The organism is Streptomyces sp. NPDC031418, from assembly GCF_055581605.1.
In genome coordinates this window covers 239,925-289,765 of the sequence record NZ_JBVIJC010000004.1, presented here as the reverse complement: position 1 = coordinate 289,765, position 49,841 = coordinate 239,925, and the positions used below count along the sequence as shown (strand labels likewise).

At 72.7% G+C, this 49,841-nt stretch carries 23 protein-coding genes (1 of these 23 only partly in view); 12 read left to right on the top strand and 11 right to left on the bottom strand.

Annotation, left to right across the window (positions count from 1 at the left end; all coding sequences use genetic code 11):
- Positions 1–76: 76 nt before the first annotated feature.
- The 4 genes from ACZ5CZ_RS07260 (at position 77) to ACZ5CZ_RS07245 (ending at position 5,276) form a co-directional block, all read left to right on the top strand.
- Complete coding sequence (locus ACZ5CZ_RS07260; RefSeq protein ID WP_468939992.1) at positions 77–1,489, top strand: nucleobase:cation symporter-2 family protein; 1,413 nt, start codon at positions 77–79, stop codon at positions 1,487–1,489.
- A 76-nt stretch (positions 1,490–1,565) separates the two neighbouring features.
- On the top strand, positions 1,566–2,951 hold the full coding sequence (locus ACZ5CZ_RS07255; RefSeq protein ID WP_385840803.1) for an 8-oxoguanine deaminase: 1,386 nt from the start codon (positions 1,566–1,568) through the stop codon (positions 2,949–2,951).
- A 243-nt stretch (positions 2,952–3,194) separates the two neighbouring features.
- The gene (locus ACZ5CZ_RS07250) at positions 3,195–4,562 is read left to right on the top strand and encodes a nucleobase:cation symporter-2 family protein (protein WP_385840804.1); all 1,368 of its coding nucleotides are present in this window, start codon (positions 3,195–3,197) and stop codon (positions 4,560–4,562) included.
- 84 nt (positions 4,563–4,646) lie between these two features.
- On the top strand, positions 4,647–5,276 hold the full coding sequence (locus ACZ5CZ_RS07245) for a TMEM175 family protein (RefSeq protein ID WP_385840805.1): 630 nt from the start codon (positions 4,647–4,649) through the stop codon (positions 5,274–5,276).
- On the opposite strand, the gene ACZ5CZ_RS07240 is transcribed toward ACZ5CZ_RS07245, so the two are convergent.
- Both ACZ5CZ_RS07240 and ACZ5CZ_RS07235 read right to left on the bottom strand, forming a co-directional pair.
- On the bottom strand, positions 5,271–5,699 hold the full coding sequence (locus tag ACZ5CZ_RS07240) for an acyl-CoA thioesterase (RefSeq protein WP_385840806.1): 429 nt from the start codon (positions 5,697–5,699) through the stop codon (positions 5,271–5,273). The two genes, ACZ5CZ_RS07245 and ACZ5CZ_RS07240, sit on opposite strands and share 6 nt — an antisense overlap.
- An 81-nt stretch (positions 5,700–5,780) precedes the next feature.
- Entirely contained in the window at positions 5,781–6,401 is a 621-nt protein-coding gene (locus ACZ5CZ_RS07235) for a hypothetical protein (RefSeq protein ID WP_468939986.1), read from the bottom strand.
- A 276-nt stretch (positions 6,402–6,677) separates the two neighbouring features.
- Between ACZ5CZ_RS07235 and ACZ5CZ_RS07230 the strand changes: the two genes are divergently transcribed.
- Entirely contained in the window at positions 6,678–10,841 is a 4,164-nt protein-coding gene (locus ACZ5CZ_RS07230) for a molybdopterin-dependent oxidoreductase (protein ID WP_468940178.1), read from the top strand.
- Positions 10,842–10,856: 15 nt separating this feature from the next.
- Here ACZ5CZ_RS07230 and ACZ5CZ_RS07225 read toward each other — a convergent pair whose 3' ends face one another.
- The 5 genes from ACZ5CZ_RS07225 to ACZ5CZ_RS07205 form a co-directional block, all read right to left on the bottom strand.
- Positions 10,857–11,456 (bottom strand): histidine phosphatase family protein, encoded by a 600-nt coding sequence (locus ACZ5CZ_RS07225; RefSeq protein ID WP_385840808.1) that lies wholly within the window; start codon positions 11,454–11,456, stop codon positions 10,857–10,859.
- A 35-nt stretch (positions 11,457–11,491) separates the two neighbouring features.
- On the bottom strand, positions 11,492–12,652 hold the full coding sequence (locus ACZ5CZ_RS07220; protein ID WP_385840810.1) for a serine hydrolase domain-containing protein: 1,161 nt from the start codon (positions 12,650–12,652) through the stop codon (positions 11,492–11,494).
- A 94-nt stretch (positions 12,653–12,746) separates the two neighbouring features.
- Complete coding sequence (locus ACZ5CZ_RS07215; RefSeq protein WP_385840811.1) at positions 12,747–13,310, bottom strand: DUF4232 domain-containing protein; 564 nt, start codon at positions 13,308–13,310, stop codon at positions 12,747–12,749.
- 39 nt (positions 13,311–13,349) lie between these two features.
- Complete coding sequence (locus ACZ5CZ_RS07210) at positions 13,350–15,155, bottom strand: trypsin-like serine peptidase (protein ID WP_468939982.1); 1,806 nt, start codon at positions 15,153–15,155, stop codon at positions 13,350–13,352.
- Positions 15,156–15,323: 168 nt separating this feature from the next.
- Positions 15,324–16,532 (bottom strand): pyridoxal phosphate-dependent aminotransferase, encoded by a 1,209-nt coding sequence (locus ACZ5CZ_RS07205; protein ID WP_450787676.1) that lies wholly within the window; start codon positions 16,530–16,532, stop codon positions 15,324–15,326.
- A gap of 81 nt (positions 16,533–16,613) precedes the next feature.
- On the opposite strand from ACZ5CZ_RS07205, the gene ACZ5CZ_RS07200 reads away from it, so the two are divergent.
- Positions 16,614–17,240, top strand: a complete 627-nt coding sequence (locus ACZ5CZ_RS07200; protein WP_468939978.1) for a winged helix-turn-helix transcriptional regulator — start codon at positions 16,614–16,616, stop codon at positions 17,238–17,240.
- 92 nt (positions 17,241–17,332) lie between these two features.
- Here ACZ5CZ_RS07200 and ACZ5CZ_RS07195 read toward each other — a convergent pair whose 3' ends face one another.
- Genes ACZ5CZ_RS07195 through ACZ5CZ_RS07185 form a run of 3 tightly spaced genes read right to left on the bottom strand, consistent with a single transcriptional unit; the run spans position 17,333 to position 20,925 of the window.
- Positions 17,333–18,136 (bottom strand): hypothetical protein, encoded by an 804-nt coding sequence (locus ACZ5CZ_RS07195; RefSeq protein ID WP_468939975.1) that lies wholly within the window; start codon positions 18,134–18,136, stop codon positions 17,333–17,335.
- Complete coding sequence (locus ACZ5CZ_RS07190; protein ID WP_385840817.1) at positions 18,136–19,398, bottom strand: VWA domain-containing protein; 1,263 nt, start codon at positions 19,396–19,398, stop codon at positions 18,136–18,138. Before ACZ5CZ_RS07190 ends, ACZ5CZ_RS07195 begins: the two co-directional genes overlap by 1 nt.
- A gap of 9 nt (positions 19,399–19,407) precedes the next feature.
- On the bottom strand, positions 19,408–20,925 hold the full coding sequence (locus ACZ5CZ_RS07185) for an IucA/IucC family protein (protein WP_468939972.1): 1,518 nt from the start codon (positions 20,923–20,925) through the stop codon (positions 19,408–19,410).
- A 161-nt stretch (positions 20,926–21,086) separates the two neighbouring features.
- Between ACZ5CZ_RS07185 and ACZ5CZ_RS07180 the strand changes: the two genes are divergently transcribed.
- The gene (locus tag ACZ5CZ_RS07180; protein ID WP_468939969.1) at positions 21,087–22,598 is read left to right on the top strand and encodes an IucA/IucC family protein; all 1,512 of its coding nucleotides are present in this window, start codon (positions 21,087–21,089) and stop codon (positions 22,596–22,598) included.
- Between the two features lie 50 nt (positions 22,599–22,648).
- On the opposite strand, the gene lpdA is transcribed toward ACZ5CZ_RS07180, so the two are convergent.
- A complete protein-coding gene (gene lpdA / locus ACZ5CZ_RS07175; protein WP_385840820.1) occupies positions 22,649–24,049 on the bottom strand; it encodes a dihydrolipoyl dehydrogenase in 1,401 nt (466 codons plus the stop codon).
- 244 nt (positions 24,050–24,293) lie between these two features.
- On the opposite strand from lpdA, the gene ACZ5CZ_RS07170 reads away from it, so the two are divergent.
- The 5 genes from ACZ5CZ_RS07170 to ACZ5CZ_RS07150 form a co-directional block, all read left to right on the top strand.
- Positions 24,294–24,989, top strand: a complete 696-nt coding sequence (locus ACZ5CZ_RS07170; protein WP_468939965.1) for an FAD-dependent oxidoreductase — start codon at positions 24,294–24,296, stop codon at positions 24,987–24,989.
- Positions 24,990–25,344: 355 nt separating this feature from the next.
- Positions 25,345–27,135, top strand: coding sequence for an acyl-CoA dehydrogenase (locus ACZ5CZ_RS07165; protein WP_468939962.1), 1,791 nt, complete (start codon positions 25,345–25,347; stop codon positions 27,133–27,135).
- 70 nt (positions 27,136–27,205) lie between these two features.
- Positions 27,206–40,285: a type I polyketide synthase gene (locus tag ACZ5CZ_RS07160; protein WP_468939959.1), complete on the top strand. Its 13,080-nt coding sequence runs from the start codon at positions 27,206–27,208 to the stop codon at positions 40,283–40,285.
- Between the two features lie 47 nt (positions 40,286–40,332).
- Positions 40,333–45,783 (top strand): SDR family NAD(P)-dependent oxidoreductase, encoded by a 5,451-nt coding sequence (locus ACZ5CZ_RS07155; protein WP_468939956.1) that lies wholly within the window; start codon positions 40,333–40,335, stop codon positions 45,781–45,783.
- A gap of 57 nt (positions 45,784–45,840) precedes the next feature.
- A protein-coding gene (locus ACZ5CZ_RS07150; RefSeq protein WP_468939954.1) for a type I polyketide synthase crosses the window boundary here: on the top strand, positions 45,841–49,841 show its 5' portion. The gene runs 5,491 nt beyond the window's last position; only the first 4,001 of its 9,492 coding nucleotides appear in the window; it begins with the start codon at positions 45,841–45,843; its stop codon lies beyond the right edge, outside the window.

Here is a 49,841-nt window from a genome sequence, read left to right as displayed (position 1 = left end):
CAACCCTCGAGCGCGGACCCCCCCCCCCCCCCCCCCCCCCCCGGGGGGGGGCCCCCGCCACACCGGAGGGAACGAAATGGCACAGCCTGCGCAGGGGGCCGACACAGCCCCGTGTTCCACCCCGCCGGTGCACACCGAGGACGCCGTCACGTCCGTGCACCCGGTGGACGAGAAGCTCCACGTCTCGCGGCTCGTCCCCGCCGCGCTCCAGCACATCGCCGCCATGTACGCAGGCGTTGTCACTCCTCCGCTCATCATCGGCCAGGCCTGCGGACTCGACCTCGCGGCCCGCACCCGGCTGATCGCCGCGAGCCTGCTCATCGCGGGCGTCGCGACCCTCCTCCAGACCCTCGGCGTCAAGGGACTCGTCGGCAACCGGCTGCCCTTCGTCAACGCCGCCTCCTCGGCCGGAATCGCGCCGATCCTCGCGATCGCCGAGACCAACTCCCCGGGCCACCAGCTCCCCGCCGTCTACGGCGCGGTGATGGTCGCGGGTGTCTTCTGCCTCGCCGTCGGCCCGTTCTTCGGCCGGCTGCTCCGCTTCTTCCCGCCCCTGGTCACCGGCGTGGTCATCACCCTCATCGGGGTCACCCTGATGCCGGTCCCGGTGAGCTGGGCGCAGGGCGGCGACAAGAACGCCGCCGACTTCGGCTCCATGCGGCACCTCGCGCTCGCCGGGTTCACCCTCGCGGTGATCCTGCTGATCCAGCGCTTCGGCCGCGGCTTCGTCAAGCAGGTCGCCCTGCTGTGCGGACTGCTCGTCGGCACCCTGGCCGCCATCCCCTTCGGCATGGCCGACTTCGGCGCCCTGAGGTCCGCCCCCGTCGCCGCGCTGCCCGCGCCCTTCGCCTTCGGCACCCCCGAGTTCCAGCCCGCGGCGATCCTGTCGCTGTGCATCGTGATGCTGGTGCTGATGACCGAGTCCAGCGCCGGGATGCTCGCCCTCGGCGAGATCTGCGAGCGCCGCACCGACGCCCGGACCATCACCCGCGGCCTGCGCACCGACGGCATCGCCACCCTGCTCGGCCCCGTCTTCGGCGGCTTCCCCACCTCCGCCTTCGCCCAGAACGTCGGCGTCGTCTCGCTCACCCGGGTGCGCAGCCGCTATGTCGTCGCCGTCGCCGGCGGCACCCTGCTGGTCCTCGGCGCCTTCCCGGTGCTCGGCGCGGTCGTCTCCCTGGTTCCCCTGCCGGTCCTCGGCGGCGCGGGCATCGTCCTGTTCGGCTCGATCGCCGTCAGCGGCATCCGTACGCTGTCCGAGGCGGGCCTGGACGACAGCTCCAACATCATCCTGGTCGCGGTCGCACTCGGCGCCGGCATCATCCCGCTGGCCGCACCGACCTTCTACGCCGGCTTCCCGGCCTGGGCGCAGACCGTGCTCGGCTCCGGCATCAGCGCCGGCGCGCTCGTCGCGGTCCTGCTCAATCTGTTCTTCCACCATCTCGGCACCCGGAGCCGCCACCCGGCTGCGGCACTCAAATCCTCCTAGGGTCCTGCCGTGCCCTCCCCGTGGACCCTTCGTCCTCCTGTCCACGGGTCCGCCACTGAAAAGACAAGGAAGCACGATGGCACCATCGGCAGCCCAGCGCATCGTCATCGAGAACTGCGCCATCGCGACCGTGGACGCGGGCGACACGGAGTACGCCTCCGGTTACCTGGTCCTGGCCGGCAACCGGATCGAGTCGCTCGGCGCGGGCCAGGCCCCTCAGGGCCTGGAGAACGTGGTGCGCCGGATCGACGCGAGCGGCCATCTGGCCACGCCCGGTCTGGTCAACACCCACCACCACTTCTACCAGTGGATCACCCGGGGCCTGGCCACCGACCACAACCTGTTCAACTGGCTCGTCGCGCTCTACCCCACCTGGGCGCGCATCGACGAGCAGATGACCTACGCGGCCGCGCAGGGGTCCCTCGCGATGATGGCCCGCGGCGGTGTCACCACCGCCATGGACCACCACTACGTGTTCCCGCACGGCTCCGGCGACCTGTCCGGCTCGATCATCCGCGCCGCCGCCGAGATGGGCGTCCGCTTCACCCTGGCCCGCGGCTCGATGGACCGCAGCGAGAAGGACGGCGGCCTGCCGCCGGACTTCGCCGTCGAGACCCTCGAGGGCGCGCTCGCCGCGACCGAGGAGACCGTGCGCAAGCACCACGACGCTTCCTTCGACGCCATGACCCAGGTGGCCGTGGCGCCCTGCTCGCCCTTCTCCGTCTCCACCGAACTCCTGCGCCAGGGTGCCGAGCTGGCCCGCAGCCTCGGCGTACGGCTGCACACCCACGGCTCGGAGACCGTGGAGGAGGAGAAGTTCTGCCACGAGCTGTTCGGCATGGGCCCGACCGACTACTTCGAGTCCACCGGCTGGCTCGGTGAGGACGTGTGGATGGCGCACTGCGTCCACATGAACGACTCCGACATCGCCGCCTTCGCCCGCACGAAGACCGGCGTCGCCCACTGCCCGTCCTCCAACGCCCGCCTCGCCGCCGGTATCGCCCGCGTCCCCGACATGCTCAGGGCCGGCGTCCCGGTCGGCCTCGGCGTGGACGGCACCGCCTCCAACGAGTCCGGCGAACTCCACACCGAGCTGCGCAACGCCCTGCTGATCAACCGCCTCGGCGCGCACCGCGAGGCCGCCCTCAACGCCCGCCAGGCGCTGCGGCTCGGCACCCACGGCGGCGCCCAGGTGCTCGGCCGCGCGGACCAGATCGGCTCGCTGGAGCCGGGCAAGCTGGCCGACGTGGTGCTGTGGAAGATGGACACGCTCGCCCACTCCTCCATCGCCGACCCGGTGACCGCGCTGGTCTTCGGCGCGGCGGCCCCGGTCACCGCGTCCTTCGTCAACGGCAGGCAGATCGTGGACAACGGCCGCCTGGTCGCCGTCGACGAGGAGGCCATCGCGCGCTCCACCCGCGAGGAGGCCCAGCGCCTCGCCCGCATCGCCGCCCAGGCCTGATCCGGCGCGGCACTCCCCAGAACTCCGGCCGAGAGGGACGGCTCCCGGCCGGAGCCGTGGATCCGAGCGGGATCCACGGCAGCCGTCTCCGGGGCGCGTGTGGACGCACGCGCCCCGGAACGGTCACCGCTCACCCCCCGCTCACGCCCCCACGCTCCGTCACGGTCCGCACACCGCACCGCACCACCTCCCTGAAACCCACGTCGTCGTCGACGAACGTGTTACCCGCCCGGAGGAGCCGCCGTGGCCGCCCATCCTGTTGACGAGAAACTCCCCGCCCTGAAAATGGCGACCACCGGCCTACAGCATGTGGCCGCCATGTACGCCGGGGTCGTCGCCCCACCCCTGATCGTGGGCGCGGCCGTGGGCCTGTCCGCGACCGAGCTGACCTTCCTCACCGGCGCCTGCCTGTTCACCGCGGGCCTCGCCACCTTTCTCCAGACCCTCGGCATCTGGAAGATCGGCGCCCGGCTGCCGTTCGTCAACGGCGTCACCTTCGCCGGCGTCGCCCCCATGACCGCGGTCGTCGCCTCCGCCAAGGACAAGTCCGACGCGCTGCCGGTCATCTTCGGCGCGGTGATGGTCGCCGGCCTGCTCGGCTTCATCGCCGCGCCCTTCTTCAGCAAGGCCGTCCGCTTCTTCCCGCCGGTCGTCACCGGGTCGGTCATCACCCTGATCGGCGTGTCCCTCCTCCCGGTCGCCTTCGGCTGGGCCCAGGGTCCCAACCCGGCCGCCGACGACTACGGCTCGACCACCTATCTCACCCTCGCCGGGATCACCCTGGCCATCGTGCTGCTGCTGCGCCGCTTCACCCGCGGCTTCCTCAAGCAGATCGCCGTCCTGCTCGGCCTGATCGCCGGCACCCTCATCGCGATACCGTTCGGCGTCACCGACTTCTCCCCGGTGGCGAAGGCCGACGTGGTGGGCTTCCCCACCCCCTTCCACTTCGGCACCCCGCAGTTCCACCTCGCCGCGATCCTCTCCCTGTGCGTGGTGATGGTGGTCTCCATGACCGAGTCCACCGCCGACATGCTCGCCCTCGGTGAGATCGTGGAACGCCCGGCCGACGAGAAGACCATCGCGGCCGGTCTGCGCGCCGACACCCTCGGCTCCGCGCTCAGCCCGCTGTTCAACGGCTTCATGTGCAGCGCCTTCGCACAGAACATCGGGCTCGTCGCGATGACCCGGATCCGCAGCCGGTACGTCGTCGCCACCGGCGGCGGCTTCCTGGTCCTGATGGGCCTGTGCCCCATGGCCGCCTCGCTGATCGCGGTCGTACCCCGCCCGGTCCTCGGCGGCGCCGGCGTCGTGCTGTTCGGCTCGGTCGCCGCGAGCGGCATCCAGACCCTGGTCCGGGCCGGCCTCGACAAGGACAACAACGTCCTCATCGTCGCCGTGTCCCTCGCGGTCGGCATCATCCCGATCACCGCGCCGGAGTTCTACCACTCCTTCCCGCAGACCGCGAAGATCGTCCTGGACTCCGGCATCTCCACGGGCTGTGTCATGGCCGTGGTCCTCAACCTCCTCTTCAACCACCTCGGCAGAGGGCGTGAGGCGCAGGACGTCACCCATCCGATGGAGGCGGGCGAGGAGATCGCCGCCGCGCACTGAGATACCGCGCACGGATCACGACGACGGCGGGCGGGACCAGGTGAAACGACCATGGTCCCGCCCGCCGTGGGGCACGCTGGGGCCATGAACGAATCCGGCCGGGTCGAGGCCTTCAGCGACGGGGTGTTCGCCATCGCCATCACGCTCCTCGTCCTCGACATCAAGGTGCCCAGGACCGGCGAACACGGCGGCCTGTGGCAGGCGCTCGGGGCCCAGTGGCCCTCCTACGCCGCCTATGTGGTGAGCTTCCTGGTCATCGGCATCATGTGGGTCAACCACCATCAGGTCTTCAGCTATGTCACCCGCGTCGACCGCACCCTGATGTTCCTGAACCTGCTGGTGCTGATGGTGGTGGCCGCGGTGCCCTGGCCGACGGCGCTGCTCGCGGAGTATCTGCGCGAGGGCGCCCGGGCCGCACACACCGCCGCCGCCGTGTACAGCCTGGTGATGGTCCTGATGGCCCTCGCCTTCCAGGCCCTGTGGTGGCATCTGACCCGTACCGGCCACCTCTTCGATGCCCGCGTGGACACGGCGGCCGCCCGTGCCACCCGCGCCCGCTTCGCCCTGGGCTCCCTCGGCTACCCGCTCACCGTGGCGCTCTCCTTCGTCTCGGCGCCCCTGACGCTGGCCGCCCACGGGCTGCTGGCCGTGTACTACGGCTTCAACCAGATCGCCGTACCGACCCATGGGGACTCCGGCCCGGACGCGTCATGACGGCAGCCCGAACAGGGCGGGATCGGCGGCCAGTTCCCGGAACACCCTGCCGGGATCGGCGACCAGCCTGCGCTCCTTCAGGTCCAGCAGCCCGCCGACCCCGGTGACCTCCGCCGCGAGCGTGCCGTCGGCCTTGCGGATCTCCTGCACCACCCGGAAGGTCTTTCCGCCGCCCCACTGGAACGCGCAGGTCACGTCGGCCTCTTCACCGGCGCGCAGTTCTCGCAGATAGCGGATCGTCGTCTCCAGCGCCACCGGACCCACCCCGGTGCCGATCAGTTCGGCCTGGGTGATTCCGGCGGCCTGGAGCAGCGACCAGCGGGCGTGCTCCGCGTAGTTGAGGTACACCGCCTGGTTGAGATGGCCCTGCACATCGGTCTCGTAGCCGCGGACGGTCACCCGCACGGCGAACGGCTCACTCATGAACACCCCTGGTGTGTACGGCAATTCGGGTACGGCATCGCGTGGACGCCGCGACGGCCGCCCCCGATCCTGACACGCCCGTCACACCCGGCGCGGCGAGGCCAGCAGATAGCGGGCCCGGGTCCGCGGCTCGGTGTACTCGCCCGACTGCCATCCCGCCCGCTCCAGCGTGGCCGCGCAGGCCGCCAGCGTCCCGGCGTCCGGCGCGTACACGGCGACCGCCTCCGGCTGCGGGGTGGCGCGCACCCGGTACCCCTCCGCCGACCGGTCCGCCGGGTGGTGCCCGGCCGCCTCCAGGGCGAGCGCGGCGGCCCGCACCAGATGCGCCCGCTCCCAGCCGCACGGCCGGTCCACGGCACCGTCCGGGTTGGTCATCCGGCGCAGCTCCAGCAGCCCCTGCCAGGCGCTGTGCACCTCCCGCTGCCGCTCCGGGCCGGACACCGGGTCCTGGCGCGCATCGCCGACCCGCGCCGCGAACACCCCGGTGTCCGGCGCGGGTTCCGGCGCGGCGGCGGGTGCCGGTTCGCGTATCCGGTGCCCGGCGGGGGTGAGGAAGTGGTCGTGCGGCGGCCGCGGATGCCGGAACGCGAGCCCGTGCCGCACCAGCGCCGCGAGCTGGGCCGGGGTCCCGCGCAGCCGGCCGGTGACCGGATCGGCGGCCTCGATCACATGCCGCTGCGCGGCGCTCGGTGGTCGGGTCACGGCACACTCCTTCCCGGCGGCCGCCCCCCCCGGACGACCCCTCCCTCCGCAGCGTACGACCCCCCTCTGACAACGCCCGCCCCCGTCAAGCTGCCCTGTGCAGTCCACCCCTTCCCGGTGGGCACCGCCCGGCCGGGGCCGGTGCTCACATCCGTCCGGCCCGATCTGTGCGGCGGGATTTACCCCTCGTGAGCGGGCCGGGAGACACCCGTGTAATGAGCGGTTCGTACGATTCCGGAGGTGGGTTCGGACAGAGCACAGCGAAGGGAGACGCCGGTGGCCGCGCCGGGCTCGGGGAACGAGGGCACGACGAAGGTGCGCACCGTCTGCTCGTACTGCGGGGTGGGCTGCGGGCTGGTCCTCGACGTCGGCACCGGACCCGACGGGCGCCGTACGGTCCTGAGGGCGAGCGGCGACAAGGAGCATCCCGCGAACTTCGGCCGGCTGTGCACCAAGGGCGCGACCACGGCCGACCTGCTCGCCGCCCCCGGCCGGCTGACCACCGCCCTCGTCCGGCTGGACCGCGGCGAGGAGCCCCGGCCCGCGCCGGTGGCGGACGCCGTCGCCGAGACCGGCCGCCGGCTGCGCCGGATCGTCGACGAGCACGGCCCCGACGCCGTCGCCCTCTATGTCTCCGGGCAGCTGAGCCTGGAGGCGCAGTATCTGGCGAACAAGCTGGCCAAGGGGTTCATCCGGACCAACCGCATCGAGTCCAACTCCCGGCTGTGCATGGCCAGCGCGGGCACCGGCTACAAGCTGTCCCTGGGCGCGGACGGGCCGCCCGGCTCCTACCAGGACCTCGACGCGGCGGACGTCTTCCTCGTCATCGGTTCCAACATGGCCGACTGCCACCCCGTCCTCTTCCTGCGGATCATGGAGCGGGTGAAGTCGGCGGGCGCCCGGCTGATCGTCGTCGACCCGCGGCGCACCGCCACCGCCGACAAGGCCGACCTGTTCCTCCAGATCGCCCCGGGCACGGACCTGGCCCTGCTCAACGGCCTGCTGCACCTGCTGCACGCCGAGGGCCGCACCGATCCCGAGTTCATCGCCGCGCACACCGAGGGCTGGGAGGAGATGCCCGCCTTCCTCGCCGACTACCCGCCCGCCACCGTCGCACGGATCACCGGCGTCCCGGAGGCGGACCTGCGGGAGGCGGCGCGGCTGATCGGCGAGGCGAAGGAGTGGACGAGCTGCTGGACGATGGGCCTCAACCAGTCCACGCACGGCACCTGGAACACCAACGCCCTGGTCAACCTGCACCTCGCCACCGGCGCGATCTGCCGCCCGGGCAGCGGGCCGTTCTCCCTCACCGGCCAGCCCAATGCCATGGGCGGCCGGGAGATGGGCTACATGGGACCGGGCCTGCCCGGACAGCGCTCGGTGCTCGTCGACGCCGACCGGGCCTTCGTCGAACAGCTGTGGGAGCTGGAGCCGGGCGCCCTGCGCGCCGACGGCGTCGGCCGGGGCACGGTCGAGATGTTCCGGCAGATGGCCGACGGCGACATCAAGGCGTGCTGGATCATCTGCACCAACCCGGTCGCCTCCGTCGCCAACCGCAAGACGGTCATCGAGGGCCTGGAGGCCGCCGAGTTCGTCGTCACCCAGGACGTGTTCGCCGAGACGGAGACGAACGCCTACGCCGACGTCGTACTGCCCGGGGCGCTGTGGACCGAGACCGAGGGCGTGCTGGTCAACAGCGAGCGCACGCTCACCCTCGCCCGCCCGGCCGCCGATCCGCCCGGCGAGGCCATGGCGGACTGGCGCCTGATCGCCGCCGTGGCCCGCGCCATGGGCTACGAGAAGGGGTTCGCGTACGACAGCGCCGAGGAGATCTTCGAGGAGATCAAGCGGGCCTGGAACCCGGCGACCGGCTGGGACCTGCGCGGAGTGAGCTACGAGCGGCTGCGGACGACCCCGGTGCAGTGGCCGGCGGCGACCCCGGACGGGCCCGACCGCAATCCGATCCGGTACCTCGACGAGAACGGCTCGCCGGTCTTCCCCACCCCGAGCGGCCGGGCGGTCTTCCACGCCCGGCCGTATCTGCCGGCCGCGGAGATGCCCGACGACGACTACCCGTACCTGCTCAACACCGGCCGGCTCCAGCACCACTGGCACACCCTGACCAAGACGGCCAGGGTCGCCAAGCTGAACCGGCTCGCCCCCGGCCCCTTCGTGGAGGTGCACCCACGGGACGCGGCCGCCCTGGGGCTCGCCGACGGCGACTCGGTGGAGGTCGCCTCGCGGCGCGGGCGGGCCGTGCTGCCCGCGCTCGTCACCGACCGGGTCAGGCCGGGCTGCTGCTTCGCGCCCTTCCACTGGAACGACCTGTTCGGCGAGTACCTGAGTGTCAACGCGGTGACCAGCGACGCCGTCGACCCGCTGTCGTACCAGCCCGAGTTAAAGGTGTGCGCGGTGTCGCTGACCAGGGTGAGCACCCCGGTGACGGTACGCACGCCCGTGCCGGCGGCCAGCGCGGCCAAGACCGCCGGGGCCACGACCCCCGCGGCCACGACACCGGCGGGGGGCGCGTCGGCGCCGACGCTTCCCGGGGGCCGCTCCGCCGGGTCCGCTGCCGCCGCGTTCGGGCTGGACCCCGCAGCGGCGCCTCCCGTGCTCGCCGAGCACGAACGCCGCTATCTGAGCGGCTTCCTCGCCGGTATCCCCTCCGGCGCCCCGGGCATCCCGGTGCTGCCGCCGGACGCCCCGTTCAGCCCGGAGCACGCCCTGTGGGTGAACGGCGTCCTGGCCGGGATGTACTCCAGGGCCGAGCAGGCCCCCGCGCCCACCGGCGCGGCACAGCCCCGGGACGGATCCGCCCGCCGTCAGGTGGTGATCCTCTGGGCCTCGCAGACCGGCACCGCCGAGGAGTTCGCGACCGCCGCGGCCGAGCGGCTCACCGCCGAGGGCCATCCCGTCTCCCTCCTGCCCATGGCCGACACGGCCCCCGCCGCGCTGCCCGCCGAGGCCGACCTGCTGCTGATCACCAGCACCTTCGGCGACGGCGACGCCCCGGACAACGGCGCCGGGTTCTGGGACGCCCTCGCCGCACCCGACGCCCCGCGCCTGCCGGGCAGGCGCTACGCCGTGCTGGCCTTCGGCGACTCCTCCTACGACGACTTCTGCGGGCACGGTCGCCGCCTGGACCGGCGGCTGGCCGAGCTGGACGCGGTACGGCTGGTGCCGCGCACCGACTGCGAACCGGACTACGGGACGGCGGCCGAAGCCTGGCTCGACCGGGTACGCACCGCGCTGAACGCCCCCGGGCAACCGGCCCCCAACCCCACCCGCATCCCCGCCCCCGCGGCACCCCGGCCCGGCCGGGCCGCCCCGGTCACCGCCCGCCTCACCGGCAACCGCCTGCTCAGCCGGCCCGGCGCCGGCAAGGAGGTCCGGCGCTTCACCTTCGACACCCGCGACAGCGACACCCCGCTGGTCTACGAGGCCGGGGACGCGCTGGCCGTCCACCCCGTCAACTGGGCGGAGACGGTGACGGAGTGGCTGGCCGTCACCGGTCTGGACGCCGGTACGGCCGTACGGCTCGACGGCGTCGGGGAACTGCCCTTCGCCGAGGCCCTGCTGCGCCACCTGGACATCACCCGGATCACCCCCGGCCTGCTGCGCTTCGCCGCCGACCGCGCCCACGACCCGCGCGAGCTGCGCAAACTCCTGCGCCCGGACAACAAGGACGAGCTGGCCAAGTGGTCCTGGGGACGCCAGGCCGTCGACGTCCTCGCCGAGTTCGGCATCCGGGCCGGGGCGCAGGAGTGGGCGGACGTGCTGGGCCGGCTGCAACCCCGCCTGTACTCCATATCCTCCAGTCCGCTGACCGATCCCCACCGGGTGTCGGTGACGGTTTCCGTGGTCCGCTACGAGAACCCGGCCGGCCGGCCCCGCCAGGGTGTGTGCTCGCCCTTCCTCGCCGACGCCGAACTTGACACCCCGGTGCCGGTACGGGTCCAGCGGGCACCGCACTTCCGGCCGCCCGCCGACCCGGCCGTACCGGCGGTGATGGTGGGCCCCGGCACCGGCATCGCGCCCTTCCTGGGCTTCCTGGAGGAACGCCGGGCCCGCGGCCACCGCGCGCCCAACTGGCTGTTCTTCGGCGAGCAGCACCGTGCGACCGACTTCTACTACGAACAGGAGCTGGCCGCCTTCCTCGCCGACGGCACGCTCACCCGCCTGGACACCGCCTTCTCCCGCGACCAGCGCACCAAGATCTATGTGCAGGACCGGATGCGCGAGCACGGCCCGCTGCTGTGGTCCTGGCTGCGGGACGGCGCCCATCTCTACGTCTGCGGCGACGCCTCCCGCATGGCGAAGGACGTGGACCGGGCCCTGCGGGAGATCGCCGTCCTGCACGGCGGCCTCGACGAGGCGGAGGCGGAGACCTACGTCAAGCAGCTCACCGCCGACAAGCGGTATGCCCGGGACGTGTACTGACCGCCGGCCGACGGGTCAGCCGGGCGGACGGATGTTCCAGCCCGCGATCACCGGACGGGCGTGTTCCGTGCCCAGGCGGCACAGCGCCCCCGTGGCCAGCTGGAACAGCGCCCCGTGCCCGGGCGGCAGGCCCAGCCGGCGGGCGGTGAGCACCCGCAGGAAGTGGCCGTGGGCGATCAGCACCACGACCCCCTCCGTGTTGGCGAGGGCGGCGTCGGCCTTGGCGAGCATCCGGTCGGCGCGCTCCCCGACCTGTTCCGGTGTCTCACCCGGATGCTCCGGCGGCCCCGGCGCGACCCCGTCCGTGAAGAGGAACCAGCCCGGCCGGTCGCGCTGGATCTCCATGGTGGTGACCCCCTCGTACCCGCCGTAGTCCCACTCGCACAGGTCGGCGTCGACGCGCGCGTCCGGGATGCCGATCAGCTCGGCGGTCTCCCGGGCCCGTTGCAGCGGGCTGACGAACGCGGCGCCGATCCGGTGCGAGCGGACCAGCGGCACCAGCCGGCGCGCCTCCTCCCGGCCGTGCTCGGTGAGCGGCACGTCGGTCCGGCCGGTGTGCCGTCCGGACCGTGACCACTCGGTCTCACCGTGCCGGACGAGAAGGAGGTCACCCACGTCCGCGCCCTTTCCGCTCGCCTGTCAGCACCGTGTCACAGGGCCCCCGCGGCCCGCAGGACGGACTGCGCCAGACGGCCGTTCTCCACCGCCGCGCCCACCCCGGAGGGGAAGGCGAACCGGCGCCGGGTGTAGCCGTACGCGATCCCGCTGTCCGGGTCGGCGAAGCCGAGCGAGCCGGTCGCGCCGCTGTGCCCGAAGGTGCCCTTGCCGAGGTGCGGGTAGAGCCCGGCGACATGCTCGAAGCCGAGCGCGAAGTGGTCCTCGGAGCCGGTCACCAGGTCGGGGCCGCCGGGCGTGCGCAGCGCGCCGAACAGGGCCACGGTGTCGGGGGTGAGCAGCGCCGGCCTGCCGGCCAGCCCGTCGACGGCGGCCGCGTACAGCCCGGCGGTCCCGCGCGCGTTGCCCACCACACCGGAGGACGCCGGTCCGAGGGCCCGCACCCGGGGGTGGTTGCCGAAGGCCACCAGGTCGGTCGGCTCGGGCCCGTGCGCGTTGAAGGCGATGCCCCGGAAGCTGTCCGGGGCCATGGCCCGCGCCTTCAGCAGCTCGGCCTCCTGCGGAGTCGGCCGCAGCGGCTGGACCTCCGCCCAGCGCGGCTCGAGGTCCGCCGGCAGCCCGAGGTGCAGGTCGAGGCCGTACGGCGCCCGGATCCGCTCCTCGTACACCTCCTGGAGCGTCCGGCCGGTCGCCCGGCGCACCACCTCGCCGGTGAGCGCGCCGATGACGAAGGCGTGGTAGCCCCATTTGGTGCCCGGCTCCCACAGCGGCCGGCGGCCCGCGAGCCGCGCCGCGACGAGCCGGTCGTCGGCCAGTTCCTCGACGGTGAAGGGCTGTTCGGCGTCACCGACCAGTCCGGCCCGGTGCTCCAGCAGCTGCCCGAGGGTCAGCCGGTCCTTGCCCTCGGCGCCGAACTCCGGCCAGTACGCGGCGACTTCCCGGTCCAGGTCGAGCACCCCCTCCTGCACCAGCAGCGCCACGACCAGGTGGGCGGCGCCCTTGGCGATGGAGTACAGAGTCGTCAGGGTGTCCCCGTCGACGCCGTCGCCGCCCCACAGGTCCACCACGCGGCGCCCGTGCCAGTACACCGCGAGCTGGGCCCCCGGGTCGTCCCGCTGCTCGGCGAGGACCGCCGCGAACTCCTCGCGGACGCCCTCGAACCCCTCGGCCACCGTCCCGTGCACGTCGATCGGCATCTGTTCCCCCTGTCGGTGATCAGTCACGGAGATCACCAACACGGGCCGGTACCCGGGGCATTCCCGGGACGGCGGGCGGCCGCCCCGGCCGGGGTCAGGAGCCGGCCGGGGTGAGCCGCGGCGGTGCCATGGCCAGGGTCTGTCCGCAGGCGTCGATCGAGGCGGACCGGTGCCGGGTGTCCGTCACCGGCACGGTGGCGGCGCCGGAGTCGTGCGGGGCCCGGACCACCGCCTCGCTCTGCCGTACGCACCAGTCGTCCGCGCCCTTCGTCCCGCGGCGCGTGTAGCGCAGGTCGACGGTCACCGTCCGCCGCGCGCGCTCGGGCAGGGTGAGGGCGTTGCCGCCGCCGTGCCCGGCGCCCTCGATGCTGTCCGCCTTGCCGTTGTGGATCTCCAGCGCCGGGTAGCCGTGGAACTCACAGGGGGTGGAGCCCTGGTTGACGGCGGTCAGCCGGGCCCGGCCCGGGCCGGCGCTGCCGAGGACGGTCAGGGTCCAGGTCAGCGCGGCGGTCCGGCACGCCCGCAGAGGCGTGGCCGGCTCGGCGGTCAGGGTGGTGCTCGGGGTGGTCGAGACCGTGGCGCTCGTCCCGCAGGCCGTCAGCAGCAGGCCGGTGGTGAGTGCGGTGAGGGCGCCGGTCAGCCGGGTCGTCGCTCGCATGGTTCCCCCTTCGGTGGCGTCGATGTGGTCGGTGGCCGGTCAGCTGCTCGGCGGCGCGACCAGCGTGTTCTCCGTGCCGAGGGAGGTGGCGCCGGTCTCCGCGTACAGCGTGGTCTCGCCGTCGGACCAGCGCACGAGCAGGTCGTTGCCGGTGTGGTCGGAGGTGAGGTCGCCGGCGGCCATCACCTGGGCGTGCTGCCAGGTGGTGTTGGGGCCGCGCAGCCGGGTCCGGGTGCCGAGCCCGGTGGCCGAGACCCCGGCGTAGCTGTCGAGCGAGCCGTCGGTCCAGCGGACGAGCACATCGGCGCCGGCCCGGCCGCCGAAGGCACCGCCGCTCAGCAGCGCGGCCTTGGTCCAGGTGCCGTTCGCGCCGAGGAGCCGCTTGCCGGTGCCGAAGGAGCCGGAGCGGATCCCGGTGTACAGCACCAGGCTGCCGTCGGACCGGCGGACCAGCAGGTCGGTGGCGCCCTTGGCACCGTGGAACTGTCCGGCGGTGAGCTGGACGGCGTTCTTCCAGTCGGAGTTGGGCTTGGCCATCTGCACCTCCCGGCCCACCCCGGAGGGGCCGAGATCCGGGTAGAGGGTGACCTCGCCGTCGGACCAGCGCACCAGGAGCCCCGGCCGGCTGGCGCCGAAGAGACCGCCGGTGATGCTCCGGGCGTGGGTCCAGGTGGTGTTGGCCTTGGCCACCCGCCGCTCGGCGGCGAACCCGCCCTGACCGTCCCCGGGGAACAGGGTGATCCCGCCGTCGGCCCAGACGACGAGGACGTCGCCGAAGCCGTCGCCGGTGTAGTCGGCGGAGGCCATCAGCGAGGCCGTGCGCCAGCGGGACGCGCCGCCGGGCAGCAGCAGCCCGTGGTACGCCGGCAGCCCGGCGGGCGGGTCCTGGCCGGCCACCGCGTCCGCGAGGAGCTGGGCGGCGGCGTCGCCGAACGCCGGGGCGTAGCTGATGTAGTCGACGTTCGCGTCGTTGCCGCCGCCGTTGTAGCCGCCGAGGTTGCCGATGACGTGGCCGGTGCGGCCGTCGTCCTGGTAGTCGGTGATCCAGGGGCTGCCGGACACTCCGCCGTAGTAGCCGCCGCAGACCATGGCGAGCTGCCGGTAGCCGGGCAGCTGCTTCGTCGGCACGGTGCACTTGACGGCGCGTCCCGCGCTGTTGTGGCTGTACGACGGGTAGCCGACGACGGTGACGTTCTTCTGCGTGTAGCCGCGCGGCCGGGTGAAGGTGAGGCCGCCGCCCACCGCGTCCTGGAGGCTCTGGCCGCGCTGGTTGGCCGACACCCGGGCGAACGCGGTGTCCAGGTCGGACGCGGCCTTCTTGGTGGTGGTGGACCCCTTGTCGGGCACATAGCGGGGGTCGATGTAGACGTGCTGGATGTGGAAGATGCCGTACGGCTGCTGGTCGGGGCCGGCGCCCTGCACGAACTGCGGGACGAAGATGTAGTCGCCCTTCATGCTCAGCGCGCAGTGGGCGGCGGTGAGGACGATGTTCCGCGCGGTGGTGTCGATCACGCTGCCGGTGCAGTGCCAGGTGGTCCCGTCCGGTCCGTCGGAGCCGAAGAAGGTGCCCACCAGGCGGGTCCCCTTGAACGGGGTGCCCTGCGGGCGGCCCGTCGCCGCGACCGAGGGTCCGCTGCCGCCCGGGGCCGCCCGGCCCCCGTCCAGCGGCGCGGCGTCCGCCATGCGCTGCGCCGTCCAGAACCGCGCGGCGTCCCGGGCCTCCTGTCCGGCGCCGGGCCGGGGCGGCGGGGCCGTCCCCGCCTGCGCGTCCGGGGTGGCGGCGCCGGTGAGCGCCGCCGCGCACAGCACGGCGACGGACGTCCGGCGTATTCGGTACGTGAACAACGGTGCCCCCTGATCTGACCGACCGGTCCGGGGGGAACGGGGCTCGGCGGTGCGGCGCTGGTCGGGCGCGGCACCGGGAGCCTGTCGGCGCCTGCCCGTGCAAAAGCCCCCCGGTCGTGCGGGCAGATCTTCGCACGGATGCGCGAACGCAGGGAAACCGGGAGCGGGCTACTGCCGATATCCGCCGAGGAAGCGCCCGATCCGGCCGATGGCCGCCTCCAGGTCCTCGGCGTGCGGCAGGGTGAGGATGCGGAAGTGGTCGGGGGAGGGCCAGTTGAAGCCGGTGCCCTGGACCACCTGGATCTTCTCGCGCAGCAGCAGGTCCAGGACGAACTTCTCGTCGTCGTGGATCGGGTGCACCTTGGGGTCGATGCGCGGGAAGGCGTACAGGGCGCCCTTGGGCTTCACACAGGACACGCCGGGGATCTCGTTGAGCTTCTCCCAGGCCACGTTCCGCTGCTCGTGCAACCGCCCGCCGGGCAGCGTCAGTTCGCGGATGGACTGGCGGCCGCCGAGCGCGGCCTGGATGGCGTACTGCGCGGGGGCGTTGGCGCACAGCCGCATGGAGGCCAGCATGGTCAGGCCCTCCAGGTAGTCCTTGGCGTGCTGCCGCGGGCCGGTCACCACCAGCCAGCCGGAGCGGAAGCCGGCCACCCGGTAGGTCTTCGACAGGCCGCAGAAGGTGAGCACGACCAGGTCGGGGGCGAGCGCGGCGGCCGAGTGGTGGACGGCGTCGTCGTACAGGATCTGGTCGTAGATCTCGTCGGCGAACACCATCAGGCCGTGCCGGCGGGCGAGGTCGAGGATGCCCTCCACGACCTCCTTGGGGTAGACCGCGCCCGTGGGGTTGTTCGGGTTGATGATGACCACGGCCTTGGTGCGGTCCGTGATCTTCGCGGCCATGTCGGCGAGGTCGGGGGTCCAGTCGGCCTGCTCGTCGCAGAGGTAGTGCACCGCCTTGCCGCCGGCGAGCGTCGTGACGGCCGTCCACAGCGGGAAGTCCGGCGCCGGGATGAGGATCTCGTCGCCGTCCTCGACCAGCGCCTGTACGGCCATGGAGACCAGCTCGGAGACGCCGTTGCCGAGGAAGACGTCGTCGACCCCGACCTCCAGGCCCAGGGTCTGGTAGCGCTGGGCGACCGCGCGGCGGGCGGAGAGGACGCCGCGCGAGTCGGTGTAGCCGTGCGCCTGCGGCAGCATCCGGATCATGTCCTGGAGGATCTCCTCCGGCGCCTCGAAGCCGAAGGCCGCGGGGTTGCCGGTGTTCAGGCGCAGCACGCTGTGGCCCGCCTTCTCCAGCGCGTCCGCGTGCTCGATCACCGGACCGCGGATCTCGTAGCAGACCTCGCTGAGCTTGTTCGACTGCCGGAACTCCATGCGCCCCTCCGGAAACTCGTGGTGCTTGGTTTTACCAAGTTCGAGCTTGGAAAGTCCAACAAGTTGTCTAGACTGCGTCGCATGTCACCACGCCGAAGCTACGACCAGTACTGTTCCGCAGCCCGTGCGCTCGACCTGGTCGGCGACCGCTGGACCCTGCTGATCGTCCGGGAGCTGCTGGCGGGTCCGCGCCGCTACACGGACCTGCACGCGGACCTGCCCGGCGTGAGCACGGACGTACTCGCCTCCCGGCTGAAGGACATGGAGCGCGACGGGCTGGCCACCCGGCGCCGGCTGCCCCCGCCGGGCGCGGCCTACGTCTACGAACTCACCGACCGCGGCCGTGAGCTGCTGCCGGTCCTCCAGGCGCTGGGCACCTGGGGCGAGCGGGAACTGGGCGAGCGGCGCCCCACCGACGCCGTCCGCGCCCACTGGTTCGCCCTGCCGCTGCTGCGCGCCCTGGAGGGCGAGGGCCTTGTCGAGGTCCGCCTGGACGAGGGCACCTTCCACCTCCGCCTCGGCACGGACGAGGGCCCGGTGTACGGCGACGGCCCCGCCCCCGCCGAGCCCGACGCGCGGCTCACCCTGGACGCGGAGACCTGCGAGGCGCTGGCCCGCGGCGAGACGACCCTCCCGGCCGCCGCCCGCACCGGCCGGCTTCAGGTGACCGGCACCGGCTCCCTCGCCAAGGCGCTGCACAGCGGTTGAGCCCCCGCACCCGAGGCGCGCGGGTGACCGGGAAAGGCGAAGGCCCGCCTCGCGGCGGGCCTTCTGAACAGACGTCGGGTCGGGCGTTCGGGTCAGGCGCTCGGGGGGACGCGGGAGGGGCGGCCCGAGCCCCGGGTCAGGGTGTAGCCGCCGATGCCGGCCAGTGCCGCCAGCGCGGCGCCGATCCCCGTCCACACCCAGCGGTCGGTCCACCAGCCCGACGACCAGCCGTCGTGGGAGCCGAAGCTGGACAGCACCGCGGTCTTCCCGGAACCCTTGCCGTCGGCCTTGGACGCGACCGCGATCCCGGGGACCAGCGGCTTGCCCAGCGAGCCGTCCACCGCGGCCGCGCCGCCGATGTCCTTGGAGTCCACCCGCACCTCGGCGCTCACCGGCAGACCGAGGTCGGCGTTGCCGAGGTCCACCACCGTCAGCCGGACGTAGTACGTGCCGGGCAGCGGGTCGTTCGCCCACGCCTCGGACCAGCCGCGCACGGTACGCAGCACACAGGCCAGCTGCACCGTGCCCGGGCCCTGCGCGGCGCGGGTGGACGCGCCGTACTGGCAGGCCTGGCGGCGCCGCAGCCCGTCGTACACATCGAGCTGCCAGGTCTCGGTGCCGTGCGTCTGCGGCAGCTTCACCGTCGCCTTGACGGTCGGCCGCTGACCGCTGTCGGCCGGGAACGACCAGTACAGGTAGTCACCGGTGGAGCCGGACGCGGTGGCCTGCTGTCCCTGCTCGATCTCGGTGGCGGTACGGAAGGAGGTGCCCGCCCGGGTGGGCGCCTGGCCGTCACCGGAGGCGCTCGGGGACGGGGAGGGGGAGTCGGCGGCGGCCGGACCCGCGGCCAGTCCCAGCGCCAGCAGCGCGGCGCCCAACGCTCGTGTGATCCGCATCAGTTCGTCCTCCAGACGGCGACCCGCCAACGCGACAGCCAGCCCCACAGCAGCCCCGCGAGGAAGCCGAACAGCACCAGTGCGCCGAGCAGCCACCAGCCGCGGCCGAGCCCGAAGGACGCCACGTCGTGGTGGCCCGACGGGCCGTCCACCACGTCCACCGTCAGCTCCAGCGGCAGACCCGGCGTGGTCTTCACGCCGGCCGCGGCCGAGAAGGAGTGGGTGACCTGGAGGCACACGGTCTCGGCGGTCGCGTTGTCGTCGTCGCTCTCCGGCTTCGGGTAGCGCAGCCCGGTGGAGATCACGTCCGTACGGCCGGTGCCCGCCGCCTCGCCGCGCACTATCTCACGGCCGTGCAGCGTCACCGCCCGCAGCAGCACCCCGTAGTCGGGGTTGACGGCCCGGTCGTCGGCCACGCTCACCGAGGCGCGCAGCTCCTGGCCCGGCTCGACGGAGACCTTGTACCAGCGCTGCTGCCCGAACTGCTCGCGGTCGGTGTACAGCCCCGACTTCAGCGTCGGCGCGGCCGTGCACTGGGCCGCGCCCTCGGTGGCCACCGGGGTGACCACCGGATCGGCGGCCCGGTCCACCAACTGGTTGACCCGGTCGCTCAGTTCCTCCCGGTGCCGCACATCGGTGTAGGTGCCGCCGGTGGCGTCCGCGATACAGCTGAGCTGGTCGCGGGTCTTGGCGTCCGGCACCAGACCGAGGGTGTCGATGGTGAGCCCGATGCCCTTGGCCGCGATCTCCCGGGCCACCTCGCACGGGTCGAGCGGCGCGCAGGTGTCCTCACCGTCACTGATCAGGACGATACGGCGGGTTCCGCTGCCCCCGTCGAGATCGTTGGCCGCCTTCAGCAGGGCGGGCCCGATCGGCGTCCAGCCGGTCGGCTGGAGGGTGGCCACCGCCGTCTTCGCGTCGGTCCGGTTCAGCGGGCCGACCGGATACAGCTGCGCGGTGTCCTTGCAGCCCTCCTGGCGGTCGTTGCCTCGGTAGTTGGCGCCCAGGGTGCGGATGCCGAGCTGGACCTCCTGCGGGGTCGCGTCCAGCACCTCGTTGAACGCCTGCTTCGCCGCGGCCATCCGGGAGCCGCCGTCGATGTCCCGGGCGCGCATGGAACCGCTGACGTCCAGGACGAGTTCGACCTTCGGCGCGGTCTGGTCCGTCTCGTCGGCCACAGCCCCGCCGGGGAACGCGATCCCGGCCGCCAGGGCGGCGAGCAGAGCGCAGACTCCCGCCGCCAGCCGTTGTCTTCTGATCATCGCCGGATCTTATTGATCAGACGGGCCGGGCTCCAAAACGAGCGGGTTGGGCAGCAACGCCCACTGGTCACCGGGTGTGTCCGGGGACAGCCGCATCAGCGTCAGCGCCTTGGCGGGCAGCGGCGCCCGGCGCAGGGCCGCCAGGTCGGCGGTGTCCGGCAGGTCCGGTACGACGGCCCCGAGCGCCGCACCCAGGGCGGGCCCGGAGCCCGCCGTACCGGCCAGGGCGCCCGCCACCAGGGACCCGAACAGCTTGCGCCGCAGGGCCGTTTCGTCGTCGGTGACCAGACGGCCGCCGAGCCGCGGCGGGGCGATGCCGTGCCGGGCCAGCCGGGCGGGGCTGACCCGGATGTCGGCCAGGTCGCGGTAGACCAGGCGCAGTGGGGTGCCGTCCGCCGCGAGCACCACCAGGAGGTTCTGGCCGTGCGCCTCCAGGGCCACGCCGAGGTCGAGCAGGCGCAGGCCCACCGTGAGCGCCAGCCGGGCGAACCCGGCGAGCCAGTCGGGGGAGCCGGGCAGCCCGGTGCCGGCCAGCGCGGCCACCGGCAGGACGCGTTCGCCGGGGCCGGCGTACACCTCCGGCGGCTCCCGCAGCAGCGCGGCCAGCTCGGGGGAGTGGGCCGTGACCGCGCCCAGGGTGCGGGTGATGTGCAGCAGCCCGTCCGTGCGCGCGGTCAGCTCCTCGGCCAGCGCCGCCAGCGGCGCGGCGGCCGCCACCGAGTACGGCGAGATGGTCCGCACCGAGGACGTCAGCCGCGCGCTCAGCGCGGTCTTCACATGCGGGCCGCCGGGCAGCGCGAGCGTGCGCAGCGACATCAGGGGGTGCGCCGGGCGCCACCGGGCGACCGGCCGGTCGAGGGCGTGCGCCGCCTGCCAGGGGTGCACCGGGATCAACAGGCGTTCCCCGTTGCGGAGTTCCGCCGGCCACTCACCGGTGAGCAGGCACTCGTCCGCGGGGACCGGCACCGTGCCCAGCTCCACCACCGGCCGGTGCTCCGGGGCGTACGCCAGCTGGTCGGCCACCGAGAAGCCGGGCCGGGCCCGGCAGTTGGGGTGGAACGGGTGCCCGTCGACCACCCGCTGCTCCCACTCCCAGTCGTGCTCCGGCCACTCCTTCGGGTGATCCGCGGCCGCCCGGGACAGCGCCAACGACGCGGTGCTGTGCGCGAGGTCGGCGGCGAAGGCGGACCCGTGCGGCATCCCGAGCGCGGTCATCAGGGCGGCCGGGTCCGCGTACCGCTCGCGGCCGATCCGGACACCGGTGACATAGGCGCTGGTGGCGTACGGGTCCGGGTGCGGCCCGTACAGGGTCCGGCCGTCGGCGAGCCGCAGCGCCAGGGAGTGCGTCCCGCGCACCCGGCCGGCCAGCCACGGCAGCGGTTCATGGGCGAGCGCCCGCCACAGCCGGGTCAGCACGGCGGCCCGGGCGCCGGGCAGCTCCTCCCGGTACCGGGGCAGCAGGGCGGGCCGTACGACGGCCAGCTCCTCGGCGACCTCGGCCTCGCTGCCGGGGTGCGGACGGTGCACGGCGGTCTCCTCGGGTACACGGACAGGGGCAGGGTGCATGACGCACGGCCGCGGTGCACGGACCGTGCGTCACGATTGTCCCGGACGCCGGAGATACTGAGCGCGACGGCCCACGGCGCCCCGCCCGCCGGCCCCGTACCGAACGACACCGAGAACGACGAATGGATCGCGTGGAACGCGTGGACCGCACACCCCCCACTGTCGCGGCCGGCCGCCGCGCCGACGCCTACGCCGCCGCGCCCCTGCTCAACTGCCTGCTGCGCGAGGTGGCCCAGCCGGCCGTGGGCCCGGACGGGCAACCGGTGCACCGGCTGCCCGGCAGCGGCCGGCTGCTGCGGGTGCGCGGCCGGCGGCGCCCCGCCGATCCCGAGGTGTACACCGCCGGGGCCTGGCACCCGGTCGGCCACACCGAACTGGTGAAACTGGTCGCCGAGGAGCTGCGCCGGCACACCGGCCTGCCGGGCGGCGACCTGCCCGCCGAGATGATCGACAGCCGGAACGCGGTCGCCGCCCTGCTCGCCGCCCGGGACCGGGCGACCCCGCCCGCGGACCCGTACCTGCGCTCCGAGCAGTCGCTGATCACCGGGCATCCCTGCCATCCGGCGCCCAAGGCGCGCGGCGGCGGCCCGGTCGCGTCCTGGCTGCCGTACGCCCCGGAGGCGCACGCCCGCTTCCCGCTGGTGCTGCTCGGCGTCCGCGAGGACCAGGTCGCCGAGGAGGGCGACACCCGTGCCCTGGACGCGCTCGGCACCGCCCCGCCCGGATACCGGCTGCTGCCCGCCCACCCCTGGCAGCTCGACCTGGTCGGCCGCGACCTCGCCCCCGCCTTCGCCGACGGCCGGCTGCTCCGGCTCGGCACCACCGCCTTCGACACCTGGCCGACCGCGGCGGTGCGCACGGTGTACGAGCCCGGGCACGACCTCTTTCTGAAGTTCAGCCTGGACGTGCGCATCACCAACGACATCCGCCGGCTGTGGCGCCACGACCTGACCCGGCTGCGCCGTACCGACGCGGCCGCCGGGCGGGCCCTGGCCGGGCTCGGGCCCACCGCGGCCTGGCTGAGCGACCGCGGCTACCGCACGGCCGCCTTCGCCTTCGAGGAGCTGGCCGTGCTGGTCCGGGACGGACTGCGCGGCCATCTGCTGCCCGGTGCGGTGCCGCTGCTCGCGGCGGGGCTCGCGGAGGGGTTCGAGGGCAGCCCGCTGGCCGCCACCGCGGACCCGGCCGGCTGGTGGGAGGCGTATCTGCGCCAGGTCGTCCCGCCGGCGCTGGCCGCCTTCGACGGTCACGGGGTGGTCGTCGAGGCCCATCTCCAGAACACCCTGGTCGCCGTCGACGCGGCCGGTACGCCGGTGCAGGTGCTGTTCCGGGACGCGGAGGGCGCGAAGCTGCTGCCGGACGTGACCCGGGCCGCGGGCTGGCAGCGGCTGGTGTACTGCCTGGTCGTCAACCACCTCACGGAGATCGCCGGGGCGCTCGCCGAGCAGCACGGCGGCTACGACCCGTGGCCCGCCGTCCGCCGCGAACTGGCCCGGCACGACCTGCCCGAGATCCCCGCCCTGCTGGCCGCGCCGACCCTGCCGGGCAAGACCAACCTGCTGCTGCGCTGGACCGGCGCGGACGGCGCGGACGCCCGCTATCTGCCCCTGCCGAACCCGCTGGCAGGGGCGTGACGCGGCCGCTGCGGTGAGGGCCCGTGGCCGCCACCGCAGCGGGGCGCCGGCTACATGTTGATCATGTGTCCGGCCAGGCCGTGAACGGCCTCCTTGACCGCCTCGCCCAGCGTGGGGTGCGCGTGCACGTTGCGGGCGATCTCATGGACCGTCAGGTCCCACTGCTGGGCCAGGGTCAGCTCCGGCAGCAGCTCGGTGACCTCGGGGCCGATGAGGTGGGCGCCGAGCAGCTCCCCGTGGGTGCCGTCGCTGATGATCTTCACAAAGCCGACCGGGTGGCCCAGGCCGTGCGCCTTGCCGTTGGCGGTGAAGGGGAACTTGACCACCTGCACGTCGTAGCCGCGCTCGCGGGCCTGCGCCTCGGTGAAGCCGAAGCTGGCCACCTGCGGCTGGCAGTAGGTGGCCCGCGGGATCATGGGGTAGTCCAGCTCCATGGTCTCCGCGTCGGCGATCGTCTCGGCCGCCACGATGCCCATGGCCTCGGCGGCGTGCGCCAGCATCAGCTTGGCGGTGACGTCGCCGATGGCGAAGATGTGCGGCACGCTGGTGCGGCAGCGGCCGTCGACGTCGACGGCGCCCCGCTCGGTGAGCCGGACACCGGTGTTCTCCAGGCCGTAGCCCTGCACGTTGGGCGCGAAGCCGATGGCCTGGAGCACCTTGTCCGTCTCCAGGACCCGGCGCTCGCCGCCCGTGTTGACGGTCACCCGGACCCGCGGGCCCGAGTCGTCGATGGTCTCGACGGCGGTGCCGGTGAGCACCTCGATGCCGAGCTTGCGGTAGTGCTTGGCGAGTTCCCTGGAGATCTCCTCGTCCTCCAGCGGGACCATGCGGTCGAGGAACTCGACGATGGTCACGTCCACGCCGTAGCTGCGCAGCACATAGGCGAACTCCACGCCGATCGCGCCCGCGCCGGCGATGACGATGCTGCCCGGCAGCGTCTCGCTGAGGATCTGGCTCTCGTAGGTGACCACGCGGTCCGACAGGGCGGTGCCCGGCAGCAGCCGCGGGCTCGCGCCGACGGCGAGGATGCAGTGGCCGAACGTCACCGTCTCGGTGCTGCCGTCCGGGCGGGTCACCACCAGGGTGTGGTCGTCGGTGAAGGCGCCCCGGCCCTCGAACTGGGTGATGGCGTTCTTCTTCATCAGATAGTGAACGCCCTTGACCCGGCCGTCGGCGACCTTGCGGCTGCGCTGATAGGCGGCTCCGTAGTCGGCGCTGACGTCACCGCCGACGGAGATCCCGTAGGACTTGGCCTCGTTCGTGACGAACTGGACCATCTCGGCGTTCCGCAGCAGCGCCTTGGAGGGGATGCAGCCGACGTTGAGGCAGACACCACCCCAGTAGCGCTCCTCGACCACGGCGGTGGAGAGGCCGAGCTGCGCGCTGCGCACCGCGGCGGTGTAGCCGCCGGGGCCCGCTCCCAGAACAAGGACATCGAAATGTTGGCTCACATGGACTGATCCTCGTCCCGTGAGGCTCCGGTGTGCAACCCGCCCGGCCGGGACCCGGCCAGATCGGGGCGTAGAGAGCGCTCACGCCTGCGGACTCGCCAGAAGTGACGTTGGACACGTCGACCGAGGAGCCAACCAGTCCGGTCGCGTGATAGACATTGACCAGCTGTGACGGAAAACCATCGCTCGGTACTGACAAGTGACGAGCGGGAGTTGTAACGGCGAGCCAAGGGGGACGGGGGACGTGCTCAACGGCACGGAGAACACGTGTGACGTGGTGATCTTGGGGGTTGGATCGGGGGGATACGCGGCCGCATCGCGCGCCGCCGGACCGGGGCTTTCGGTGGCCCTGGCCGAACAGGACCGGGTGGGGGGAACCCGCCTGCACCGTGGCTGTATTCCGACCACGGCGCCGCTGCGCTCGGCCGCGGTGGCCGACTCCGCCCGCGAGCCGGGCATCCGGAGCGCGCGCGGCGGTATGGACATGCCGGGCGTCACCGCGTACAAGGACAGCGTTGTCGATCAGGTCCTGACGGACCGCCACATCGCCCTGGCCGCCGACTCGGTCCCGGCCGCCACGCTGCCCGGCGAGGACGAGGACTCCTCGAAGGCGCTGGGAAGGGCTTTCTCCATCGAGGGCATCCTGGTCGCCGAGCGCCTCGCGGGCCTCGACCCCGCGCCGATCGACGACGGCGGCGTACCCCGGGTCACCTGCGCCCAGCCTGAGGTCGCGCCGGACGAGCTCGACCGTACCGGGAGCACGGAGGATCCAGCTCTTTCCGTCGCAGGCGGGCTGATCGGCGAAGCACGGCCGACCGTCGACCGGGAAGCGCTGCACGACGACGTGGCCTCCTTCCTCCACGCACACCCCACCCAGAGCGAGACTCCCGGCGAGGCCCATCCGGCCCGCACCGGGAAGCCCCTGCACGCGCACGACTGATCCACCCTGCGGGACCCGGCCGCAGTACCCGGGCCGGAACCCGCCCCGCACCACTCAGTCCGCCACCCGCCCTTCGAACACCCGCTGCCGTGCCGGCAGCCCCGCCGTGACACCCGCACCCGCGTGCACCGGTCGCCGTCCCGACCGGCCCCGCCCCCGTGCGGCCAGAGCGTCCCCGCGTCCACGCACCCCACGGCCCCCTCCGGCACACCGCCGGCCACCCGCGCCGGCCGAGCACCAACTGCCGTACGACGACAGCCACATACCGAACTCCGCACAGCTGGTCCGACAACCGACGAAGAAGACGCGACGGGGAATCAACACGATGGAACCAGGCACCTCAACGTACGAAGCCTTGTCCTCGCTGGTGCACGGCGACTCCTACCGGGAGGCGCTGCCGCGACTGGAGAAGATCTTCACGCCCGACCTCTTCGCCCGGCCCTCCGGCCTGGCCGACCAGGACCGCTACCCGCTCACCTACCAGCGGCTGCGGTACATCAACGACCGGCTGGAGACCGGCACCCCCCTGCTGCACCAGCGTGACCTGCTCTTCCCGCTGCTGGAGTGGATCGCCCTCGCCGACCCGTCGCTCTTCTACGCCTTCTTCCTGCACCACTGCACCACGATCGGCGCCATCCTCGAGTTCGGCGCCGACCGCGACGACCTCGACGACGTCCTCGCCCAGCTGGCCTCCGGCGACACCGTCGGCGCCCTGCTGATGACCGAGCTCGGCCACGGCAACAGCAACGCCGCCGTCCGCACCGAGGCCGTCTTCGACCCGGACACCCGCGAGTTCGTCCTCACCACGCCCGGCCCCGAAGCCGTCAAGTACCCGCCCAGCGTGGCCTGTCCGGGCGTACCCCGCACCGGCATCGTCACCGCCAAGCTGGTCGTCGCCGGCGAGGACCGCGGACTGTTCTGCTTCGTCGTACCGCTCCGGGACGCCGCCGGACCCTGCCCCGGCGTGGTCATCGAACCGCAGGACTCCGCGCCGATCCTCCCCCTCGACTGGGCCACCGTCTCCTTCCAGGGCGTCCGCCTGCCCTACCGCTACTGGCTGCGGGACTCCGCCACCATCGCCGACGACGGCACCTTCACCGACGCCCTCAGCAACCCCGCCCTGCGCTCCCGGCAGGCCTCCCGGCTCATCCGGTACGTCTGGGAGGTGGCCGCCGTCGGCCTCGCCGCCGTCACCCGGGCCGGCGCCGCCGTCGCCGTACGGCACGCCCACGCCCGCTACACCAACGGCACCTTCGCGGGCTTCGCCGACCCCATGCCGGTGATCCGCTACCGCAACCAGCAGCGCACCCTCTTCGGCGCCCTGTCCGCCGCCTACCTGGCCGGCATGGCCGCCAAGTCGGTCTCCGGACCGCAGCCCGTCGGACGCACCGCCGGCGAGATCCGCACCCTGTTCACCCTGAAGGCGGTCATCGACCAGCTCGCCGAGCGGGTCACCGCGGCCGGCCGCGCCGCCTCCGGCGTCCTCGGCTTCAGCCCGCAGAACCGCTTCCTGGACTACCAGGGCCTCGCCCACGCCTTCAACGCCGCCGGCCTGAGCACCCAGATCCTCTACCTCAACGCCGCCTGGACCATGGCCCTCGGCCTGGACTACCAGCCGCCCACCGCCGAGCTGCCCGCACCGCAGGAGCGCGACCTGCGCGACCCCGCCGTGTGGCAGGCGCTGACCGGCGCCCGCGAACAGCGCCTGCACGAACGCCTGGTCGCCGAACTCGGCGAGGCCCGGGCCGACGGACTCGCCGAGTTCGACGTCTGGAACGACCGCTTCGACCTCGCCGAGCAGATGGCCGAGGCGCACGCCCTGCGCCTGCTGGCCGACCTCGTCCGCACCGAGACCGACGCGCTGCCCGACGCCGAGGCGCGCCGCGTCGCCCGCGACGTGTGCTCCCTGCACCTGCTCGGCGAGATCTCCGCACAGAGCGGCTGGTACCTCGCCGAGGGGCTCCTCACCGCCGAGGAGGCCGACGCCCTGCCCGGCCTGCTCAACCGGATCTGCGAGGACCTCGCCCCGCACGCCCTGGGACTCGCGGACGCCCTGGACGTGCCCTACGACCTGGTCGGCGCGCCGATCGCGTACCCCGACTACGCGACCGCCTTCACCAAGGCCACGTTCCCCGACCCGGCGTAGCCCCGCCCCGCCCTCCCCGTAGCTCCTCCTGGCTCCTTGCACCTGCCCTGCTCGGAAGGTTTGCAGCACCATGCGAGACTCGTCCCCGGCCCGCACGTCCGAAACGCCCGCAGAGGCCGTCGCCGTCGTCGGCATGGCCTGCCGGCTGCCCCTCGCCGCAGGTCCCCAGGCGTTCGCCCGGCTCCTGCGCGACGGTGTCGACGCGATCAGGGAGGTCCCCGCGGACCGCTGGGACGCTCGCGAGCACACCGGCCCCGAGACGGACGGCACCGGCAGGGCGGGAGCCAGGTGGGGCGGCTTCCTGGACGGCGCCGACCTGTTCGACCCCGCCTTCTTCGGCATCTCGCCGCGGGAGGCCGTCGCGATGGACCCGCAGCAGCGGCTCGCCCTGGAACTCGGCTGGGAGGCCCTCGAGGACGCCGGCATCCTGCCGGAGACCCTGCGCGCCAGCTCCACCGGCGTCTTCGTCGGAGCGATCTGGGACGACTACGCCACCCTCGCCCACCGCAACGGCACCGCCGGCATCACCCAGCACACCCTGACCGGCCTCCAGCGCGGCGCCATCGCCAACCGCCTGTCCTACGTCCTGGGCCTGCGCGGACCCAGCCTCACCGTGGACAGCGGCCAGTCCTCCTCGCTCACCGCCGTCCACCTCGCCTGCGAGAGCCTGCGCACCGGCGAGTCCCGCGTCGCCCTCGCCGGCGGCGTCAACCTCGACCTCGTCCCCGAAAGCGCCCTCACCGTCGCTGAGTTCGGCGCCCTCTCCCCGGACGGCCGCTGCTTCACCTTCGACAGCCGCGCCAACGGCATCGTCCGCGGCGAGGGCGGCGGACTCGTCGTCCTCAAGCGGCTGTCCGACGCGGTGGCCGACGGTGACCGCATCCACTGTGTGATCCGCGGCAGCGCCGTCAACAACGACGGCGGCGGCGACAGCTTCGCCACCCCCAGCCGCGAGGCCCAGGCCGAACTCCTGCGCCGGGCCTACGCCAACGCCGGCGTACGCCCCGCCGACGTCCAGTACGTCGAACTGCACGGCACCGGTACCCGGGTCGGCGACCCCATCGAGGCCGCCGCCCTCGGCGAGGTCCTCGGCACCGCCCGCCCCGCGGACGAACCCCTGCTCGTCGGGTCGGTCAAGACCAACATCGGCCATCTGGAGGGCGCCGCCGGCATCGCCGGCCTCATCAAGACCGCGCTCGCCCTCAAGAACCGGGAGCTTCCCCCGAGTCTGCACTTCACCACCCCGAACCCGGCGATACCCCTGGACGAACTGCGGCTGCGCGTCCGCACCGAGAACGGTCCCTGGCCCCGGCAGGACCGCCCGCTGCTCGCCGGCGTCAGCTCCTTCGGCGTCGGTGGCACCAACTGCCATGTGGTCCTGGAGGATTGGCACACTGACACCGAGAGCGACGGCGACACCGGTGCCACCGGCCCGATACCCTGGCCGGTCTCCGCCAAGAGCGAGCGCGCCCTGCGCGGCCAGGCCGAGGCGCTCCTCGCCGCCCTGGACGACCGCACGTCCCCCCTCGACATCGGCCACTCGCTGGCCACCACCCGCACCGCCTTCCCGCACCGGGCCGTCCTGCTGGGCCGTACCACCGACGACTTCCGCACCCGCCTCGAAGCCCTCGCGGCCGGCCGCCCCGCCACCGGACTGACCGAGGGCACCGCCACCCGCACCGCCGGACCGGTCTTCGTCTTCCCCGGCCAGGGCTCGCAGTGGGCCGGCATGGCCGTCGACCTCATGGACACCACACCGGTCTTCGCCGAACACATCGCCCGCTGCGAACAGGCACTCGCCCCGCATGTGCCCTGGTCGCTCACCCATGTGCTGCGCGGCGGCAGCGAGACCGACCCCGAGCTGTCCCTCGACCGCCTCGACGTGGTCCACCCCGTCCTGTTCGCGGTGATGGTCTCCCTGGCACAGCTGTGGCGCTCGTACGGCGTCGAGCCGGCCGCCGTGATCGGCCACTCGCAGGGCGAGATCGCCGCCGCACACATCGCCGGCGCCCTCCCCCTCGACGAGGCGGCACGCGTCGTCGCCCTGCGCAGCAAGGCCTTCGCCCTGCTCGCCGGCACCGGCGGCATGGCCTCGGTCGCGCTGCCCGCCGCCGAGGTGGAACAACTGCTCGCCCCCTGGGCGGACCAGCTGTCCATCGCCGCCGTCAACGGCCCCCGCGCCGTCACCGTCTCCGGAGACGTACCGGCCCTGCACGAGCTGATCGCCCACTGCGAGAGCCAGGACATCCGCGTCCGCCTGCTCCCCATCGACTGCGCCGGCCACTCCGCCCACGTCGAGCGGATCCGCGAACCGCTGCTGGACCTGCTCGGCACCGTGACCCCCACGACCGGAAGCGTGCCGTTCTACTCCACCGTGCAGGGCCGCTGGCTGGACACCGCCGGACTCGACGCCGACTACTGGTACCGCAACTCCCGGCGCGCCGTCGGCTTCGAGCCCGCCGTACGCGCCCTCGCCGAGGCGGGGCACACCACGTTCATCGAGATGAGCCCGCACCCGATTCTCGCGGCAAGCGTCCAGGAGACCGTCGAGGACACCGGCGGCACGCCCGTCGTGGTCGGCTCCCTGCGCCGCGGCGAGGGCGGCCCGGAGCGCATGCTCACCGCACTGGCCGAGGCATCGGTGCAGGGCATCGCCGTCGACTGGTCCGCCGCCTTCACCGGCACCGGCGCCCAGCGCATCGACCTGCCCACCTACGCCTTCCAGCGCCGCCGCTACTGGCTGGACGCACCGGACGCCCGCACCGCACCGGCCACCCCCGCGTCCCCGTCCCTCGCGCCCGAGCAGGACCCGGGGGCGGACGAGGAGGACCTCCCGCTGCGCGCCCAGTGGGCCGCGCTGAGCGAGAAGGCGAGCCAGGACGCGGCACTGGACCTGATCCGCACCCACGTCGGCATCGTGCTCGGCACGACCGACAACGACGACGTCCCGACCGAGTCCTCCTTCCGTGAGCTGGGCTTCGACTCGATGATGGCGGTGCAGCTGCGGAACCGTCTGAACGCGGTGACGGGGCTGCGGCTGGCGAGCACGGTGGTGTTCGACCATCCGACGGCGGGTGAGCTGGCGCGGTTCGTACGGGCGGAGCTGCTCGGGGTGTCGGCGGTGGACGAGGAGTCCCTGCCGGTGGTGTCCGGCGGCGGCTCCGACACCGAGGCCGAGCCGGTGGCGATCGTCGGCATGGGGTGCCGGTTCCCGGGCGGGGTGAGGTCGCCGGAGGATCTGTGGCGTTTGGTCGCCTCGGCGGGTGACGCCGTGTCGTCCTGGCCGACGGACCGGGGCTGGGACGTCGAGGGCCTGTACGACCCGAACCCGGAAGCGGTGGGCAAGTCGTACTCGCGCTCGGGCGGTTTCCTCTACGACGCCGCCGAGTTCGATGCCGGGTTCTTCGGCATCTCCCCGCGCGAGGCGCTCGCCATGGATCCGCAGCAGCGGTTGCTGCTGGAGACGTCCTGGGAGGCATTCGAGCGGGCGGGCATCGACCCGGCCTCGCTGCGCGGCAGCAGCACCGGTGTCTACGTCGGCGCCATGGTCCAGGAGTACGGCCCGCGCCTCGCCGACGCCGGCTCCGAGACCGAGGGCTACCTGCTCACCGGCACCCATGGCAGCGTCACCGCCGGCCGGCTGTCGTACACGTTCGGCCTCGAAGGCCCGGCGGTCACGGTCGACACGGCGTGTTCGTCGTCGCTGGTGGCGCTGCATCTGGCGGTGCAGGCGCTGCGGCGTGGCGAGTGCCGGATGGCGCTGGCGGGCGGTGTCACGGTGATGTCGTCGCCGGGTCTGTTCGTGGAGTTCAGCCGCCAGCGCGGGCTGTCGGAGGACGGCCGCTGCAAGGCGTTCGCGGAGGCCGCGGACGGCACCGGCTGGGCCGAGGGTGTGGGTGTGCTGGTGGTCGAGCGGCTCTCGGACGCCGTACGGCTCGGGCATCCGGTGTTGGCTGTGGTGCGGGGGAGTGCGGTCAATCAGGACGGTGCGAGCAATGGGCTGACGGCGCCGAACGGGTTGTCGCAGCAGCGGGTGATCCGGCAGGCGCTGGCCGATGCCCGGCTGGGCGCCGCCGATGTCGACGCGGTCGAGGCACATGGCACCGGCACGCGTCTGGGTGACCCGATCGAGGCGCAGGCTCTGCTCGCCACGTATGGGCAGGAGCGTCCGGCCGAACAGCCGCTGTATCTGGGCTCGTTGAAGTCGAACATCGGGCATGCGCAGGCTGCCGCCGGTGTGGGTGGTGTCATCAAGATGGTGATGGCGCTGCGGCACGGTGTGCTGCCGAAGACGCTGCATGTGGATGAGCCGTCATCGCATGTGGACTGGTCGGCGGGTGCGGTGGAGCTGCTGACCGAGGAGCGGGAGTGGCCCGAGGTCGGCCGGCCGCGCCGTGCGGCGGTCTCCTCCTTCGGTATGAGCGGCACCAACGCTCACGTGGTGATCGAGCAGGTGCCTGCGGAGACGTCCGCCGACGTGGAACCGGCTTCCCATGTCACCGGACCGGTGCCGTGGGTGGTGTCGGGTCGGAGTGCGGAGGCGTTGCGGGCGCAGGCTGATGTGTTGCGGGCGTTTGTGGCGGGGCGTGAGGGGTTGGATCTGGCGGGTGTGGGGGCTGCGCTGGTGTCTGCGCGGTCGGTGTTCGAGCATCGGGCTGTGGTGGTGGCGGGTGACCGGGATGAACTCCTTTCCCAGCTGGGTGTGTTGGTGTCGGGTGGGGTGGGTTCTGGTGTGGTGAGTGGTGTGGGTGTGGGTGGTGGTCGGGTGGTGTTTGTGTTTCCGGGTCAGGGGTCGCAGTGGGTGGGGATGGCGGCGGGGTTGTGGGAGTCGTCGTCGGTGTTTCGTGGGCGGATGGTGGAGTGTGAGGCGGCGTTGGGGCCGTTTGTTGATTGGTCGTTGTCGTCGGTGGTGTTGGGTGAGGTGGGGGCGCCTGGTTTTGATCGGGTGGATGTGGTGCAGCCGGTGTTGTGGGCTGTGATGGTGTCGTTGGCGGAGTTGTGGCGGTCGTGTGGGGTGGAGCCGGCTGCTGTGGTGGGGCATTCGCAGGGTGAGATTGCGGCTGCGTGTGTGGCGGGGGTTTTGTCGCTTGAGGACGCGGCTCGCGTCGTTGCTCTGCGGAGCAAGGCGTTGGGTGTGCTGGCGGGGCGGGGTGGCATGGTGTCGGTTGCTCTGCCGGTCGAGGATGTGCGTTCGCGGTTGGGTGAGGGGTTGTGGGTGGCGGCGGTGAACGGGCCGTTGTCGACGGTGGTTTCGGGTGATGTCGCGGCTCTGGATGGCCTGTTGGCGGCGTGTGAGGCGGACGGGGTGCGGGCCCGCCGGATCCCCGTGGACTATGCCTCGCATTCAGCTCATGTGGAGGAGATCGAGCAGGAGTTGTTGGAGCTGCTTGCTCCGGTGTCTCCGCGTGCGGGTGGGGTGCCGTTCTATTCGGCGGTGACCGGTGGCGTGGTGGACGGTGCTGGGTTGGATGCCGGGTACTGGTACACGAACCTGCGCGAGACGGTGGACTTCCATGGTGCGACGCGGGCGTTGCTCGCGGACGGTTTTGATGTGTTTGTCGAGGCGAGTGCGCATCCGGTGTTGACGGCGTCGGTGGAGGAGAGTGTCGAGGAAGCCGACGTTTCTGCTGTGGTGTTGGGGACGCTGCGACGCAACGAAGACGAACAGCGGCGCTTTGTGATGTCGTTGGCTGAGGCGTTTGTTGCTGGGCTTGATGTGCGGTGGCCGGTGGGTGGGCGGCCGGTGGAGCCGTGGGAGCTGCCGACGTATGCCTTCCAGCACGAGCGGTACTGGCTCGACGGGACGAGTGCCACACCGTCCGACAGTGCCGCCGACCCGGAGGAGAACCGGTTCTGGGCGGCCGTCGACAGCGCGGACCAGAGCGAACTCGCCGACCTGCTCGGGGTGGACGACACCGCCCGGCTGGAGGACGTCATCGGCCTGCTCGGCCCGTGGCGCCGTGACAGCCGGGAGCGCTCCGAGGCGGACGCCTGGCACTACCGCGTCGACTGGAAGCCGGTGCCCGAGGCGCGGTCGGCGGCGCTGACCGGCGCCTGGCTGCTCGCCGTACCGGACGGCGCCTCCGCCCACCCGTGGGCCGACGCGGTGGAAGACACTCTGGTGTCCGCCGGTGCCCGCGTGATCCGGCTCGCCGTGGAAGCGGACTGCGACCGGGAACCGCTGGCCCGGCGCATCACCGAGGCGCTCGCCACGCTCGACGGTGCCGAACCGGCCGGTGTGCTGTCCCTTCTGGCCCTGGACGAGACCCCGCGCCCGGACCAGCCGGCACTGACCGCCGGACCCGCCGGCACGCTGCTGCTGATCCAGGCCCTCGGCGACGCCGCCGTACGCGCGCCCCTGTGGTGTGCCACCCGTGGTGCCGTGCGGGTCTCCGACGCGGACACGGACGTACGTCCCGAGCAGGCGCAGGTGTGGGGGCTCGGACTGGTCGCCGGGCTGGAGCACTCCGACCGCTGGGGCGGCCTGATCGACCTGCCGGGGACCCCCGACCCGCAGACGCTGCACCGGCTGTGCGGCACGCTCGCCGGTGCGCAGGGCGAGGACCAGCTCGCGCTCCGCCCGTCCGGGAGCTTCGCCCGGCGCCTGGTGCGGGTGGCCCGCAAGGCGCTGCACGGCCGCCCCGGCTGGCAGCCGCGCGGCACGGTCCTGATCACCGGTGGCACCGGTGCCGTCGGCGGCCGGTTCGCCCGCTGGCTGGCGGCCAACGGCGCCGACCACCTCGTCCTCACCAGCAGGCAGGGCGGCTCCGCGCCCGGCGCCCGGGAGCTGGAGGCCGAGCTGACGGCCCTCGGCGCCCGGGTCACCCTCGCGGCCTGTGACGTCGCGGACCGGGAGGCGCTGGCCGGACTCGTCGCATCGGTCGCCGCCGACGGCGAGCCCGTCCGCGCGGTCATCCACGCCGCCGGTACGACCGACTCCGCGCCGCTGGCCGAGACGGGCCTGGACCTGCTGGCCCGGCTCACCTCCGCCAAGGTGCGCGGCGCCCACCACCTCGACGACGTCTTCCGGGACACCGACCTCGACGCGTTCGTCCTCTTCTCCTCCGGCGCCGGCATCTGGGGCGGCGGCGGACAGGGCGCCTACGCGGCGGCCAACGCCCACCTCGACGCGCTCGCGCAGGCCCGCCGGTCCCGGGGACGGACCGCGCTGTCGGTGGCCTGGGGCCTCTGGGGCGGCGGTGGCATGGCCGACGGCGAGGTCGGCGACCGGATCCTCAGCCGTGGCGTACGGGTCATGAACCCGGACCAGGCGGTCGCCGCACTGGCGCCCGCCACAGCGGCCACCGAGCCGACGCGGATCGTCGCCGACATCGACTGGGAGGTCTTCGCCCCCCAGTTCACCGCCGTACGGCACGCCCCGCTGCTCTCGGACCTGCCCGAGGTGCAGGCGGTGCTGAAGGAGGAGACCGACGGCGCGGCACAGGGCGCGGCCCCGTCGGCGCTGCTCGACGGCCTGACCGAGGCGGAGCAGTACCTGGCCGTACTCGACCTGGTCCGCGCGGAGGCCGCGGCGGCACTCGGCCACAACACCACCGATCCCGTCGCTCCGGACCGCGCGTTCCGTGAGCTGGGCTTCGACTCGATGATGGCGGTGCAGCTGCGGAACCGTCTGAACGCCGTGACGGGGCTGCGGCTGGCGAGCACGGTGGTGTTCGACCACCCGACGGCCAGTGAGCTGGCGCGGTTCGTACGGGCGCAGCTGCTGGGTGTGTCGGCGGTGGAGGAGGAGTCCCTGCCGGTGCTGTCCGGCGGCGGCTCCGACACCGAGGCCGAGCCGGTGGCGATCGTGGGGATCGGGTGCCGGTTCCCGGGCGGGGTCAAGTCGCCGGAGGATCTGTGGCGGCTGGTGATGTCCGGGTCGGACGCGGTGTCCGGATTCCCGGTGGACCGCGGCTGGGACCTGGACGCCCTGTTCGATCCGGACCCGGACGCGGTGGGGAAGTCGTACACACGGTCCGGTGGCTTCCTCTACGACGCCGCCGAGTTCGACGCCGGGTTCTTCGGTATCTCGCCACGTGAGGCGCTCGCCATGGATCCGCAGCAGCGCTTGTTGCTGGAGACGTCGTGGGAGGCGATCGAGCGGGCCGGTATCGACCCGGCCTCGCTGCGGGGCAGCCGTACCGGCGTCTACGTCGGCGCCATGGTCCAGGACTACGGCCACCGACTGCACCAGGGCACGGCCGAGACGGAAGGCCACATCCTGACCGGCACCACCGGAAGCGTGGTCTCGGGCCGGCTGTCGTACACCTACGGCCTGGAGGGCCCGGCGGTCACCGTCGACACGGGCTGCTCCTCCTCCCTCGTCACCCTTCACCTCGCGGTACGGGCGCTGCGCAGCGGCGAGTGCTCACTGGCCCTGGCCGGCGGCGTGACCGTCATGCCGACTCCCGGACCCTTCATCGAGTTCAGCCGCCAGCGCGGGCTGTCGGAGGACGGCCGCTGCAAGGCGTTCGCCGAGGCCGCGGACGGCACCGGCTGGGCCGAGGGTGTGGGTGTGCTGGTGGTGGAGCGGCTGTCGGATGCCCTCAAGAACGGGCATCCGGTGCTGGCCGTCGTCCGGGGGAGTGCGGTCAACCAGGACGGTGCGAGCAATGGGCTGACGGCGCCGAACGGGTTGTCGCAGCAGCGGGTGATCCGGCAGGCGCTGGCCGATGCCCGGCTCGGTACGGCCGACGTCGATGTGGTGGAGGGACACGGTACGGGCACGCGCCTGGGTGACCCGATCGAGGCGCAGGCGCTGCTGGCCACATATGGCCAGGGGCGTGGCGACCAGTCCCCGTTGTTCCTGGGCTCGTTGAAGTCGAACATCGGGCATGCGCAGGCTGCCGCCGGTGTGGGTGGTGTCATCAAGATGGTGATGGCGCTGCGGCACGGTGTGCTGCCGAAGACGCTGCATGTGGATGAGCCGTCATCGCATGTGGACTGGTCGGCCGGTGCGGTGGAGCTGCTGACCGAGGAGCGGGACTGGCCCGAGGTCGACCGGCCCCGACGCGCCGGTGTCTCCGCCTTCGGAGTGGGCGGTACCAACGCGCACGTCGTGATCGAGCAGCCGCCCGCGGTGGAACACCGTGCCCCCGAAGAGCCCGGACTCGGCGTGGTGCCGTGGGTGGTGTCGGGTCGGAGTGCGGAGGCGTTGCGGGCGCAGGCTGATGTGTTGCGGGCGTTTGTGGCGGGGCGTGAGGGGTTGGATCTGGCGGGTGTGGGGGCTGCGCTGGTGTCTGCGCGGTCGGTGTTCGAGCATCGGGCTGTGGTGGTGGCTGGTGAGCGGGGTGAACTGCTTGCTGGTTTGGGGTCGTTGGTGTCGGGTGGGGTGGGTTCTGGTGTGGTGAGTGGTGTGGGTGTGGGTGGTGGTCGGGTGGTGTTTGTGTTTCCGGGTCAGGGGTCGCAGTGGGTGGGGATGGCGGCGGGGTTGTGGGAGTCGTCGTCGGTGTTTCGTGGGCGGATGGTGGAGTGTGAGGCGGCGTTGGGGCCGTTTGTTGATTGGTCGTTGTCGTCGGTGGTGTTGGGTGAGGTGGGGGCGCCTGGTTTTGATCGGGTGGATGTGGTGCAGCCGGTGTTGTGGGCTGTGATGGTGTCGTTGGCGGAGTTGTGGCGGTCGTGTGGGGTGGAGCCGGCGGCTGTGGTGGGGCATTCGCAGGGTGAGATTGCGGCTGCGTGTGTGGCGGGGGTTTTGTCGCTGGAGGACGCGGCCCGCGTCGTTGCTCTGCGGAGCAAGGCGTTGGGTGTGCTGGCGGGGCGGGGTGGCATGGTGTCGGTTGCTCTGCCGGTCGATGACGTCCGCTCGCGGCTGGGTGAGGGGTTGTGGGTGGCGGCGGTGAACGGGCCGCTGTCGACGGTGGTTTCGGGTGATGTCGCGGCTCTGGATGGCCTGTTGGCGGCGTGTGAGGCGGAGGGGGTGCGGGCCCGCCGGATCCCCGTGGACTATGCCTCGCATTCAGCTCATGTGGAGGAGATCGAGCAGGAGTTGTTGGAGCTGCTCGCTCCGGTGTCTCCGCGTCAGGGTGAGGTGCCGTTCTATTCGGCGGTGACGGGTGGTGTGGTGGATGGTGCCGGGCTGGATGCCGGGTACTGGTACACCAACCTGCGCGAAACAGTGGACTTCCATGCTGCGACGCGGGCGTTGCTCGCAGACGGTTTCGATGTGTTTGTCGAGGCGAGTGCGCATCCGGTGTTGACGGCGTCGGTGGAGGAGAGTGTCGAGGAAGCCGACGCTTCTGCTGTGGTCCTGGGGACGCTGCGACGCAACGAAGACGAACAGCGGCGCTTTGTGATGTCGTTGGCTGAGGCGTTTGTTGCGGGGCTTGATGTGCGGTGGCCGGTGGGTGGGCGGCCGGTGGAGCCGTGGGAGCTGCCGACGTATGCCTTCCAGCGCGAGCGGTACTGGCTGGAGCCGGTGCGGGCGCAGGTGACGGACGCGGCCGGCCTGGGTCTGGAGGGGCTCGGGCATGGGCTGCTGGGTGCGCTGGTGCCGGTGCCGGACTCCGATGGTGTGGTGCTGACCGGATCGGTGTCGCTGAAGTCGCACCCCTGGCTCGCCGAGCACGCTGTGTTCGGCACCGCGCTCCTGCCCGGCACGGCCTTCGTGGAGATGGCGGCACGGGCCGGAGCGGAAGCCGGTACGCCGGTGATTCGCGAACTGGTCATCGAAGCACCGCTGTTGGTGCCGGACCAGGGCGAGACAGGGCTTCACGTGAGTGTGGCCGGTGCGGACGAGTCCGGCTGCCGGACGCTGGTGGTGCGCTCCCGCTCCGACGAGGAGTGGACCGTGCACGCCCGGGCCGTCCTGGCCCCCGCGTCAGCCGAGGCCCCCGGCCTCCAGCCCGCCGCCTGGCCGCCGGTGGATGCGGAGAGGGTGGATGTCTCCGGGCTGTACGGCGAGTTTGCGGCGGCCGGTTATGACTATGGGCCGTTGTTCCAGGGTGTGCGGGCGGTGTGGCGTCGGCCTGGTGAGGTGTTCGCGGAGGTCGAGCTGGGGCAGGGCGCGGATGAGGGGTTTGCGGTGCATCCGGCGTTGCTGGATGCGGCGTTGCACTCGCTGGTGTTGATCGATCCGGATGCGGAGGGGGTCGGGGAGCCGCGGTTGCCGTTCTCGTGGACGGGTGTGTCGCTGGCGTCGACCGGTGCTACGGCTCTGCGGGTGCGGTTGGCCGCGGGCGGCGACGGTGACGACACCGTGTCCCTGACGGCGACGGACCCGGAAGGCCGGACGGTGGTCTCGGTCGAGTCGCTGGTACTGCGCACCGTGAGCGCCGAGCAGTTGCGCGTCGGTCGCCAGCAGGGCATCCACCGGCTGGAATGGCGCCAGATCCAGCCGGCCCCGGAGCAGCTGGCCGACGGCGCTTGGGTCGTACTGACACCTGACCTCGATCTGGGCGTGCTGGGCGAGTCGGTTCCGGAGGTGGTGGTCGCGCCGTTCGCGGGGGGTGCTGTCTCGGCGGGGGAGGCGCGTGCGGCCACGCAGCGTGCTCTGACTCTGATTCAGGAGTTCCTGGGGGATGAGCGGTTGGTGTCTTCGCGGTTGGTGTTCGCCACCCGGGGTGCGGTGGCGGTGCGGCCGGGTGAGGACGTGACGGATCTGGTGTGTGCGCCGGTGTGGGGTCTGGTGCGGTCGGCGCAGCGGGAGCATCCGGAGCGGGTGTGGCTGGTGGACGGTGCGGACGAGGCGCTGGCGGCGCGTTTGGCCTGTGGTGGTGAGTCGCAGCTGGCGGTGCGGGACGGGGTGGTGTTCGTGCCGCGTCTGGTACGGCACACCCCGCAGCCGTCCGCTGCCCCGGCCATGGGTGGGGGCACGGTGCTGGTCACCGGTGGTACCGGGACGGTGGGTGCGTTGGTGGCCCGGCATCTGGTGGTCGAGCACGGGGTCAGGGATCTGCTGCTGACCAGCCGACGCGGTGAACAGGCGCCTGGCACACAGGAGTTGACCCGGGAACTGTCGGGGCTGGGGGCGCGGGTGTCGGTTGCCGCGTGTGATGCGGCCGATCGTGATGCCTTGGCGGCTGTGCTGGCGGCGATACCGCAGGAGCGTCCGCTGACCGCGGTGATCCACGCGGCCGGTGTGCTGGACGACGCGGTGGTGACCGGGTTGACCCCCGAGCAGCTGGAGCGGGTCCTGCGTCCGAAGATCGACGCGGCCCTCAACCTCCACGACCTCACCCGAAACCACCCGCTCCAGGCTTTCATCCTGTTCTCGGGAGCCGCGGCCACCTTCGGCAGCTCCGGCCAGGCGCACTACGCGGCGGCCAATGTGTTCCTCGAAGCGCTCGCCGCCCACCGGGCCGCCCACGGACTGCCCGGCACCGCACTCGGCTGGGGCTTCTGGGCCGAACGCAGCGAGATGACGGAACACCTGGACGCGATCGCCATGCGGCGCATCGCACAGCTCGGCCTCGCGGAGATGACCTCCGAGCAGGGACTCGATCTGTTCGACGAGGCCATACGCACCGGGGAGGCCTTCGTCCTGCCCGCCCTGCTGAACGAGGCGAGCCTGCGCGAGCAGGCCGCCGCGGGCACCCTGCCGGCCATCCTGCACGAACTGGTCCGCAGGCCCGCCCGCCGTGCGACGGCCACGGCGGACCCGTCGGCGACGGCCGGCCACGGCCCGGTCACGGACACCGCCACCCTGGCCGACCGCCTGGCGGCCATGCCCGAGGCGGAGCGGACCGAGGAACTGCGCGACCTGGTCTGTGCGCAGGCCGCCGGGGTCCTCGGCCACACCACGGCCACCGCGGTGAAGTCGCACCAGACCTTCAAGGAGCTGGGCTTCGACTCGCTCGGCGCGGTGGAACTCCGCAACCGGCTGATGCGGGCCACCGGTCTGCGTCTCTCCGCCACGCTCGCCTTCGACTATCCGACACCGGCCGCGCTCGCGGAGCACTTGTGGGGCGAACTGCGTCCGGAAGAGGAGTCGTTGACGGACCGGGTGCTCAGCGAACTCGACGATCTGGAGTCCGCGCTCGCCACCCTGGCCCCCGACGAGCAGGCACGCGAACGCGTGCTGAGCCGGATGCAGCAACTCGTCGCCAAACACCTCGACGCCCGGCCGGCGACGCCCGACGAACCCTCCGGCGTGGAACGGTTCGACGCGGCCAGTGACGACGAGCTGTTCGACTTCCTCGACAAAGGCATCTGACAGCTCAGCAGGCGACGGACCTTCATGACCTGAAGTAGGGGGAGAGAGTGAACACCGAGGACAAGCTGCGCTCGTACCTCAAGCAGGCGGCCGCGGAGCTGCACGACACCCGTGAGCGTCTGCGTCAGATGCAGGACGACGCCCACGAGCCGGTGGCGATCGTGGGGATGGGGTGCCGGTTCCCGGGCGGGGTGAGGTCGCCGGAGGATCTGTGGCGTTTGGTCGCCTCGGCGGGTGACGCCGTGTCGTCCTGGCCGACGGACCGGGGCTGGGACGTCGAGGGGCTGTACGACCCGGACCCGGACGCGGTGGGGAAGTCGTACTCGCGCTCGGGCGGTTTCCTTTACGACGCGGCCGAGTTCGACGCTGAGTTCTTCGGTATCTCCCCGCGCGAGGCCCTCGCTACCGACCCGCAGCAGCGGTTGCTGCTGGAGACGTCGTGGGAGGCGATCGAGCGGGCGGGCATCGACCCGGCCTCGCTGCGGGGCAGCCGTACCGGCGTCTACATGGGCCTGATGTACCACGACTACGGCTCCCGTGAGGGCAAGGCCCCCGAGGAACTCGAGGGCTACCTGCTCAACGGCAGCGCTGGCAGCATCGCGGCCGGCCGGCTGTCGTACACGTTCGGCCTCGAAGGCCCGGCGGTCACGGTGGACACGGCGTGTTCGTCGTCGCTGGTGGCGCTGCATCTGGCGGTGCAGGCGCTGCGGCGTGGCGAGTGCCGGATGGCGCTGGCCGGTGGTGTCACGGTGATGGCGTCACCAGGTCTGTTCGTGGAGTTCAGCCGCCAGCGCGGTATGTCCGCGGACGGCCGCTGCAAGGCGTTCGCGGAGGGCGCGGACGGCACCGGGTGGGCCGAGGGCGTGGGCGTGCTGGTCGTGGAGCGGCTGTCGGATGCCCTCAAGCTTGGGCACCCTGTCCTGGCCGTCGTCCGGGGGAGCGCGGTCAACCAGGACGGTGCGAGCAACGGTCTGACGGCGCCGAACGGGCCGTCGCAGCAGCGGGTGATCCGGCAGGCACTGGCCGATGCCCGGCTGGGCGCCGCGGATGTCGACGCCGTCGAGGCGCATGGCACGGGTACGCGTCTGGGTGACCCGATCGAGGCGCAGGCGCTGCTCGCGACGTACGGGCAGGAGCGTACGGCCGAACAGCCGCTGTATCTGGGGTCGTTGAAGTCGAACATCGGCCATGCCCAGGCCGCCGCCGGTGTCGGCGGTGTCATCAAGATGGTGATGGCGCTCCGGAACGGCGTGCTGCCCAAGACCCTGCACGTGGATCAGCCGTCCTCGCACGTCGACTGGTCGGCCGGTGCGGTGGAACTGCTGACCGAGGAGCGGAAGTGGCCCGAGGTCGACCGGCCCCGGCGCGCCGGTGTCTCCGCCTTCGGCGCCAGCGGCACCAACGCCCATGTCGTCCTGGAGCAGGCCACCGAGCCCGAACAGCTGGAGGCCGGCGCACGACCGCCGCACGGGCTGCTGCCCTGGGTGGTGTCCGCCCGTACACCGCAGGCGCTGCGCGCCCAGGCCGAGCGGCTGCACACCTTTGTCAGCGAGCGCCCCGAACTCGACCTGGTCGACACGGCTCACTCCCTCCTGACCGGTCGAACCGCACATGACCACCGGGCTGTGGTGGTGGCGGGTGGCCGGGATGAACTCCTTTCCCAGCTGGGTGTGTTGGTGTCGGGTGGGGTGGGTTCTGGTGTGGTGAGTGGTGTGGGTGTGGGTGGTCGTCGGGTGGTGTTTGTGTTTCCGGGTCAGGGGTCGCAGTGGGTGGGGATGGCGGCGGGGTTGTGGGAGTCGTCGTCGGTGTTTCGTGGGCGGATGGTGGAGTGTGAGGCGGCGTTGGGGCCGTTTGTTGATTGGTCGTTGTCGTCGGTGGTGTTGGGTGAGGTGGGGGCGCCTGGTTTTGGTCGGGTGGATGTGGTGCAGCCGGTGTTGTGGGCTGTGATGGTGTCGTTGGCGGAGTTGTGGCGGTCGTGTGGGGTGGAGCCGGCTGCTGTGGTGGGGCATTCGCAGGGTGAGATTGCGGCTGCGTGTGTGGCGGGGGTTTTGTCGCTTGAGGACGCGGCGCGGGTGGTTGCTCTGCGGAGCCGGGCGTTGGGTGTGTTGGCGGGGCGGGGTGGCATGGTGTCGGTTGCTCTGCCGGTCGATGACGTCCGCTCGCGGCTGGGTGAGGGGTTGTGGGTGGCGGCGGTGAACGGGCCGTTGTCGACGGTGGTTTCCGGTGACGTCGCGGCTCTGGATGGCCTGTTGGCGGCGTGTGAGGCGGACGGGGTGCGGGCCCGCCGGATCCCCGTGGACTATGCCTCGCATTCGGCCCATGTGGAGGAGATCGAGCAGGAGTTGTTGGAGCTGCTCGCTCCGGTGTCTCCGCGTCAGGGTGAGGTGCCGTTCTACTCGGCCGTGACCGGTGGCGTGGTGGACGGTGCCGGGCTGGATGCCGGGTACTGGTACACCAACCTGCGCGAGACGGTGAACTTCCACGGTGCAACGCGGGCGTTGCTCGCGGACGGTTTCGATGTGTTTGTCGAGGCGAGTGCGCATCCGGTGTTGACGGCGTCGGTGGAGGAGAGTGTCGAGGAAGCCGACGTTTCTGCTGTGGTGTTGGGGACGCTGCGACGCAACGAAGACGAACAGCGGCGCATGCTCCTCTCCCTGGGCGAGGCCTTCGCGGCGGGTGTCACGGTCGACTGGACGACGTTCTTCGACGGTCCGGCCCGCTATGTGGACCTGCCGACGTATGCCTTCCAGCGCGAGCGGTACTGGCTGGAGCCGGTGCGGGCGCAGGTGACGGACGCGGCCGGCCTGGGGCTGGAGGGGCTCGGGCACGGGCTGCTGGGTGCGCTGGTGCCGGTGCCGGACTCCGATGGTGTGGTGCTGACGGGGTCGGTGTCGCTGAAGTCGCATCCCTGGCTCGCCGAGCACGCCGTGTTCGGCACCGCGCTCGTCCCGGGAACGGCCTTCGTGGAGATGGCCTCGCGGGCCGGTGCGCAGATCGGTGCGGGGACCGTGGAAGAGCTGGTGCTGGAAGCGCCGTTGCTGCTGCCGGACGACGCCGACATACGGCTGCATGTCAGCGTGGCCGGGGCGGACGAGTCCGGCCGCCGGGAAGTCGTCGTGCGCTCCGCCACCGGCTCCGGTGACGCATGGACCGTTCACGCACGCGGCGTCGTAGCCACGCCCTCGGACGGCGCAGCGCTCACGGCCATGCCCGCCTGGCCGCCGGCGGATGCGGAGAGGGTGGATGTCTCCGGGCTGTACGGGGAGTTCGCGGCGGCTGGTTATGACTATGGGCCGTTGTTCCAGGGTGTGCGGGCGGTGTGGCGTCGGCCTGGTGAGGTGTTCGCGGAGGTCGAGCTGGGGCAGGGCGTGGGCGAGGGGTTTGCGGTGCATCCGGCGTTGTTGGATGCGGCGTTGCACTCGCTGGTGTTGATCGATCCGGATGCGGAGGGGGTCGGGGAGCCGCGGTTGCCGTTCTCGTGGACGGGTGTGTCGCTGGCGTCGACCGGTGCCACGGCTCTGCGGGTGCGGTTGACCGCGGGCGGCGACGGTGACGACACCGTGTCCCTGACGGCGACGGACACCGCCGGGCGGACCGTCGTATCCGTCGAGTCGCTGACCCTGCGACCGGTCAGTGCGGAGCAGCTGCGAGCCGCCGGACAGGAGTCCCTGTACCGGCTGGAGTGGCAGCCGACACCCGGCGGAACGGCACGGACGACCACGGACCGCTACCACGTCCTGGGCGCCGATCTCGACCTGGGCGCTCTGGGTGAGTCGGTTCCGGATGTGGTGGTCGCGCCGTTCGCCGGAGGTGCTGTCTCGGCGGAGAACGCGCGTGAGGTGACACGTCAGGCCCTGTCTCTGCTTCAGGAGTTCCTGGGGGATGAGCGGTTGGTGTCGTCTCGGTTGGTGTTCGCCACCCGGGGTGCGGTGGCGGTGCGGCCGGGTGAGGACGTGACGGATCTGGTGTGTGCGCCGGTGTGGGGTCTGGTGCGGTCGGCGCAGCGGGAGCATCCGGAGCGGGTGTGGCTGGTGGACGGTGCGGACGAGGCGCTGGCGGCGCGTTTGGCCTGTGGTGGTGAGTCGCAGCTGGCGGTGCGGGACGGGGTGGTGTTCGTGCCGCGTCTGGTACGGCACACCCCGCAGCCCTCCGCTGCCCCGGCCATGGGTGGGGGCACGGTGCTGGTCACGGGTGGTACCGGGACGGTGGGTGCGTTGGTGGCCCGGCATCTGGTGGTCGAGCACGGTGTCAGGGATCTGCTGCTGACCAGCCGACGCGGTGAACAGGCGCCTGGTGCACGGGAGTTGACCCGGGAACTGTCGGGGTTGGGGGCGCGGGTGTCGGTTGCCGCGTGTGATGCGGCCGATCGTGATGCCTTGGCGGCTGTGCTGTCGGGGATACCGCAGGAGCGTCCGCTGACCGCGGTGATCCATGCGGCCGGTGTGCTGGACGACGCGGTGGTGACCGGGTTGACACCCGAGCAGCTGGAGCGGGTCCTGCGTCCGAAGATCGACGCGGCCCTCAACCTCCACGACCTCACCCGCAACCACCCCCTGCACACCTTCGTCCTCTTCTCCTCGGCGGCCGGCGTCCTCGGCAGCCCCGGGCAGGGCAACTACGCGGCGGCCAACGTGTTCCTGGACGCGCTCGCCGCCCACCGGGCCGCGAACGGACTGCCCGCGCAGTCCCTGCCGTGGGGACTGTGGAGCGAGCGGAGCGAGCTGACCGCGTCGCTGTCGGAGGCGGAGCGGGAGCGGACGGGACGTTCCGGCGTCCTCGGCCTGTCGTCCGGTGAGGCGCTGGCCCTCTTCGACGCCGCCCGGCGGGCCGGCGAGCCCGTGCTGGTGCCGATCCGCCTCGACCACGCGGCGCTGCGCGGTCAGGACGTACCTCCGGTGCTGTGGCACGAGGTGCGGCGCACGGGGAACACGGGGACGCACGCTGCGGAGGCGGGTACCGCATCCGCCCGCGAGCGTCTGCTGGCACTGCCGGAGGAGGAGCGCCAGGCAGGCCTGCTGGACCTCGTCCGCAGCCATGTCGCCGCGGTGCTGGGCCACTCCACCACCGGTTCGGTACCGGCCGAGCGTGCCTTCAAGGAGCTGGGTTTCGACTCGCTCACCGCGGTCCAGCTGCGCAACCAGCTGGCCGCGGCGACCGGTGTGAAGCTCCCGCCGACCGTGGTGTTCGACCACCCCACCCCGGCGGCCCTGGCCGAACACCTCGGCGGACAGCTCTTCGCCGCACCCTCCGCCGACGGGCCGGCCTTCGACCCGGTTGCCGTGCTGCAAGAACTCGACCGCCTGGAGTCGGCCCTGCTCTCCTCCCTGTCCCGGCTCCCGGACCCGGACCAGGTGTCGTCCCGGCTGCGCGCCCTCGCGACGAAGGTCGCGGGAAGCGGCGGCGGCAGCGGCGGCACGGCGGACATCGACCAGGAGATCGCCTCGGCCACAGCGGACGAACTGCTCGGACTCATCGACAAGGAATTCGGTTCCGTCTGACCCCGACCGGCCCCCGGACCACCTGACTGTGAATGTTGAAAGGCGTTGCACAAGGCGATGGCAGAGCAGGAAAAACTCCTCGAGTACCTGAAGCGGATGACGGCCGAGCTGCGGCAGGCGAACCAGAGGCTCAGCGACGTCGACGCGAAGGCGCACGAGCCGATCGCCGTCGTGGGCATGGGCTGCCGCTTCCCCGGCGGGGTGCGCTCCCCGGAGGAGCTGTGGCGGTTGGTGGCCACGGGTTCCGATGGTGTGTCGGGTTTCCCGACGGATCGTGGCTGGGATCTGGAGGGGTTGTACGACCCTGATCCGGGGGTGCGGGGGAAGGTCTACACGCGGGAGGGTGGCTTCCTGCACGACGCGGCGGAGTTCGATGCCGGGTTCTTCGGTATCTCGCCGCGTGAGGCGCTTGCCATGGATCCGCAGCAGCGGTTGCTGCTGGAGACGTCGTGGGAGGCGATCGAGCGGGCCGGTATCGATCCGGCCTCGCTGCGGGGCAGCCGTACCGGCGTCTACATGGGCCTGATGTACCACGACTACGCCGTGCACATATCCGGTGTTCCCGAGGACCTGGAGGGCCACCTCGGCACCGGTACCGCGGGCAGCATCGGGGCCGGGCGCATCGCCTACACCCTGGGCCTGGAAGGGCCCACGCTCACCGTCGACACGGCGTGTTCGTCGTCGCTGGTGGCACTGCATCTGGCGGTGCAGGCGCTGCGGCGCGGCGAGTGCCGGATGGCGCTGGCCGGAGGTGTCACCGTCATGTCGTCCACGGCGTCCTTCCTGGACTTCAGCCGGCAGCGCGGGCTGTCCGCGGACGGCCGCTGCAAGGCGTTCGACGAGAGTGCGGACGGCACCGGCTTCGGCGAGGGCGTCGGCGTCCTGCTGGTCGAGCGGCTGTCGGATGCTCTCAAGAACGGGCATCCGGTGCTGGCCGTCGTCCGGGGGAGTGCGGTCAACCAGGACGGTGCGAGCAACGGTCTTACGGCGCCGAACGGGCCGTCGCAGCAGCGGGTGATCCGGCAGGCACTGGCCGATGCCCGGCTGGGCGCCGCCGATGTCGACGCCGTCGAGGCGCATGGCACGGGTACGCGTCTGGGTGACCCGATCGAGGCGCAGGCGCTGCTCGCGACGTACGGGCAGGAGCGCACAAATGAACAGCCGCTGTTCCTCGGCTCGTTGAAGTCGAACATCGGCCATGCCCAGGCCGCCGCCGGTGTCGGCGGTGTCATCAAGATGGTGATGGCGCTCCGGAACGGCGTGCTGCCCAAGACCCTGCACGTGGATCAGCCGACCTCGCACGTCGACTGGTCCGCGGGCGCGGTGGAGCTGCTGACCGAGCGGCGGGACTGGCCGGAGGTCGACCGGCCGCGCCGTGCGGCCGTCTCCTCCTTCGGGCTGAGCGGCACCAACGCCCATGTCATCCTCGAACAGGCCCCCGAGCCCGAGCAGCCGGAGGCCGCCGCACGCCCGCCGCACGGGCTGCTGCCCTGGGTGCTGTCCGCCCGTACCCCCGAGGCGCTGCGCGCCCAGGCCGAGCGGCTGCACACCTTTGTCACCGAGCGCCCCGGACTCGACCTGGTCGACACGGCGTACTCCCTGCTGCGCCACCGCCCCGGGTTCGAGCACCGGGCCGTCGTGCTGGCCCAGGACCGGGCCGAGCTGCTGTCCGGGCTCGCCGCGCTGGCGGCCGGGGAACCGGCGCCCGGAGTCGTCCGGGGCGAGCGCCGGGACGGCGGACTGGCCTTCCTGTTCACCTTCCAGGGCAGCCAGCGCCTCGGCATGGGCCGCGAACTGTACGACGCCTTCCCGTTCTACGCGACGGCCTTCGACGAGGCCTGCGCCGCCCTGGACCGGCACCTGAGCCGGCCGATCAAGGACATCGTCTTCGCGGCCGAGGGCAGCCCGGAAGCCGCGCTGCTGGCCCAGGCCGAGTACGGGCACCCGGCGGTGTTCGCCCTCGAGGTCGCCCTCTACCGGCTGATCGAGCACTGGGGAATCCGCCCCGACGTCGTCTTCGGCGGCTCCAACGGCGACTCCGCCCTGCTCCATGTGACGGGCATGCTCAGCCTGGCGGACGCGGCGGCCTTCGTCACCACCCGGGGCCGGCTGCTCCAGCAGACACCGCCCGGCGGCACCATGGTCGCGATCGAGGCGTCCGAGGAGGAGGTCCGCGCCTCGCTGCGGGGCCGCTCCGGCACGGTGGACGTCGCCCTGGTCAACGGCCCGCGGCAGGTCGTCATCTCCGGTGACGAGGAACTCGTCGCACGGATCGGCGACGAGTGGCAGGCCGCCGGCCGGCGGACCCACCGGATGTCCTTCGGGCGGGCGTTCCACTCCGCCCACATGGAGCCGATCCTGGACCGCTTCGTGGCCGCCGTCCGGGAACTGGAGTTCCACCCGCCGCGCCTCCCGGTCATCAACTGCCTCGACGGCCGGCTCGCGGACCCGGACGAACTCCGCACCCCGGAGTACTGGGGACGCCATGTCCGCGGCGCCGTCCGCTTCCTGGACGGCATGCGCACCCTGGAGGCCGACGGCGTCGGCACCTACCTGGAACTCGGCCCGGTCGCCATGCAGTCCCTGATGGGCCGCGAGTGCCTGGCCGACGACAGCGACGCGGTGCTGCTGCCCACCCTGCGCGAGGGCCGCCCCGAGCCCGTCACCCTGCTGACCGCGCTCGCCCAGCTGTACGTGGGCGGTGCCGATCTCGACGCCGACGCCCTCTTCGCCCATCTCGGCCCGCGCCGCGTCGAGCTGCCGACGTACGCCTTCGAGCGCACCCCCTACTGGCTCACCGGCTCCCCGGCCGCCGCCGGTACCGCCCGCCCGGCCGACCTGGGCCTGGGCGCGGCCGACCATCCGCTGCTGGGCGCGGCGGTGTCGGTGGCCGGCGCCGACGAGCTGCTGCTCACCGGCCGGCTGTCGCCCCGTACCCACCCCTTGCTCGCGGACCACGCGGTGGCCGGTACGGTGCTGCTGCCCGGCACCGCCCTCGTCGACCTGGCGCTCCACGCGGCCGACCTGACCGGCTGCCGGCTGCTCGAGGAACTAACCCTCCAGGCCCCGCTCGTCCTGCCCGAACAGGGCGGTGTCCAGGTCCAGTTGGCGGTCGGCGCCGCCGACGCGGCGGGCCGGCGCGAGCTGACCGTCCACGCCCGGCCCGACGACGTCGCCGACCGGCCCTGGACCCGGCACGCCACCGGCACCCTCGCCGCCGACACCGGGGAACCCGGCTTCGACCTCACCGAGTGGCCCCCGCGCGGCGCCCGGCCCGTCCCCGTGGACACGCTGTACGACGGTCTCGCCGCCGCCGGACTCGACTACGGCCCGGCCTTCCGCGGCCTGCGCGCGGCCTGGCGGCGCGGCACCGAGATCTTCGCCGAGGTCGCCCTGCCCGACCCGGAGACCGACGGCGGCCACGGCGTCCACCCCGACCCGGAGGCCACCGGCGGCTACGGCGTCCACCCCGCCCTGCTCGACAGCGCCCTGCACGCCTGGAGCCTGGCCGGACAGGACGGCGACGGCGGCCCGCGGCTGCCCTTCCACTGGTCCGGTGTACGGCTCTTCGCCACCGGCGCGGACACCCTGCGGGTGCGGCTGACCCCGGCCGGCACCGACGCGATGGCGCTCGCGGTGGCCGACCCGAGCGGCCTGCCGGTGGCCTCGGTGGAGTCGCTCACGGTCCGCCCGGTCACCGCCGAGGCGCTGGGCGCCACGGCGACGGCGGACGCGCTGTACCGGCTCGACTGGGTACCGGCCGAGGCGGCCGAGCCGCTGGCGCCGGGCAGCTGGATCCGGGTCGGCCCCGCCCAGGACGACCACCACCCGACCCTGGCGGCCCTCCTCGCCGCCGTCGACGCGGGCCGGGCCACCGTGCCGGACGTGGTCGTCGTCCGCGAACAGCCCGCGCTCGACGCCCTGCACGACGCCGTCCACCGCACCCTGCGCCTGGTCCAGGACTGGCTCGCCGAGCCGCGGTGCGCCGCCGCCCGGCTGGTCCTCGTCACCAGCGGCGCGACCGGTGAGCAGGTCACCAGCCCGGCCGGGGCGGCGCT

Excerpts from the sequence above, each read along its gene's own strand:
- ACZ5CZ_RS07260 (WP_468939992.1), top strand. The coding sequence starts at position 77 with ATGGCACAGCCTGCGCAGGGGGCCGACACAGCCCCGTGTTCCACCCCG.
- ACZ5CZ_RS07255 (WP_385840803.1), top strand. The coding sequence starts at position 1,566 with ATGGCACCATCGGCAGCCCAGCGCATCGTCATCGAGAACTGCGCCATC.
- ACZ5CZ_RS07245 (WP_385840805.1), top strand. The coding sequence starts at position 4,647 with ATGAACGAATCCGGCCGGGTCGAGGCCTTCAGCGACGGGGTGTTCGCC.
- ACZ5CZ_RS07240 (WP_385840806.1), bottom strand. The coding sequence starts at position 5,699 with ATGAGTGAGCCGTTCGCCGTGCGGGTGACCGTCCGCGGCTACGAGACC.
- ACZ5CZ_RS07220 (WP_385840810.1), bottom strand. The coding sequence starts at position 12,652 with ATGCCGATCGACGTGCACGGGACGGTGGCCGAGGGGTTCGAGGGCGTC.
- ACZ5CZ_RS07215 (WP_385840811.1), bottom strand. The coding sequence starts at position 13,310 with ATGCGAGCGACGACCCGGCTGACCGGCGCCCTCACCGCACTCACCACC.
- ACZ5CZ_RS07205 (WP_450787676.1), bottom strand. The coding sequence starts at position 16,532 with ATGGAGTTCCGGCAGTCGAACAAGCTCAGCGAGGTCTGCTACGAGATC.
- ACZ5CZ_RS07200 (WP_468939978.1), top strand. The coding sequence starts at position 16,614 with ATGTCACCACGCCGAAGCTACGACCAGTACTGTTCCGCAGCCCGTGCG.
- ACZ5CZ_RS07195 (WP_468939975.1), bottom strand. The coding sequence starts at position 18,136 with ATGCGGATCACACGAGCGTTGGGCGCCGCGCTGCTGGCGCTGGGACTG.
- ACZ5CZ_RS07190 (WP_385840817.1), bottom strand. The coding sequence starts at position 19,398 with ATGATCAGAAGACAACGGCTGGCGGCGGGAGTCTGCGCTCTGCTCGCC.
- ACZ5CZ_RS07180 (WP_468939969.1), top strand. The coding sequence starts at position 21,087 with ATGGATCGCGTGGAACGCGTGGACCGCACACCCCCCACTGTCGCGGCC.
- ACZ5CZ_RS07160 (WP_468939959.1), top strand. The coding sequence starts at position 27,206 with ATGCGAGACTCGTCCCCGGCCCGCACGTCCGAAACGCCCGCAGAGGCC.